Annotated in this window: 67 protein-coding genes and 1 pseudogene (2 of these 68 running past the window's edge); 40 read left to right on the forward strand and 28 right to left on the reverse strand. The window is 44.2% G+C overall.

The genetic code is table 11. The features are described 5' to 3' along the window. The 6 genes from AC07NA_RS07670 to AC07NA_RS07695 form a co-directional block, all read left to right on the forward strand. Positions 1-425 carry the 3' portion of an RteC domain-containing protein gene (locus tag AC07NA_RS07670; protein WP_494897044.1) on the forward strand. Its footprint begins 418 nt before the window's first position, so 425 of the gene's 843 nt are visible here — the last part of the coding sequence; the start codon falls outside the window, past its left edge; it ends in the stop codon at positions 423-425. Between the two features lie 64 nt (positions 426-489). Continuing rightward, positions 490-723 carry a hypothetical protein gene (locus AC07NA_RS07675; protein ID WP_494897045.1) on the forward strand — a complete coding sequence of 78 codons (234 nt, stop codon included), beginning with the start codon at positions 490-492 and terminating at the stop codon, positions 721-723. 180 nt (positions 724-903) lie between these two features. Beyond that, positions 904-1,215, forward strand: coding sequence for a hypothetical protein (locus AC07NA_RS07680; protein WP_345211824.1), 312 nt, complete (start codon positions 904-906; stop codon positions 1,213-1,215). Positions 1,216-2,747: 1,532 nt separating this feature from the next. Then, positions 2,748-3,203 (forward strand): hypothetical protein, encoded by a 456-nt coding sequence (locus AC07NA_RS07685; protein WP_494897046.1) that lies wholly within the window; start codon positions 2,748-2,750, stop codon positions 3,201-3,203. 1,189 nt (positions 3,204-4,392) lie between these two features. Further along, on the forward strand, positions 4,393-5,949 hold the full coding sequence (locus AC07NA_RS07690; RefSeq protein ID WP_494897048.1) for a PAS domain-containing sensor histidine kinase: 1,557 nt from the start codon (positions 4,393-4,395) through the stop codon (positions 5,947-5,949). Further along, positions 5,924-6,304, forward strand: a complete 381-nt coding sequence (locus AC07NA_RS07695) for a response regulator (RefSeq protein WP_345211836.1) — start codon at positions 5,924-5,926, stop codon at positions 6,302-6,304. Before AC07NA_RS07690 ends, AC07NA_RS07695 begins: the two co-directional genes overlap by 26 nt. Before the next feature lie 41 nt (positions 6,305-6,345). Here AC07NA_RS07695 and AC07NA_RS07700 read toward each other — a convergent pair whose 3' ends face one another. Next, positions 6,346-6,492 carry a hypothetical protein gene (locus tag AC07NA_RS07700; RefSeq protein WP_494897050.1) on the reverse strand — a complete coding sequence of 49 codons (147 nt, stop codon included), beginning with the start codon at positions 6,490-6,492 and terminating at the stop codon, positions 6,346-6,348. Between the two features lie 119 nt (positions 6,493-6,611). On the opposite strand from AC07NA_RS07700, the gene AC07NA_RS07705 reads away from it, so the two are divergent. Next, entirely contained in the window at positions 6,612-6,707 is a 96-nt protein-coding gene (locus AC07NA_RS07705; RefSeq protein WP_425562969.1) for a hypothetical protein, read from the forward strand. Between the two features lie 398 nt (positions 6,708-7,105). Here the strand turns inward: AC07NA_RS07705 and AC07NA_RS07710 are convergent, their stop codons facing one another. Continuing rightward, positions 7,106-7,471, reverse strand: a complete 366-nt coding sequence (locus AC07NA_RS07710; protein WP_345211838.1) for a response regulator — start codon at positions 7,469-7,471, stop codon at positions 7,106-7,108. Positions 7,472-8,222: 751 nt separating this feature from the next. Here AC07NA_RS07710 and AC07NA_RS07715 point away from each other — a divergent pair. The 3 genes from AC07NA_RS07715 (at position 8,223) to AC07NA_RS07725 (ending at position 9,123) form a co-directional block, all read left to right on the forward strand. After that, positions 8,223-8,378, forward strand: coding sequence for a hypothetical protein (locus AC07NA_RS07715; protein WP_494897052.1), 156 nt, complete (start codon positions 8,223-8,225; stop codon positions 8,376-8,378). A gap of 73 nt (positions 8,379-8,451) precedes the next feature. Further along, complete coding sequence (locus AC07NA_RS07720) at positions 8,452-8,742, forward strand: transcriptional repressor (RefSeq protein WP_494897054.1); 291 nt, start codon at positions 8,452-8,454, stop codon at positions 8,740-8,742. A 24-nt stretch (positions 8,743-8,766) separates the two neighbouring features. Beyond that, a complete protein-coding gene (locus tag AC07NA_RS07725) occupies positions 8,767-9,123 on the forward strand; it encodes a PAS domain-containing protein (RefSeq protein ID WP_494897056.1) in 357 nt (118 codons plus the stop codon). Positions 9,124-9,443: 320 nt separating this feature from the next. Here AC07NA_RS07725 and AC07NA_RS07730 read toward each other — a convergent pair whose 3' ends face one another. Continuing rightward, positions 9,444-9,686: a hypothetical protein gene (locus AC07NA_RS07730; protein ID WP_494897058.1), complete on the reverse strand. Its 243-nt coding sequence runs from the start codon at positions 9,684-9,686 to the stop codon at positions 9,444-9,446. A 290-nt stretch (positions 9,687-9,976) separates the two neighbouring features. Between AC07NA_RS07730 and AC07NA_RS07735 the strand changes: the two genes are divergently transcribed. The 6 genes from AC07NA_RS07735 (at position 9,977) to AC07NA_RS07760 (ending at position 14,539) form a co-directional block, all read left to right on the forward strand. Continuing rightward, positions 9,977-10,432 carry a ferritin-like domain-containing protein gene (locus AC07NA_RS07735; protein ID WP_494897060.1) on the forward strand — a complete coding sequence of 152 codons (456 nt, stop codon included), beginning with the start codon at positions 9,977-9,979 and terminating at the stop codon, positions 10,430-10,432. A 69-nt stretch (positions 10,433-10,501) separates the two neighbouring features. Then, entirely contained in the window at positions 10,502-10,831 is a 330-nt protein-coding gene (locus AC07NA_RS07740; RefSeq protein ID WP_494897062.1) for a DUF3140 domain-containing protein, read from the forward strand. 35 nt (positions 10,832-10,866) lie between these two features. Continuing rightward, positions 10,867-12,174 carry a Gfo/Idh/MocA family protein gene (locus AC07NA_RS07745; protein WP_494897064.1) on the forward strand — a complete coding sequence of 436 codons (1,308 nt, stop codon included), beginning with the start codon at positions 10,867-10,869 and terminating at the stop codon, positions 12,172-12,174. Between the two features lie 56 nt (positions 12,175-12,230). Next, positions 12,231-13,115 (forward strand): AraC family transcriptional regulator, encoded by an 885-nt coding sequence (locus AC07NA_RS07750; RefSeq protein ID WP_494897066.1) that lies wholly within the window; start codon positions 12,231-12,233, stop codon positions 13,113-13,115. 11 nt (positions 13,116-13,126) lie between these two features. Next, positions 13,127-13,600, forward strand: a complete 474-nt coding sequence (locus AC07NA_RS07755) for a VOC family protein (protein WP_494897068.1) — start codon at positions 13,127-13,129, stop codon at positions 13,598-13,600. 39 nt (positions 13,601-13,639) lie between these two features. Further along, the gene (locus AC07NA_RS07760) at positions 13,640-14,539 is read left to right on the forward strand and encodes a cation diffusion facilitator family transporter (RefSeq protein WP_494897070.1); all 900 of its coding nucleotides are present in this window, start codon (positions 13,640-13,642) and stop codon (positions 14,537-14,539) included. 53 nt (positions 14,540-14,592) lie between these two features. On the opposite strand, the gene AC07NA_RS07765 is transcribed toward AC07NA_RS07760, so the two are convergent. Both AC07NA_RS07765 and AC07NA_RS07770 read right to left on the reverse strand, forming a co-directional pair. Next, the gene (locus AC07NA_RS07765) at positions 14,593-14,979 is read right to left on the reverse strand and encodes a hypothetical protein (RefSeq protein ID WP_494897072.1); all 387 of its coding nucleotides are present in this window, start codon (positions 14,977-14,979) and stop codon (positions 14,593-14,595) included. Between the two features lie 64 nt (positions 14,980-15,043). After that, positions 15,044-15,193, reverse strand: coding sequence for a hypothetical protein (locus AC07NA_RS07770; protein WP_494897074.1), 150 nt, complete (start codon positions 15,191-15,193; stop codon positions 15,044-15,046). 84 nt (positions 15,194-15,277) lie between these two features. On the opposite strand from AC07NA_RS07770, the gene AC07NA_RS07775 reads away from it, so the two are divergent. Next, on the forward strand, positions 15,278-15,715 hold the full coding sequence (locus tag AC07NA_RS07775) for a hypothetical protein (protein ID WP_494897075.1): 438 nt from the start codon (positions 15,278-15,280) through the stop codon (positions 15,713-15,715). Positions 15,716-15,841: 126 nt separating this feature from the next. Beyond that, positions 15,842-16,159, forward strand: a complete 318-nt coding sequence (locus tag AC07NA_RS07780) for a hypothetical protein (protein ID WP_494897076.1) — start codon at positions 15,842-15,844, stop codon at positions 16,157-16,159. A gap of 79 nt (positions 16,160-16,238) precedes the next feature. Here the strand turns inward: AC07NA_RS07780 and AC07NA_RS07785 are convergent, their stop codons facing one another. Next, complete coding sequence (locus tag AC07NA_RS07785) at positions 16,239-16,553, reverse strand: hypothetical protein (protein ID WP_494897077.1); 315 nt, start codon at positions 16,551-16,553, stop codon at positions 16,239-16,241. A 36-nt stretch (positions 16,554-16,589) separates the two neighbouring features. Between AC07NA_RS07785 and AC07NA_RS07790 the strand changes: the two genes are divergently transcribed. The 5 genes from AC07NA_RS07790 to AC07NA_RS07810 all read left to right on the forward strand — a co-directional run bounded on the left by AC07NA_RS07790 (position 16,590) and on the right by AC07NA_RS07810 (position 18,077). Next, the gene (locus AC07NA_RS07790) at positions 16,590-16,805 is read left to right on the forward strand and encodes a hypothetical protein (RefSeq protein WP_494897078.1); all 216 of its coding nucleotides are present in this window, start codon (positions 16,590-16,592) and stop codon (positions 16,803-16,805) included. A gap of 152 nt (positions 16,806-16,957) precedes the next feature. Beyond that, complete coding sequence (locus tag AC07NA_RS07795) at positions 16,958-17,206, forward strand: RNA polymerase sigma factor (protein WP_494897079.1); 249 nt, start codon at positions 16,958-16,960, stop codon at positions 17,204-17,206. 48 nt (positions 17,207-17,254) lie between these two features. Further along, entirely contained in the window at positions 17,255-17,338 is an 84-nt protein-coding gene (locus tag AC07NA_RS07800) for a hypothetical protein (protein ID WP_494897130.1), read from the forward strand. After that, on the forward strand, positions 17,325-17,453 hold the full coding sequence (locus tag AC07NA_RS07805) for a hypothetical protein (protein WP_494897080.1): 129 nt from the start codon (positions 17,325-17,327) through the stop codon (positions 17,451-17,453). The genes AC07NA_RS07800 and AC07NA_RS07805 overlap by 14 nt, the downstream gene beginning before the upstream one ends. Before the next feature lie 336 nt (positions 17,454-17,789). Further along, positions 17,790-18,077: a helix-turn-helix domain-containing protein gene (locus AC07NA_RS07810; protein ID WP_494897081.1), complete on the forward strand. Its 288-nt coding sequence runs from the start codon at positions 17,790-17,792 to the stop codon at positions 18,075-18,077. Positions 18,078-18,499: 422 nt separating this feature from the next. Here AC07NA_RS07810 and AC07NA_RS07815 read toward each other — a convergent pair whose 3' ends face one another. From AC07NA_RS07815 to AC07NA_RS07825, 3 genes are all read right to left on the reverse strand, one after another. Then, complete coding sequence (locus AC07NA_RS07815; RefSeq protein WP_494897082.1) at positions 18,500-18,901, reverse strand: hypothetical protein; 402 nt, start codon at positions 18,899-18,901, stop codon at positions 18,500-18,502. Further along, positions 18,838-19,173, reverse strand: a complete 336-nt coding sequence (locus AC07NA_RS07820) for a hypothetical protein (RefSeq protein WP_494897083.1) — start codon at positions 19,171-19,173, stop codon at positions 18,838-18,840. The genes AC07NA_RS07815 and AC07NA_RS07820 overlap by 64 nt, the downstream gene beginning before the upstream one ends. Positions 19,174-19,238: 65 nt before the next feature. Beyond that, positions 19,239-19,469, reverse strand: coding sequence for a hypothetical protein (locus AC07NA_RS07825; protein WP_494897084.1), 231 nt, complete (start codon positions 19,467-19,469; stop codon positions 19,239-19,241). Positions 19,470-19,556: 87 nt separating this feature from the next. On the opposite strand from AC07NA_RS07825, the gene AC07NA_RS07830 reads away from it, so the two are divergent. Continuing rightward, on the forward strand, positions 19,557-19,832 hold the full coding sequence (locus AC07NA_RS07830; RefSeq protein WP_494897085.1) for a hypothetical protein: 276 nt from the start codon (positions 19,557-19,559) through the stop codon (positions 19,830-19,832). Between the two features lie 258 nt (positions 19,833-20,090). Here AC07NA_RS07830 and AC07NA_RS07835 read toward each other — a convergent pair whose 3' ends face one another. The 3 genes from AC07NA_RS07835 to AC07NA_RS07845 are packed head-to-tail and all read right to left on the reverse strand — an operon-like array spanning position 20,091 to position 21,706. Further along, positions 20,091-20,288 carry a DUF2188 domain-containing protein gene (locus tag AC07NA_RS07835; protein ID WP_494897086.1) on the reverse strand — a complete coding sequence of 66 codons (198 nt, stop codon included), beginning with the start codon at positions 20,286-20,288 and terminating at the stop codon, positions 20,091-20,093. 13 nt (positions 20,289-20,301) lie between these two features. Further along, positions 20,302-20,538, reverse strand: a complete 237-nt coding sequence (locus AC07NA_RS07840) for a hypothetical protein (protein WP_494897087.1) — start codon at positions 20,536-20,538, stop codon at positions 20,302-20,304. 28 nt (positions 20,539-20,566) lie between these two features. After that, entirely contained in the window at positions 20,567-21,706 is a 1,140-nt protein-coding gene (locus tag AC07NA_RS07845; RefSeq protein WP_494897088.1) for a serine hydrolase domain-containing protein, read from the reverse strand. Between the two features lie 111 nt (positions 21,707-21,817). On the opposite strand from AC07NA_RS07845, the gene AC07NA_RS07850 reads away from it, so the two are divergent. Then, positions 21,818-22,168: a hypothetical protein gene (locus tag AC07NA_RS07850; protein WP_494897089.1), complete on the forward strand. Its 351-nt coding sequence runs from the start codon at positions 21,818-21,820 to the stop codon at positions 22,166-22,168. 104 nt (positions 22,169-22,272) lie between these two features. Next, the gene (locus tag AC07NA_RS07855) at positions 22,273-23,400 is read left to right on the forward strand and encodes an alpha/beta hydrolase (RefSeq protein WP_494897090.1); all 1,128 of its coding nucleotides are present in this window, start codon (positions 22,273-22,275) and stop codon (positions 23,398-23,400) included. A gap of 114 nt (positions 23,401-23,514) precedes the next feature. Here AC07NA_RS07855 and AC07NA_RS07860 read toward each other — a convergent pair whose 3' ends face one another. Next, on the reverse strand, positions 23,515-24,354 hold the full coding sequence (locus AC07NA_RS07860; RefSeq protein WP_494897091.1) for a hypothetical protein: 840 nt from the start codon (positions 24,352-24,354) through the stop codon (positions 23,515-23,517). Between the two features lie 82 nt (positions 24,355-24,436). After that, complete coding sequence (locus tag AC07NA_RS07865) at positions 24,437-25,288, reverse strand: DUF72 domain-containing protein (RefSeq protein WP_494897131.1); 852 nt, start codon at positions 25,286-25,288, stop codon at positions 24,437-24,439. A gap of 177 nt (positions 25,289-25,465) precedes the next feature. On the opposite strand from AC07NA_RS07865, the gene AC07NA_RS07870 reads away from it, so the two are divergent. The 3 genes from AC07NA_RS07870 (at position 25,466) to AC07NA_RS07880 (ending at position 28,120) form a co-directional block, all read left to right on the forward strand. Then, entirely contained in the window at positions 25,466-26,053 is a 588-nt protein-coding gene (locus AC07NA_RS07870; protein ID WP_494897092.1) for a Crp/Fnr family transcriptional regulator, read from the forward strand. Positions 26,054-26,146: 93 nt separating this feature from the next. Next, a complete protein-coding gene (locus AC07NA_RS07875; protein WP_494897093.1) occupies positions 26,147-26,974 on the forward strand; it encodes an NAD(P)H-dependent oxidoreductase in 828 nt (275 codons plus the stop codon). A gap of 564 nt (positions 26,975-27,538) precedes the next feature. Then, positions 27,539-28,120, forward strand: a complete 582-nt coding sequence (locus AC07NA_RS07880) for a helix-turn-helix domain-containing protein (protein WP_494897094.1) — start codon at positions 27,539-27,541, stop codon at positions 28,118-28,120. A gap of 188 nt (positions 28,121-28,308) precedes the next feature. On the opposite strand, the gene AC07NA_RS07885 is transcribed toward AC07NA_RS07880, so the two are convergent. After that, positions 28,309-28,740: a winged helix-turn-helix transcriptional regulator gene (locus tag AC07NA_RS07885; RefSeq protein ID WP_494897095.1), complete on the reverse strand. Its 432-nt coding sequence runs from the start codon at positions 28,738-28,740 to the stop codon at positions 28,309-28,311. Between the two features lie 197 nt (positions 28,741-28,937). Here AC07NA_RS07885 and AC07NA_RS07890 point away from each other — a divergent pair, with 197 nt between their 5' ends. After that, on the forward strand, positions 28,938-29,906 hold the full coding sequence (locus AC07NA_RS07890; protein WP_494897096.1) for a zinc-dependent alcohol dehydrogenase family protein: 969 nt from the start codon (positions 28,938-28,940) through the stop codon (positions 29,904-29,906). A gap of 105 nt (positions 29,907-30,011) precedes the next feature. On the opposite strand, the gene AC07NA_RS07895 is transcribed toward AC07NA_RS07890, so the two are convergent. From AC07NA_RS07895 to AC07NA_RS07905, 3 genes are all read right to left on the reverse strand, one after another. Beyond that, the gene (locus AC07NA_RS07895; protein WP_494897097.1) at positions 30,012-30,308 is read right to left on the reverse strand and encodes a hypothetical protein; all 297 of its coding nucleotides are present in this window, start codon (positions 30,306-30,308) and stop codon (positions 30,012-30,014) included. A gap of 76 nt (positions 30,309-30,384) precedes the next feature. After that, positions 30,385-30,828, reverse strand: a complete 444-nt coding sequence (locus tag AC07NA_RS07900) for an Hsp20/alpha crystallin family protein (RefSeq protein ID WP_494897098.1) — start codon at positions 30,826-30,828, stop codon at positions 30,385-30,387. A 328-nt stretch (positions 30,829-31,156) separates the two neighbouring features. Beyond that, on the reverse strand, positions 31,157-31,507 hold the full coding sequence (locus AC07NA_RS07905; RefSeq protein ID WP_494897099.1) for a winged helix-turn-helix transcriptional regulator: 351 nt from the start codon (positions 31,505-31,507) through the stop codon (positions 31,157-31,159). 69 nt (positions 31,508-31,576) lie between these two features. Between AC07NA_RS07905 and AC07NA_RS07910 the strand changes: the two genes are divergently transcribed. Beyond that, positions 31,577-32,509 (forward strand): NmrA/HSCARG family protein, encoded by a 933-nt coding sequence (locus AC07NA_RS07910; protein ID WP_494897100.1) that lies wholly within the window; start codon positions 31,577-31,579, stop codon positions 32,507-32,509. Positions 32,510-32,634: 125 nt separating this feature from the next. Here AC07NA_RS07910 and AC07NA_RS07915 read toward each other — a convergent pair whose 3' ends face one another. The 4 genes from AC07NA_RS07915 to AC07NA_RS07930 form a co-directional block, all read right to left on the reverse strand. Continuing rightward, positions 32,635-32,922 carry an SDR family oxidoreductase gene (locus AC07NA_RS07915; RefSeq protein ID WP_494897132.1) on the reverse strand — a complete coding sequence of 96 codons (288 nt, stop codon included), beginning with the start codon at positions 32,920-32,922 and terminating at the stop codon, positions 32,635-32,637. Positions 32,923-33,817: 895 nt separating this feature from the next. Further along, complete coding sequence (locus AC07NA_RS07920) at positions 33,818-34,087, reverse strand: hypothetical protein (RefSeq protein WP_345211069.1); 270 nt, start codon at positions 34,085-34,087, stop codon at positions 33,818-33,820. Between the two features lie 1,022 nt (positions 34,088-35,109). Then, entirely contained in the window at positions 35,110-35,409 is a 300-nt protein-coding gene (locus AC07NA_RS07925; protein ID WP_494897101.1) for a hypothetical protein, read from the reverse strand. Between the two features lie 907 nt (positions 35,410-36,316). Beyond that, positions 36,317-36,736, reverse strand: coding sequence for a response regulator (locus AC07NA_RS07930; RefSeq protein WP_494897102.1), 420 nt, complete (start codon positions 36,734-36,736; stop codon positions 36,317-36,319). Positions 36,737-36,916: 180 nt separating this feature from the next. Between AC07NA_RS07930 and AC07NA_RS07935 the strand changes: the two genes are divergently transcribed. The 6 genes from AC07NA_RS07935 (at position 36,917) to AC07NA_RS07960 (ending at position 40,433) form a co-directional block, all read left to right on the forward strand. Then, a complete protein-coding gene (locus AC07NA_RS07935) occupies positions 36,917-38,389 on the forward strand; it encodes a PAS domain-containing protein (protein WP_494897103.1) in 1,473 nt (490 codons plus the stop codon). Between the two features lie 150 nt (positions 38,390-38,539). Continuing rightward, a complete protein-coding gene (locus AC07NA_RS07940) occupies positions 38,540-38,779 on the forward strand; it encodes a hypothetical protein (RefSeq protein WP_345211073.1) in 240 nt (79 codons plus the stop codon). Positions 38,780-39,122: 343 nt separating this feature from the next. Then, on the forward strand, positions 39,123-39,566 hold the full coding sequence (locus tag AC07NA_RS07945) for an Hsp20/alpha crystallin family protein (RefSeq protein ID WP_494897104.1): 444 nt from the start codon (positions 39,123-39,125) through the stop codon (positions 39,564-39,566). Between the two features lie 84 nt (positions 39,567-39,650). Continuing rightward, on the forward strand, positions 39,651-39,947 hold the full coding sequence (locus AC07NA_RS07950; RefSeq protein ID WP_494897105.1) for a hypothetical protein: 297 nt from the start codon (positions 39,651-39,653) through the stop codon (positions 39,945-39,947). Next, a complete protein-coding gene (locus tag AC07NA_RS07955) occupies positions 39,937-40,134 on the forward strand; it encodes a hypothetical protein (RefSeq protein WP_345211076.1) in 198 nt (65 codons plus the stop codon). The genes AC07NA_RS07950 and AC07NA_RS07955 overlap by 11 nt, the downstream gene beginning before the upstream one ends. A 62-nt stretch (positions 40,135-40,196) precedes the next feature. Continuing rightward, entirely contained in the window at positions 40,197-40,433 is a 237-nt protein-coding gene (locus tag AC07NA_RS07960; RefSeq protein ID WP_494897106.1) for a hypothetical protein, read from the forward strand. A 68-nt stretch (positions 40,434-40,501) separates the two neighbouring features. On the opposite strand, the gene AC07NA_RS07965 is transcribed toward AC07NA_RS07960, so the two are convergent. From AC07NA_RS07965 to AC07NA_RS07975, 3 genes are all read right to left on the reverse strand, one after another. Then, on the reverse strand, positions 40,502-40,702 hold the full coding sequence (locus AC07NA_RS07965; protein WP_345211078.1) for a DUF892 family protein: 201 nt from the start codon (positions 40,700-40,702) through the stop codon (positions 40,502-40,504). Between the two features lie 298 nt (positions 40,703-41,000). Next, the gene (locus AC07NA_RS07970) at positions 41,001-44,111 is read right to left on the reverse strand and encodes an ATP-binding protein (protein WP_494897107.1); all 3,111 of its coding nucleotides are present in this window, start codon (positions 44,109-44,111) and stop codon (positions 41,001-41,003) included. A gap of 546 nt (positions 44,112-44,657) precedes the next feature. Beyond that, positions 44,658-44,984, reverse strand: a complete 327-nt coding sequence (locus tag AC07NA_RS07975; RefSeq protein ID WP_494897108.1) for a hypothetical protein — start codon at positions 44,982-44,984, stop codon at positions 44,658-44,660. A gap of 1,987 nt (positions 44,985-46,971) precedes the next feature. Here AC07NA_RS07975 and AC07NA_RS07980 point away from each other — a divergent pair. Beyond that, a pseudogene (locus tag AC07NA_RS07980) lies at positions 46,972-49,355 on the forward strand (phosphoketolase family protein). Positions 49,356-49,422: 67 nt separating this feature from the next. Here the strand turns inward: AC07NA_RS07980 and AC07NA_RS07985 are convergent. Next, positions 49,423-49,770, reverse strand: a complete 348-nt coding sequence (locus tag AC07NA_RS07985; protein WP_494897109.1) for a hypothetical protein — start codon at positions 49,768-49,770, stop codon at positions 49,423-49,425. A 1,915-nt stretch (positions 49,771-51,685) separates the two neighbouring features. On the opposite strand from AC07NA_RS07985, the gene AC07NA_RS07990 reads away from it, so the two are divergent. After that, positions 51,686-52,717, forward strand: a complete 1,032-nt coding sequence (locus tag AC07NA_RS07990; protein ID WP_494897110.1) for an endo-1,4-beta-xylanase — start codon at positions 51,686-51,688, stop codon at positions 52,715-52,717. A gap of 639 nt (positions 52,718-53,356) precedes the next feature. Here the strand turns inward: AC07NA_RS07990 and AC07NA_RS07995 are convergent. Continuing rightward, positions 53,357-53,884 (reverse strand): DUF892 family protein, encoded by a 528-nt coding sequence (locus tag AC07NA_RS07995; RefSeq protein ID WP_494897111.1) that lies wholly within the window; start codon positions 53,882-53,884, stop codon positions 53,357-53,359. A gap of 44 nt (positions 53,885-53,928) precedes the next feature. Beyond that, positions 53,929-54,369, reverse strand: a complete 441-nt coding sequence (locus AC07NA_RS08000; protein WP_494897112.1) for a response regulator transcription factor — start codon at positions 54,367-54,369, stop codon at positions 53,929-53,931. Between the two features lie 141 nt (positions 54,370-54,510). On the opposite strand from AC07NA_RS08000, the gene AC07NA_RS08005 reads away from it, so the two are divergent. Further along, a protein-coding gene (locus AC07NA_RS08005) for a putative sensor domain DACNV-containing protein (protein WP_494897113.1) crosses the window boundary here: on the forward strand, positions 54,511-55,787 show its 5' portion. 55 nt of this gene lie beyond the right edge of the window; 1,277 of the gene's 1,332 nt are visible here — the first part of the coding sequence; it begins with the start codon at positions 54,511-54,513; the stop codon falls past the right edge of the window.

Here is a 55,787-nt window from a genome sequence, read left to right on the forward strand (position 1 = left end):
CAATGGTTTATCAATCAGAATTCCCTGAATTATACACAGACCTATCCACGGGGCTGGATTATCTTTTTGCGAAATTTAGAGCTTACGAACAATTGCGGGAGATAATTTTGGAACAGATTTCCAGTCCTGGCCGTACGAACCCCACTAAGCATGTTGAATTTAAGGGTATGTTGAAGTGGACCGGTGCCGTGGTTAATATCGTGGAACTGGCTTACGGCATCTGGCTGACCGGGCAGATCAATAACGGTAACGTAAGCCTGAACCAGATCGTCCGCTGGCTGGAGGAAAGTTTACAATTGAAAGTAGGAATCGTTCAGCGGCGTTTTACCGAAATTGAAAGTCGGAAACGAACCAGCCAAACCCAATTCATAGAACAAATGCGGAAGGCTATCCTAGAGAAAATACACCAAGACAGTGCCAGGTGAGCCCGTTGTGAATTTCTGCAAACAAGAAATTAGGTTGACCGTTTTATCTTAAACTTAAATTGCTATGGAAACTCAAACGCCTGATAAGGAAAACATCAACAAGGACATCGTACCTGATTTTATAGAGGAGAATAATGACGGAGATAGCCTGCATAAAGACAAAATAACCGCTCATGAGCAGGAAAGTTTTCCGGAACTTGGGCACCAAACGATAACCGGCAGTGCTACAGATAACAGTGACATGGAGACAGAGCCGGAAGATGATGGCGACCACAGCCTTATTGGTCCCGAAGACTAAGACTTAGCTATATGGGTTGTCGTGTTGTAATTTTTTAGTGGTATGCTTGGATTTAGCTATGGCTATTGGAAATGAAATAAATTTCTTTACGCCTGGCAGGATCAGTGCAAATACAAATATATAGTTAAATGCCTAATAATAAAGGTCAGTTACCATTCACTCCTTTTACATTCATGTGCCATGCGGTCAACCACCTATTATCTTTTGGAAAACGCTCATCGTGACATTATCGTTCACGGGCAAAGCGGGCTGCGCGTCAATGTGTTTAACCTGGAGACGGAGGGATTTGAACCTAAAAGAGGGGAGATCCATATTTTTGGTGACGATCATGGTGAATGGCTGGCCTTTGAAACGGATGGATGGACAGTAAAGGACATTGACCTGATCAGCGGGGCGGTGCTTTGGTATGCCCGGTTGCTTGATTACCCAGAAATGGAAGTCCGGACGATGGATCCCCGTCCAGCTCACCGCTTGAGGATCGTGATCCATTAGTCTTTAATGTTTATTTCAAGGCGCATATGGTGATAAATGTAGTGGCCCTTATTAATCTCGACATTGCGAGAAGAAAAAGTCCCTTGCGCCCGTGCCAAAAGACTTTTAACCTAACCTATCAAAACGGTAAGCAAGGTGCCTACCTATCATTTAAAGAGCAGTAATAAGGAAGAAATAGATATAATAAGTAAGATATGCTTAATTACTGACGACTTATACACGTCTTGGTGTTTATAAGCATTCATCTTGTTAATATATTGAAATCGATTTACAGACAGGGGCAATACGTTCCATAAATTGCAGCCATCTCACGTATAATGGTGACTTTTAAATTTGCGTTAACCGGATGTTAAAATAACAATACCTAAGTTTGCTATGCAATGTATCCAAAACTGCATTGCGTGATAAGGTTTAGGTTTAAATCCCCAGGCAGCGAGTGTTCTGGGGATTTTATTTTATAACTATTAAATGTGTATTACGTATAAGACACCATCGATATCGGAACAAATAATTTTGAAGTTTAAGGTTTAGGATGGTCTGCATTGGGGAGGGCATCCAGTTTTAAGTTTTTGTACAATAGTTCATAATTGTCCATAACAAAGAAATCTCCGGTCAGCGAGTGTACCGGAGGTTTTTACGACACTTTTTACAATAATACCCCGTTAATAGTTAAAATAACAAGTTTTAGCCGATCCGCAATTCAAAGGTGGTTTTCATAAAGCCACCTTTTTTATATTTTGGTCAATTGACTTTTATTTCAATGTATAAGCTTATGATTATCTTTATTTAAGCGGGTTTGCAACTTTCGGTTGTTTAACTTTTTGTTAATTTTTAAAAATATGAAAAAGACAATCTTGATGGCGTGCCTTTTAGCCGGGACCATAATCGCAGTATATGTACCTATGTCAAAAATAGATGAGCATCCAGACACTGATATCATATTGGGCAAAGGCATAAACCCACATTTCATATTGAAATAATCCTAGTTAATTCTAAAACGTGTGATGTAAATAAGTACTCCTGCGATGGTTGAAATTACCAATACTGCTGCCATATGTTTAAAGCTTGGTTTAATATACAAAACTAAATAAGGTTTGGTTTAGATAAATTTTATTAAAAATCAGGAACAGAACCAAATTACTTGCATCATTCATTTTGATACCCGCATTGTTCTATCAAGGAAGTGATTGTCTAATCCAGAATGAAAAACAAAATGGAGAATTTATTTACCCGTGTATTGAACCTGAAATTGATTTTTAGTATGTTGTCTGCAAATGACAGAGATTGAATATTTGAACCGTATAATGGTTTATTTAAAACAGGAATTACCGCCCGTATATTGGGATAGGATAGTTATCAATGAAGGGGGTATTAATTGTTGAATTGCCCGATGATGTTTCTTTTAATGATACTTATAATGTCCTACATCCTTTAATATTAAGTAATGTCCAAAGAGTAAGGAACAGGGAATATGATTTGAACTTTAGTGTTTGTAGTCCTAACCAGCTGAGGGACTTTAAAATATATTAGTAGTGCAGTCACAAGAACAAATTTATCAAAAGATGGTTACCACTTTGATTTTGTTTATGAAGTTTTTTACTACAAATATATTAGCTGTATTACTTTCAATTTCTACAATTGCGATAGGTTACAGTGTGTTAATCGCTCTTTCCCAATTGTTTTTTATCTATGTCTCTATGTGGGGATGCTTTTTTATAGCACCATTAATTTATTTTGGCTGCTTTGCCCTGACACGATTTAGTGTTTTTAATGTGCCCTTAAAAATCTTCAAGTCAGATTCACTCGCACCAGGTCTTATAATAGTTACCTGCATGATGTTCTTCGGCGTATTCAATTTATTGATTTACGAAGAAATGAATGTTTATGAAATACCTAATTGGCATTTCATAATGATATTCGTAGCATTGATTTACGGAAGTTTATTGCAATTAGCTAAATCTCAATTGCTAATCAATTTACTTGATTAGGATAGTATTAGCTGCTCTTTTTTTCTGTTCACAAATAACTCCACTCAGCGTACCGCTACGCCGAGTGGAATCTGTTATAAGTTACGTCCTGCCCGTTGACAGGCATAGACAAAGTTTAAAAATCTACTTTTAAAAATCAAATTAGCCGTGCTTAATAGGTAAAAAAATAATCCCCGAAGCACTCGCTGTTCAGGGATTATATCGGCATCTTACCACAGAATAACCGATTGACGAAACAAATATGTGGGTTATCCACAGCTTGTTAATTAAACTTTAGGTTTAACATACTTCACCTGAAATTGTTGGCTCTATCCGTCTAGAAATTATGGATTTATAACTTCTATCATGAATACCATATTTTAATATCATTTTTAATTCCTAAAGATAACTCAACCTAAATATTATATCTTATTTTAATAAAGCAATAATCGACCTTATCTTATGAATTCTGAAATTGAAAAATTACAAGATTTATTAATCGGCACTTGGGAATACCAGCCTGATAGGTTCATAACATTTCCAAAAATTACAAGATTTATTAATCGGCACTTGGGAATACCAGCCTGATAGGTTCATAACATTTCCAAGTTATCAAAATAGTGATCAAGAGTTCGGGCATTTATTTTCCATCAAAGAGGATTTTTTTGACATACTAATATTTATACCGTCCATTGGTATCAATAGCGGTAAACTTGTATCCTATAATTACAGTTCCGTCACCATATTAAATACAACAACATCGGTGACTTATCAAGGATCATCCAAAGCTCCAGGATGTTTTTTCTTGTTTTTTAACAATTGATATGTTTTTAGTTACATGAGTGAAGAATACAGGTTAAACGGTAAACCATATGATCCAAACTTGACAAAGTTGAATTTTTAAATAATGCGGAAAGGTAAAGTATCGCTTTGATAATCTAAAATCTATTACGGCTTTACCTAAGGTGTATTGAAGAATGAAGAAATGGGTTAAAGTTGAGAAATGTCAGTTAATTCAGTATCGAGAAATCATACACTTTGTTTAAATATGGGGACACCGCTGACCAGTCAGTGTTTCAGACTTTACCCCAATGTTTGAATTGCGCCAAGAATTTATGTGCATCTTAATTTAAATCCGTGTTTTCATTGATGCTTTATATGAATGGCAAAGCGTTTGTAACGTTCGGAAAACAAATAAAAAGGGTACAAATTGGATAGTTTAAAAAACGGGGAATTTTCATTTTCCAACGAGACAGTAAAAAAGGATCTTTCATTGCTGATCCAGGCATTGGATTCATCGATTTCCGGGGTCATTTTAACAGATAACCAGCAACCGGACAATCCCATCATCTATTGTAATAAAGCCTTTGAGCGCATTAGCGGATACCAGCGCCATGAGATCATCGGTCATAACTGCAGATTTCTGCAAAAAGAAGACCGCAATCAGAAACAGAGGCTCATCCTTAAAAAGGCTGTAGAAGACGGGACAGAATGTGTCGTAGAAATGCGTAACTACCAGAAAAATGGTACCCTTTTCTGGAACGAACTTTATATGTCGCCTATCAAGGATGCCCGTGGTAATGTTTGTTATTTCATTGGGGTGCAAAATGATATCACCCGTCGTAAGAAAGCGGAACAGGAATTACTGCACCAACAGTCGATCATGGAAGCGCAGATCCAAGAGCGCACTAAAAGCTTGCGGGAAAGTGAGGATTATTTGTCAAGTATTGTTCAGACGGTCAGGGAAAGCCTCGTGGTGCTAAATCCGGGTTTTAAAGTATTAAGTGTAAATGATCACTTTTTAAAAACTTTTAAGGTAACCAAGGAGGAAACCGAGGGTAAGCTGCTTTATGAATTAGGGAACGGTCAATGGGATATTCCCAAACTTAAAGAATTACTGGAAAATATTTTGCCGACTAATAACCCGGTGGAGGAGTTTGAGGTAGAACATGACTTCCCGCATATTGGCAAGAAATTAATGTTGTTGAATGCCCACCGCATAGAACTTGAAGGGCAATATAAAGACCGCATATTGATCGCGATTGAAGACATCACGGACAGGCGCGAAATTGAAAGGCGGAAGGATGATTTCCTGTCTATCGCAAGTCATGAATTAAAAACACCGCTGACGACGATAAAAGGATACGTCCAGGTCATGCAGCGCTTACTACCCGATACGGTCGGCGATAAATTCAAAGATATCCTGCGGAAAACCGGCGTGTATGTCGAGCGTTTGAATTCTTTGATCGCTGAGCTTTTGGACATGTCAAAGATACAGACCGGTAACATCGAACTGCACAAGGAGACTTTTGATTTCGACAGGGCTATACACGAAGCGGTCGACAATATTCAAAGCGCTACGAAAACGCACCGGGTCATCGTACGTGGCAAGGCCACGAACAGTTATACAGGTGACGAATCACATATTGTCCAGGTCATCAATAATTTGTTATCGAATGCGATCAAATATGCGCCGGAATCCGGGGAGGTGGAAGTTTATTTATCTCGGGTCAGCAACTTTTTGAAAGTATCCGTGTCAGATAAAGGTATGGGGATAAAAATAGAGGAGCAGAAAAAGATCTTTGATCGCTTCTATCGGGTCGGGGAGATACAGCAGCGTTTTCCTGGAATGGGTATCGGACTTTACGTCTGCGACCAGATCATCAAAAATCATGGCGGGACGCTTTGGGTGGAAAGTGAACCGGGCCAGGGTTCAACATTTAGCTTTACCCTACCTTTGGATGAAAGGAAGCCAGATGAGCAATAAAACGATTTTGATCTGCGATGATGATGAGGGGATCCTGGATATATTGGAGCTGATATTAGAAGAAACAGGTTACCGAATCATCCCGGTCAAAAATAGCCTGCAAATTTATGAGACGATCGAAAAGCAACAGCCTGACCTCATCCTGCTTGATCTTTGGATGCCTGTATTGTCTGGTGATCAAGTTCTGCGGACTTTGCGGAAAAACCCGGAAACACAAAGCCTGCCGGTGATCGTGATATCTGCAAGCCGTGAAGGAGAGAAAATAGCCAATGAAGCGGGCGCCGATTTCTTTATGGCAAAACCGTTCGACTTGGACCTGTTGGTTAACCGCGTGCAGGAAATAATTGCTGCATAAAATCATAATGGTACGGAAGATCCCGGCAAACGTCGGCGCATTTATGATGTGCTTAAAAAATTAGTAGACGCTAAAGCCCCTGCCCATGCCGTGGCCTGGAAGCGCAGCGGAAGATCATCACCGGCAGGCTCACAGTTGCCGAAAAGTTTACTTAGCAATACCTGCTGCAAAAGCTGGAGAATTTTCATCTGGAACACTGTGAGAAGAAAAGAATTGGCAGCAGGGTAGAAATTAAAAACCTGACAGTGGAGCGCATGCCAACTATACGAATAAGGTCATTTACTTTAACGCCCTTGATACGGACCGGATCATAAAAACAGCTTGGAAAGGCAGAAGTCCGTTTGATGCCATCAAAATACAATTCTGTAGTTCAGACACAGGTGATTCAACTAATGCGAAATGAATGAGTTGTCCAGCTTTAAATGTGGCGGGCAAGAGTGCAGTGGAGATCCACCAATTTTCAGCAGCTGACATCGCAAAAGGAAATTAATTTCAAATGCAGCAGGAAAAAGCAAATAAGTCTGATTAAAATCAGTAAAAGATATAAACAATCCAGATGGCCGTCATCCGACAAGATAATTTAAATTGTCAAAATAGCTGTTACCCTTGACCAACGGCGGCAAACCCTGGTTGAGACGGTATTCATATCAGCTAAGCAGAATTTAGCGATAAGGCACACTTAACTTGATGATTATGCCATTTCCCATGGAAAACTAGCTCAAGTAAAGAAGTATAGTTCTTCTTTTCGTATTCATATCAAAACGTTGTGTAGGTTCTCCGGTTGATTACATAACGGAAGCATCAACGCATTGATTGCAGCTGGGTTTTGACCAGCGCCAGAACTTCGGTCATATCGAACGGTTTTGCCAGGATCGCATCTGCACCTGCCGACTGGCCCGTTTCTTCCAGGTGCATGGTCGCCGACATGATTATTACGGGAATGTGCCGGGTTCGCTCATCCATTTTCAGTTCGCGGCAAAGATCGGCACCCCAGCAGGAACCCAAGCGGTGATCCAGGATGATCAGGTCCGGAAGATAAATCAGCGCCTGTGCAATCGTATCGTTTCCGGATGATTTGATTACGCGGTAATTTTCATCGTTGAACAGAAAAGTCATAATATCCAGGATGTCATTATCATCCTCGGCAATTAATATCGTTTTGGGCATAGCGTCAATCAAATGACGCAAAAGTACAATAATACCTGGGTTAAATAAATCAATTAGAAGTAAAATATGCCGATAGTTTCAACATGCAATATAGCCCGGATGGAAATATTCTGCGGCAGTCCTTTTATTTTTTGATGAACGGCGCAGGCTGCGGTAGCGTCCCGCATTTTCGATCAAATCATGGAAGTGAATTGCCGGCAAATGCAACAGCGGTGTCGTAGAAACGCTACGGGTATTCGTCAGATCTGGAAAGCGGTAACTGTCGTTTCGCAGACTGATGATTGATTGTCAAGATATGCATCTCATTTCAGGTAATAATACCGTCTTAAGGGCAGCCAAAACATTACGTTTTTCATCAGCAGTGACCTGCTACGTATTCAGCATCGTGCCGTTTGACGCCGCAGCGGCAAAAAGGTCTGGTTCAATGGGTGCATTAGTTGGGGTCGCGGGCGTGGTGCACAATGTTGTAGCCTCTCCACATGTTGTCTAATTGATCAGTGCCGTAAAATAAATAATATTCCTGAAGGGAGTATGGATTTTCCCCCTTTTGTTGATGTATCTGCGATAATAAAGGACTCACACACCAGTAACAGCCGTTACCCGGTCGTTTACAATGCCATTTTTGGGTTCATCACATCGAATACCATGCAATTAGCGATTAGCCGATGTCGACCTAGCGGTTTTTTACCTCGTAATATCTGGCATTTTAAATACCCGTCTGGCCGTTGACAGGCCAGCTATTGTTATCGTCATGAAATGTGTAGCGGTCGATACTATTAATCTATGGTGGAAAATGAGCAGCAGGATCTGCCCGAAAGAGGTAACGGATCTGCTGAAGAAATGCCTGTCGGCCGCCAAAGACAGCAAGGAATCGCTTCACCGGACAACCCATTTGTTCCTGGGTTAAACACAGCCGGCAAACACAAGGGCCTATATTTTTGTAACTATAGTAGTTGCACCAATGAAAGTTCTTAAAGCATATGATCGACAACGGTATATTTCACCATTCCGCTTCGTCCCGAAAAACCATCCGGGAAGATAAATCTGAAAGATTGAATGCCTCGATGATTGCAGTCATCCGGCTTTCAGCTGAGCCTTTGAGTGCAGAGGATATCCTGTTTCATTTGCAGGAACAAAAAATTCCGATAAGCATTACGACCGTTTATAATCGCCTGAGGCAACTCGTTACTAAGGGCATCGTGACTAAGCATAAATCATCTGGCGGGAGTTATACCTATACGACGGGGGGAACGGAAATCGACAGGGACTGATAACGTGATTATTTTGTACCACATATGCTCCCCTTCCACCTGATCCACCTGAAGGCTGAAACAACGCAGCAGATGATCCTGCTGCGCGCAGATGCGCCACATTTTACTATCATGGCCTACAATGAAGCTTATCAACAGGCCACCTATACGCACCATCGTAATATATTGGGCTGTACCTTATGGGAAGCGTTTGATCCGGAAAGGGCCGGGGGAGGTGAAGGGGTTTTACTGAAGGCGCTGCTCCGGGCGATGGAAACCAACGAAGCCTTCACGACATTGCCATTTCATTGTAATATCCCTGCTGTGCTGGATCAAATCTGGGAGGAGTGCTGGTGGCAGCTGGATGTGGTGCCTAGGGATCAGGCCCGGGCTATTTGCTGATCACCACGCATAAATTGAATGACCGGGTTGGTGAATAAAAAAGGGCGTACTTTAAATCAATTACGCCCTTTTCATTTTTCTCTTTTTTCATATTCGCCTGATCGATTTACGAAATCACTCTCCTAAAAGTTTTAGGTTGTTGTTGTAACAGTTCCTTAATAATGGCAGTTTCGCCTTTACGGACAGCGTGAATCAGTACGTCGTTATAATTGGTCATGATCGGATTTTAGAAGGAAATGCCGGATCGTAGAAACTTACACAGTTTCATGGTTTAATGCATAGCAGCAGTTTTATACGGCATATCTGTTTTGAATCATGGATTATTGTCGGGTTTTTCCGGTCGAATCCTCCTTGGCGCCGATAATGGCGTGTTTACGTTTACCCCCGGGGTGTTTCTTAATGCCGCTGGTATCTGCGGCACTGGAACCACTGGTGTCGCGCAGCGTATTTTCGCTGGAATGTTTTTTAGTTTTCCGGTGCTGTCCGCCACTGGTTTGCGCCATGCCCGACATCGTGCCGAAACTCAGCACAGTGGCCAGGATAATAGAGGTTGATTTTTTCATAAGATGAATGTTGAAGTAGTTAATAGCTGATGGTGAACTTTTAGTCCTTTTTAGAAGAATTTTTGACGCAATTGGGGACGGTTTTGCCGTCTTTCTCCTTGGTGCCTTCTTTTTTGTAGTCTGTCCAGCAGGGATCTTTTTTCTTTTTAGCGGCCATGGTCATTTAGGATTGGTGTTACCGTTTTACAGCAAACCTTGTTCCATTAATTTTAGGTTAAGATTTTAAATTAATTTTCATCTGGCACGGTATTAGGTATACGTTCAGCCTATCATTGAAAACAAAAAATAACATGGCAACTACAGCGAATGCAACAGGCGTACTGAACGACCTGATCGAAATTAATAATGACCGCGTAGCCGGTTTTGAAAAAGCGATCGCCGATATCAGGGATGAGAACATCGACCTGAAAGCGATTTTTCAGGGCTATGCGGAACAAAGCCGCAAGAATGGCCAGGAATTGGCCGCTATCGTCGGCTCTCCTGAAGATGTAGAAACCGGCGACAGTGTTGGCGGTACGCTGCACCGTGCCTGGATCGACGTGAAGGCGCTATTTGGCGGCAGCGATCGTGCGAGTATCCTGTCGGAAGCAGAACGCGGTGAAGATGCGATCAAAAAAGCTTACCAGGATGTATTGACTGACGGTGAATTACCGGTCGAAACTTTAGCGATGATTCGCAATCAGGCGTCGGAGATCAATGCAGCGCATGACCAGATTAAAGCGCTGCGTGACGCGGCAAAAGTGTAAATTAAAGGCAGGAGAATAGGGCCGCTTACGCAAGTATAGCGGCCTTTTTTAGCAGTAATAATTTTTAAGATGGATAATCAGGAACAGGAAACAATCTACCAGGAATTTAAACAGGTGGTGAATATGACCGCCACCGAACTGGAAAAATGGCTGAAAACAGCAGAAGCGAAATCGGTCGGCTGGGATAGCGGTGACGGGGAGTCGATCGGTCATAAATCCGGTGAGCATATTACACGGATATTGCATAAAAAGAAAGACGAACTGACCGCGGGTGATTATCAGCACATGCAAAAGGTCCATGGGTATGTGAAACGCCACCTGGCCCAAAAGCCTGCGCATCCGAAAGATTCCAACTGGGATTATTCCCTGAGAAACTGGGGACATGATTATTCCAAATAGCCGGCCATGACAGTACCATTTATAACAAGGACATTATGAACACAACAGAACAATCCCTTTCTGGCTATAGCCGGCGCAGTTTTATCGAAACGGCCGGTAAGACCATGATAGCCACCGGCGTTATCGGGGCTTTACCTGCAGCGGGGGCAAAGGCGCAAACTTCTGCCGCCGCGGATACTAAACGCACGGCCGATGCGATCAAGGTGGAACTGCCGCCGATCCATGCGGCCAGCGAAAAGCAGGATAAATGGCCGGCGATCTCGCCGCCGTCGAAACGCATCGGCTACGCCTTGGTGGGTTTGGGCAATCTTACCCTGCAACAACTGCTGCCGGCCTTTGCCGAATGTAACTATTCCAAACCTGTCGCGCTGGTCAGCGGCGATGCGGCGAAGGCTAAAAACGTAGCCGTCCAATATGGGATAGAACCAAAGAACATCTACAATTACCAGAACTACGACGAGATCAGGAATAACCCGGAGATCGACGCGGTCTATATTGTCCTGCCGAACAGCATGCACAAAGAATTCACTATCCGCGCGGCGAAGGCCGGCAAACATGTGCTCTGTGAAAAACCCATGTCGAATTCTTCCGCTGAGGCGCAGGAGATGATCGACGCCTGTAAAAAGGCCGGAAAAAAACTGATGATCGCCTACCGGATCCAATATGAGCCGCATAACCGCTTGGCCATGAAATGGACCCGCGAAAAGCGTTTTGGCAAGGTGAAACTGATCGACAGCGTCAATGTGCAGAATTCCGAGCCTTACGGGCAATGGCGGCTGAATAAAAAACTCGCGGGCGGTGGCTCGCTGCCCGACATCGGTTTGTACTGCAGCAATACCAACCGCTTCCTGACAGGGGAGGAGCCGCATACCGTGCTGGCCAGTATCTTTTCCACGCCGGGGGACGAACGCTTTAAAGAAGTGGAGGAAACCGTGATGTTCCAGCTGTTTTTCCCCAGCGGCACAGTGGCCAATAATGTCTGCAGCTATGGCGTGCACGACGCCAAACATTACCGCTGCTATGCCGATAACGGCGGCTGGTTCGGCCTGGACCCGGCATTCAGTTATGAGGGGCTGAAGATGGAAGCTTCACAGGTACAAGACGGTATGGAGGTTAAAATGGAGCTCAGCAAAGGGGGCAGTAACCAGTTCGCGCTGGAGATCGATCATTTTTCGTCCTGCATCATGGATGATAAAGTACCGTTTACGCCGGGGGAGGAGGACTTGCAGGACCATAAGGTGCTGGAAGCGATCTACGAATCGGCCAAAACCGGTAAACCCGTAAAACTGGAGCGGATCGACAAGCTGGACGCGTTCAGGGGACCCCCGCCGGCAGAAGGCTAAGGAATATTGACCGGAAAACCTTATTTTGGCAGCATAACTGATGACGGTCATGGATCATGCAAAAAGCCAGTGAGCACTACCGCGCCCGGATCGACCGGGTGATCGATTATATCCGCACGCATACCCGGGAAACCATATCCCTGCCCCAGCTGGCAGAGGTGGCCTGTTATTCTCCGTATCATTTCCACCGGGTCTTCCGCGCTGTGACCGGTGAAACCGTCAAAGCATTCAGCAACCGGGATCGCTGCGAAAAAGCCGCCCGGCTGCTGCGCTTCTCCCATACCCCGATCCGCGATATCGCCCTGGCCTGCGGCTTTTCCTCGGCCTCCACGCTGACCCGCCTGTTTAGCCAATATTTCGAGGTCTCACCAGGGGCATACCGGAAAGGTGCGGAAATCAAAAACAGCAAGATCGGCAAAGACTTATTCCCGGTAGACGCCTATCATTGTGAGCAGGAATTTTCGGTTACGATCAGGCAGCTGCCCGAAAGGCGGATCGCGTATATCCGCGTAACGGACGCTTTCCGCGAAGGTGTCGTCCTGCAGGCGTTTGAACAACTGACCGCCTGGGCCGGGGAGATGCAGTTATTGGAGAACGAAACCATCTTTGGCATGTCACCGGATGATCCGGAGGTCACGCCGAAAGCCAAATACCGCTACGAAGCCTGTATCACCTTGCCGGCGGGTTTCAGGGTGAGCAAAGATGCGCCGGTGGAGACGATGCGCCTGCCCGCCTGTAAGTACGCCGTGACCCGGGTGTCCGGTGATCTGATCCTGGTCGGTCAGGCATTCAATTACCTGTTCGACCGCTGGCTGATCAACAGTGCGTATGAATGCGACCTGCAGCCCGGTATCGAAGTGTTCCTAGATAAGGAACATATCGGTGACTGGGCGCATTTTGAACTGGACATCATGATCCCGGTCAAAGCGTTAACACGATAGTCCTTATAAATATGAAAAAGTACGCCCTGACCGTAACATTGATTGCCGCATCCTTCCTGGCGGGTTACGCGGTCAAAACCAGTGTAGATAAAAACGAAAAAGAACCTATGAAAAAAGTAACCGGAATCGGCGGGATCTTTTTTAAATGCAAAGATCCTAAAGCCATCAACCAATGGTATAAAGAGCACCTGGGCTTTGATACCAGCCCGTATGGTACCACCTTTGCCTGGCGGGATGCCGAAGACACTACCAAAAAAGGACTGACGCAGTGGAATCCCTTCCCGGAAGACACGAAATACTTTGCACCCTCGGCCAAAGATTTTATGATCAATTACCGCGTGGAGAACCTGGAAGCACTCGTACTGCATTTGAAAAAGGAAAACGTGGCCATTGTCGACCAGGTGGAGACATTCGAGTATGGCAAATTCGTGCATATCCTCGACCCGGAAGGCAATAAGATCCAGTTATGGGAACCGGCGGAATAAGCGGGCAAACAAAGCGGGACCTTTGCTGCTTTACAGCATATGCCTGTCTCGAAAACACCGATCTATACGGCCTTTGCCGCTAACCTGCTCATTGCCGCGACCAAGCTGACCGCCGCTGCTTTTACCGGTAGCTCGGCCATGGCTTCTGAGGGTATCCATTCGCTGGTGGATACCAGCAACGAGGTGCTCCTTTTGCTGCGGCTGAACCGCAGCAAAAGACCGCCCGATGACCAGCGGCCTTTCGGCTATGGCAAAGAGTTATACTTCTGGGCCTTTATCGTCTCGTTGCTTTTTTTCGCGCTGGGCGGCGGGATGTCGGTTTATGAGGGCATCCTATACCTGCAGCACCCGGAAACGATCCGCAAACCGGTCTGGAACTACGTGGTATTAGCTATCGCCTTTATTTTCGACGGTATCTCGCTCATCACTGCCTTACGCGCCTTTAATAAACAGCGCGGCCGGACACCGTTCTGGCGGGCGGTAAAAAACAGTAAAGACCCGGCAACCTTCGTTGTACTGTTCGAGGACCTGGCGGACGTGATCGGCATCAGCATCGCTTTCGCAGGTATCCTGATTAGCCAGCTGCTGCATAACCCCCTCATCGACGGCATCGCATCGATCCTGATCGGTCTGCTGCTGACGGCGGTAGCGGTGTTACTTGTCCGGGAAAGCCGGAGCCTCCTGATGGGGGAAACCGTGGCCGCCGATGAACTGGCCGAGGTTAAAGCGCTGATGGAGCAACAGGCGGGCGTGCAAAAAACCACCCGGCAACGGTCCATGTATCTCGGGCCGGAAGAGGTTCTTTTGCAGGCAGATGTCGTCTTCGAGCCTGCTTTACAGGCCGATGAGATCGCAGGGGTCATCCGGCAGCTCCGGGAACAGGTACAGCAGGCCTACCCGCATTACCGCCACGTGTTTATCGAGCCGGTGCTACCCTGAACGGGACAAGGGGATCTTCACACCAGGGTAGCGAGCCTTACCCGGAATCGTGTTCAGCGGGGCAGCGGGTGTGCCGGGCGGATGCCTTCCGGCAGACATCGCATGACCGTTTCGTAAAATACCAGCAGGTCAAAAGGCATTTCAATAAAATCGCAAAAACCATGTTGTTGGCAAAATGCCGAAACCAGCGAAGAGCAACCGGCGACGACCACCGGCAAACCGGGCATTTCCGAACTGATCTCCAAAAAAGTTTCCAGGCACGCTGCGCCATCCAGCTGATGATCCAGGATCAGCAGGTCAGGTTTCCGCATAGCGGCGGCCCGGATCAAAGCAGGACCGGGCGCCGTGAAGGTATGCACGTCCAGCCCGTCCAGGTTAAGGATCATCTGCACGACATGGAGGATCTCCGGGTCGCACAATTGCACAAAAACCACTGGCATTGTTATTTCATTTAGGATGATTGGTTCTCAGGGGAAAGTTCGCAAAAGTAAATTTATACAACTTTTAGGAATGTTGCAAAAAAAAATGCGCGTCGATTCCGGTATAGCCGGAAACAATCGCCAGCAATTCCGACAGGTCAAAGGCTTTGGACAGCACGGCGTCTGCGCCGGCTTTTCCGGCTATTTCGTTTAGCCCCATGGTCGCCGACATCATCACCACCGGGATATGGCAGGGTTATCCTTGAGCACACGACAAATAGGCGCACCCCGGTAAACCTGCAGCCGGTGATCCATCAGCATGAGATCTGCCAATAAAAATAATATTAAGGTAATAAGAGCCTTTGGAAAAGATGCTGTAGAACTTGCAGGAATAATGGAAGGTATTTTATATTTGTGCAGCAGGGCCGAAAGGCCCTGGCCGGTTTGTTTGTTTGTATGCTTAACTGAACTGAAAATGAACCCACTTGAACTTTCCCAAATCGCCGATCTCGTTGCGGCTGTCGCCCGGCTGATCAAAACTGATCTGATCACGGATGCTTCGGTGACGGCGGCTGCCAATCAGATCATTGTCGCTATCTCCCGCTTTGAGGTGGAAAACCGGCTGGTCCATCTGCTCCAGCAGATATACCGGGCCGTTGAACAGCATTTCCCGATCCGCAAGGAAAACCTGTCGCTGATCATCAAAGACCGGGACGGTAGCTATGAGAATTGTTTCAAGATCTGGCGATCATCTTAACCGTTTTCAAATTTGCCGCATCCCGGTGCCCCTGTCTGCTAAAAAAATGCTATGCAGCGCAAACTTTGTGGTCAATGATTTGGTTTACAGTTATATGGCTACGTAAATACAAAGGGCTTGTTATCCATGCGCATTTTATTGACACCTGACTTACTCGATTTTCTGATCAGGCAGGGCTATCGGTATTGCCTTTGCAAGACCTATCCTCCTGACCGGGAAAAGGTCAGGCGCAGTATCGTGCTGACACCTCTGACACAGCGGGCCTGGCCGGCAGGCCGGTTCATGGATTACGATGCCTTGTTCGACCTCCGCAGGGAACCGGCACGCATGGCGGAAGGGATTGACGATTTCCTTGTCTTTGTCAATGTCCCTGGCTTTATTTTGCTGGCCTACCTCGATGCGGTGGTCAACCCGTTCGATTTTTCCGGTCACTACAAGGCATAAAAAAGGGTGTACCCGCCACACAGTATATACCCGATTTTAATTAAACCTGACTGATCAGGCGCGACCAAAATACGGATTTTTATTTTCCAGTTTCTAAGCGGTTCTGGTGAATACACTTTCTTTCTTTAGGATTAATGTTATAATTCATCAACGCAAAAGAGACTTTTGGCGTTAAATCCCCAAAGTATTTTGAGCCTGGCCGGGACCAGGTTTGCTGTTGCCGGAAATACCTTAGGTGTAGCCCGACACATGATATCATGGTAATACCGTCTCCCGGGCTGGCATTTACTGCTGCCAGTTTCCCTTTAGCCGTTCCTCCATTCTTTTTTTGGTATAATAAATATCCCGCAGGGACGGCTGAAAAGAAAAAGGGGCCAACTGAACGATCCTGCATGACGCATGTTTGACCGGTTGTTTAAAAACTACTTTCATGATCTGTAATTATTATTTTGCTACAGCTAAAAGTATGCCAGACGGGGAGGTGCACGCTATACCGGGTACGCCTCCCCGTCTTTCTCCGTTTTCAGATCGCCTGCCCTTAAAACCATCGGGTGTGACCGTAAGTTTGGCTTACACCGCCAGGTTGGAGGATAGCCGGGTCTTTAAGGAAGCAGGATTTAAATACCCGCACCCTGCAGTTTTGTAACATTTGATTAAAACCCGTATCTAATCCCGCAAATTTGATCCATATTTATCCTTTTCCATGTCCGAGTTCGAACCTATCTATCAGCAGGATGCGCCCCAGTTTTACCGGGATTGCCTGGGCTATACCAATGATGCGGAGCAGGCGAGGGCCTGGTGCAGGAGACTTTTATCTCGGTCTGGAAGAATTTGGCTGGTTTCCGGAAGGAAGCGCAGCTGGGCACCTGGATCTTCCGGATCGCAACCAACCACTGCCTGCGCGCGCTGGAGGTCGCCCGCCGTATGCCCACCGGGGACATGCCGCTGCACCTGGCGGAGGTACCGGAGGAGTCACCGGAGGAAAAGCTGCGCTGGCTGTACCAGGCGATCGCAACCCTTCCTGAAACGGACCGTATCGTTATTTAACTAGAACTGGAAGGACTGCCGCAGGCGGAGATCGCGGAGGTGGTCGGAATGAGTCCGGTCAATATACGGGTGAAGATCCACCGGATCAAAGAAAAACTGGCAATACAATTGAAGCTTTATGAACGAATTTGATCAAATCCGTACCCTTTGGCGAACCGCCGATACCGGCGCCCTGCCGGATTCCCATGCGATGCTGCGCCTGGTACGCACCTTCCGTACCCAAAAACTGCGAAAAAAAGGCTGGTGACCGGGTTGGCGGCACTTTTTTCAGCACTGATCATCGTCGTGCCATGCCTCGTACATTTTCACCTCTCCGGTACATACAGGACGGTTGTTTTTTGTTGGGCTCTCATTGCTTATAGAATTCAATAACTTATACCTGCTAAATACCATGCCGTTTATTTTTCGGCCGTTCCCGGTCCAATGTTATTCAGGAAAGGTGTAGTATAATACAGACAGCGGGGATGCACTTCGGGAAATCAACTTATTTGCTGCACAACCGGTGAAACTTTCTGTCAATAAACCTGTTTCTTAGTCATTAATAAATATCTTTGACTTGGACATAAACGTAAAATTGAAAAAAGTGGCTGACAATATCCGTGAAGCGCGTTTGTTGCGGAACTATTCCCAGGATTATATGGCCCTAAAACTCAACATATCCCAGAATGCCTATAGCAAAATAGAGCTGGGTTATACCCGGCTTACCTATAATCGCCTGGTGGAGATCGCCGAGATATTGAATTTTTCCGAGCAAAAACTGTTACTTTCTATGCCCATTAAACCGTGTCAGGAGTTGTTTCCATGTTCATTAAAAGCAACGGATACAAATTTCACACCAGGGCCGTTGAATCCATCGGAATATTTAGGCTAAGTATATTCAAAACCGTTGTGAATACCGTGTAGCGACGGGACATCCTGGTTTTTTCAGAACTTGCGGATATTTCAAAATTGCTGTTGCCTGCTATCTCGAAATTCAGCTATCCGGATGTTTGCGTAAACGAAACTCCGGTCTCGGGTCTTCGGTTTGAATGGACATTTGTGGGTAATCGAGGTAACGCGCATACCAAAGCACGGCTTGCTGAATGACCTCGAAATGTTCTCCGTTCCAGCCTTCGGTCTCAAAAGCCAGCCACTCGCCATGATCATCGCCAAAGATATGGAGCTCGCCCCTGGTTGGCTGAAATTGATCGACTTACAGGCCAAATACATTGACTTTGACACCGGTTCCGCATGAACGATGACATCGCGCTCCTGGTCCTCTAATAAAAAATAGCTGGTCGAATACATATTTGATCAAATAACCATGCCCAGTCTCGCGACCAAATTATCGTCCTGAAACAAGGCATGTTGGGTTTTCCAGTTGCCGTTAGCGGCGGGTAAAAGCAGGCCCACCGGTTCGTCATTAAAGAAGATCTCGTAACCCTGTTTTGCCGGTACCAAATGTATACGGATAACATTGGATTTATACGTTTCGATCACCATGATACTTCCATCAACCTGCAGGCCTTCTTTACCTTCGAAAGGGATCGTCGCAAAGACGTCTTCGCCCGCTTCGTCTTCTTCAAAGGTAAGCTTGGGCTCGAATTCAGCGTTAGTGAGGTATTCCACCAGCTGCGCCTGCTGCGCAAGGTTCAGGTCGTCCGGCTTACCGTCCCAGGTAAAGATCTGCGGGTTGGACAGGTCGACGTGCAGCATGCCCAGGTATATCCCGTGTGTATCGAGATATGGTTCGGCGCCCAGTGCCCCGCCTTTTCAAAGTGCGCGTCCACTTCGTCGTCGCTCATCGTATCAAAAGGCGTCAGGTCCTCCCCAACGGAATAATCACCATGGTCGATCAGGCCGCGTTCCACCTGTTCGTAATTGGATTGCATCACCAGGTGACGGATGCCCTGTTCGGTCGCCAAGGAATAATCGATTTCTTTCCATATAGTGAACGAAGGTACAATAGCCATACCAATTGCCGCCATAACTATTTGATTTGTTTGGCTTTTACGCTATTTTGCCTGCGATGATGGAAGACAGGTTATCTCTATTATTTCCGGGTTTCCGGGTTCGTTCCCACACGGCTGGTTGGCTGGTCGAAGGCGGGTTGCTGGGCTTTCCTGTAGCCTACTTGTTTCTGAAGCTGGACGATGAGGAAAAGTTGGACGCGGATTGCATCTGCCGCCTGGCTGAACAGATGCGCAAAATGGACCTCGCGCGGGCTTAACTTCTTCACACGCACCAGTTCAAAAAGAAAACAGCGGATTTGGCCGCCATACATGGGATTACCTTGCTGGAATGGTCTGCATTTTTAGCGGAAGATTGCCGCATTTAGCCGGGAATGCCGATATGCTATTTTTATCCCGCGTTGAAAACTGCCGAAGTCAAATTGGATGTTTATCTGAACAATCAAATGTCCCTGCATCCGCCGGACAAACTGGTCACCCGTCAGGAGGACGAGGGCATGGTTTCGCTGGATGGGGGCGCGACGGTGGTCCGGCTAAGCAACCATCTTGTGACCCGCTATCTGGAAATAAAACCGAATATCGCAGCCTATGAAAAGCTCGATCTCCGTGAAGAAAGGATCTGGATCAGGATGAACGGCGCCTGGCTGCTGACGAATGTCCTGGTCGATTTTAAATAGAGCAAACCGGCATACCTGGTTTATCTGACACCGGACGAACTGGAGCAACTCAGCCCACACTGGCGCGGTAAAAAGATCAATAAAGATATTCCTTTGACGCCGGCACAGCTGCCATTAATGGACCATTGGGTCAAGGTAGGTAGCCCTTATGGCTGGCCGGTGAAGCCGCTCTTCCAGGCAGTCGGTCCTTTTATTTTACCCGGGGACATGGCTGCCTGGATACCCGAACACATCAGCTATCACCGGGAATAATGGAATTTATTGAGGTTTATTTTCCGGCAATTCTTCGGGGTGGTGCTCGAAATGTACGCGCGCCTGTTTCAGCCCGGTAGCGATGGCTTCACCTTCATTACCGGTTGTTTTCAGCACTTCATTCGCGATCTCCGTGGCCTTTTCTCGGATATGTTTCGGTTGGTTCTTGTAGCTTGGCGGGGATTCTCCATCGTACCAGGGCATCGTTCCTCCTTATTTAAATCGTCACGTGAATGTTTTCCAGGTAAGGCAATAAGAACAGCGTATGTTCAAAGGCCCGGAAATGAATGATCAGGTATGACCGGCAATCGAAGAACACTTCGATGTAGGTCCGGTCCAGACTGTATAACCTGACGTACGCCCGGTCGGTGAACCGTTCGGCCAAAAAGGTCGCCTTTAATACCGTTTCGGTCTTATAGGTATAATCCAGGTTATTGAAATCTTCTGAGTGCATAATCTTCACCAAGCAAATGGCGTGCCTTTTATGGTGGCGTAATGGTCGGAAGTTGCCAGGCCTGCCTGAATAAGATGGCGTTATAAGCTTCATAGACGCCGGAAGCACGATTATGGTTTTGGACATTTCGCAAGACAATGAGTGTTTTGTCGCGATCGATAAAACGGGCGATATGCGTGTCATATCCGCCCCAGGAACCATTATGCGCCAGGTATTTTCCGGTTGTCGTATCACCGGTAACGATGCCCCAGCCAAAACCATAGCCGGCGCTGTTGCCGTTTTTGAGTTTCACCGGCGTAAACATTTGGCTTAGGGACTGGCTGCTGATCAATTTCGTGGTGTACAAAGCCCGGTCCCATTGCAGGAGATCGGCTGCTGTCGAATAAACGCCACCATCGCCGGCAATGCCGTCCAGGTATTTGACATACTGCCGGTCTTCGACTGCGTCCTGAGATACGGCCTTGCGGGTCTTTCGATCCATCACATAACCCAGCGCGCTGTTGGGTAATAGTTCGTGATGCGTTATCCGCGTCACAAAAACCCGGCTCCGGCGCATGTGCAGCGGACGGAAGATATGCCGCTTTAAAAATTCAGCATAGCTTATGCCCGACCCTCTTTCAATGATCGAAGCCAGCAGGACATAGGCGGTGTTGGAATACGCCCAGTTTTCACCGGCCGCAAAATGAACGGCAGGCTGGTAGCGGGCCAGCAATGCGATCACGTCTTGATTCTGAGCGACATGGGACCTGTCCCAATGCGCTGCGAACAGCTCCTCGTAATCCGGCAGGCCGGAGGTATGCGTAAGGAGGTCTTTGATGCGTATATTTTTATAAAAAGACAGTTCGTTCAGGCAACTATCGAGCCTGGAGTCCAGACTCAGTTTGTACTGTTCTAACAGCATCATAATGGCGGTGGCGGTAAATTGCTTGGACAAGGAAGCCAGGTTGAACAGCGTGTTGTTGTTCAGCGGGCATTTATGCTCAATATCAGCATAGCCCAGGGATCTTTGGTAAACGATCTTACCTTTATCAGCAATCAGGATATGACCATTGAAGTCATCCTTTGCTTTCAGGAAATTAACAAGGGAATCGTAGCCGGTTTTCAGGGATTGACCTTCTGCGGCCTGACACATGATCATGAAAGCGATAATCAGCGGTCTTATTTGCATGGTTAAAATTAAGGTATTTTCAGGATATGTTTAATGGGCGTTCGATCAGATTCGCCAGCAGCAAAAAACAAACGTTGCCGCTGCTTGTTTTTATCAACAAATAGTAACGTTATGATCACTACCACCCCCGTCATTTTGCAAAAAGAGGATGGCTCCTCCGAATGGATAGACATCGACCCCGTTTCTTACGAAGAAAATGGGCAGACGATTTTCAACGGCGTGTATATACTCACCGCAAGTCCCTATCATCCTGAAGGGGATTCCGCAGAGGATGATGAACCCATGGACAGTATCCCGGCGGGGGAGATCGCGATGCACCAGGACAATAAATATGAATGGGTCTACATCGGCAGTTACCTGAACCAGGAAGAACAGGAGAAGATCGCCGAGGCTATTCAGGCATACGACGACCAAAAGCCCTGGTTTCGGGAAGACAGCGATGTTGTGCCTTTGGAAGACTAATCAGCAACACAACTCTAAGTTGTTGCTTTTCATCGCTAATTAGGTCAACCTTTAGGTTAACGGCCTGTTGACAAGGGTACATCTATTAGAAAAAAAACATGAAAATGAAACCATTCTTGTACGCAGTGCTGGCCGGTACGGTCGCGCTGGCGTCCTGTCAGTCCAATCCCAACAAATCAGCCGGCGATAGTTCCGCTATGGATACCCTGGCGGCTGAAGCAGGCAGCCCGGTATCGCTGGATAGCATTAAGCCCACAGGCGCAACACCGGCCTGGGCGCCGGATATCCATCCGCAAATGCAGGCGGTGATCGAAAAACTGGCCGGCTACGGCGACAAACCGATCCCGGAGCTGACAGCGCCTGAAGCCCGTAAAAACCATACGCCGACCGATGCGGTCAAAGACCTGATGACCGAATACAAGATCGCTATGCCGCCAAGTAATGTGGATACTTCAGGTAAAGATATCCCGGTAGCTGGCGGCACTATTCACCTGCGCATGTATACCCCGAAAAGTACCGGGCCATTCCCGGTGGTAGTGTATTACCATGGCGGTGGTTTCGTGATCGCCAACCTGGATGTTTATGACGCTTCGGCGCGTTCGCTGGCCGATAAACTGGGAGCCGTGGTCGTGTCCGTAGCCTATCGTTTAGCGCCGGAGAAAAAGTTTCCGACTGCCCATAACGACGCTTTTGCCGCTTATCAATGGGTGCTGGCTAACGCAGCGGCGATCAAGGGTGATGTTAAAAAGATCGCGGTGGCCGGCGAAAGTGCCGGTGGTAACCTGGCCCTGAACACGGCAATAGCTGCACGCGATAAAAAGGTCGCTTTGCCGGTTCATATCCTGGCGGTTTACCCGGTCGCACAGTCGGACATGAATACACCATCGTACCAAAAATATGCGGCTGCCAAACCGCTGGATAAGCCGATGATGGCTTGGTTTGTCAAAAACTATTTGAACTCGATGGCCGAAGCGAAAGACCCGCGCATTAACCTGGTAGCGGCCAACCTGAAAGGCCTGCCGTCGACCACCATTATCACCGCGCAGATCGATCCTTTGCAAAGCGACGGCGAAATGATTGCAGATAAGTTAAAAGCGGCTGGCGTGACCGTGGATACGAAAAACTTTGACGGTGTGACCCACGAGTTCTTTGGGATGGCTACTGTCTTACCGGAGGCGGTTGAGGCGCAAGCTTATGCTGTCGATCAGCTCAAAAAATCGTTCAATAAATAGTTGAGGCCATAATTTTTGTACACCCGCGCCTTGAAAGGCTCGGGTGTTTTTGTTAGCACGTGTTTTATATTACTTTGTAAAGCAGCTTTCCATCATTACCATCGGTCGGATTGATCAATTTCCTGCCATCCGGCTGAAAACCAACAGGCGAACGCCGATCAGGTAGGGCATGATAAAGGGGATCGCCGGAATAGCTGCCAGATAACCTAAGGTCCCGAAGGGTTCAGGCAGGAAAGGCGGCAGTACGGACAAAACGATGCTGGTCAGCGCAAAAACGATGTACCATCTACAGGCGCGGAGGCTTAAAACGCCTGCCCGTTTCAGCGAGATCGCCAACAAGAGGGTGCTGAGATAGATCAACGCTACTTCGACAACGGAGATCACGTAAAAAAGGGCTTTGACCGGCGGATACCAGGCTGGCTTTTCACCGGTGGGCAGGGTAACCAAATAGCGAAACACACTGGTCAGGTAATAGCCCCAGAATGCCATATTGATAATAAACAAAGGGATAGCCAGGCTCATTGCGGCAAATGCTAACATCGAAAAGGTTTGCTCTCCCTGTTCCTGCAATTTTGCCTTCAATAGCGCGAAACCCATAAGTGCAATGATGCCTCCGCCAATCAAAATACTATACCTTGCCTGTTGTTCGGTTGCGGATGCCAGCCAGGCGGCCATTGTCGCTGGTGGCGGCCCCATGCCGGCAAAAATGGAAAATAATAGCCAGGGAATGATCAGGAGCACACCGGCAGCGGCCCAAGCCCTGATGTTGTACTTTCCGCCAGCCTGACCAGGTCTTATCAGTCGCCAGACGGCTGCCGCCAGGATACCGGTGTTGATGAGCCACAAGGGGATATAGATCAGGTAGCTAACCTGGCCGATTCCGAATCCTATTACCGCGACCAATAACGGCAACAGGTATAAGTAAATGAATCCTGATTTTTGTAAACGATCCATGGTCATTTAGGTGAACACTAAAGCTATGAACTTTAGATGAATTAAGGCCATGTTTTAACACATTTGCCCTTTGGGTCAGGTTTTATTTTCCGCTGATCAGTTCCGGCGCTTTAACTGCTATCCCCAGCCGGGTATTCAGTTTTTCAATAAAGTACACACAGGCCTGGGGCACAAAGCGATCATTATTCTGGTGCATGAAAAACCAGAGGCTTTGCAATCCCTGGTCGCCCCATTGGGCAATGCGCTCCACCCAGTTGTCGAGGCGCTGGTAGTCGGTGGGGTCGAGGTTGTTGCCGACGAAACGGATGAAGGCGTCGCCGGTCGTCAGCTCCATGTGCACACAGTCCCTTCGGCCGGTGGTATCGGAGATCACGGTACCGACATGCAGGCCGCGCAGCAGGTCAAATAGCTCTTTCCGGGCAGCGGTATCGGCAAACCAGTCCTTATGCCGGATTTCCACGCTCACTTTCACGGTCAGGTCCAATTCCTCCAGGAAGTTCCGGAGATTGGGAAGACTTTTTGGCGAAAAGTTGTCGCTCAGCTGTAAGAGCAATGGGCCCAGCTGCTCACCAAAGTCGATTAAGCTCTGGTAGAACCTCGCCGTATGCTCCTCCTCATTTAGTAAGCGGCAGATATGGCTGATACTTTGGGGGAATTTCGGGCAGAATCTGAAATCCGGTGAGGCGGCTACCTGTGCGGTCCAGCGGCTGATCGCTTCCGCATCGTAAGCATTATAAAATGTCGCGCCAAACTCGACGGTATTGAATTGCCGGCTATAGAGGCTCAGGAACTGATCAGCAGGTGCTTTGACCGGGTAGATAATCCCTTTCCAGTTCTTTTCGCTCCATTTCGGTGCGCCGATAAATATACGTAACGGATCTTCCGTGCTGTTTTGCTGCAGGGTGTTTTTCGTCGAATCCGTATCGGGCGGTATACGGAACCAATTCGAAGTTTTTCAATGATTCAATCATTAGTTACATATCGAAATAAAAGAGTTTCTATACCATTCCCCGTCAGTTTGCAGTTGTATGATAAGTCCTATCTTGAACTTGAAAAATAATCAGACATAAAAGACCCCGGTAGTTTTCCGATTGTTTTCTATTTTTGTTAGATGGGAGATTTTGACCAGATTCTTGCCTCCGTCGGAAAGTATATCGATCTTACCGACGATGAGAAAAAAATATTTATTTCAAAACTCCGGGTAAGAAAAATTAAAAAAAAGCAATTTGTTGTACAGCCCGATTTTATTTGTAAATACCGGAGTTACGTGGTAAATGGTGCGCTGCGCTCATACATTATGTGTAACGATGGGCAGGAGCATACCATAGCTTTAGCAATTGACGATTGGTGGATCTCTGACTTCAACAGTTTTATTTATCAAACACCCGCAACCCTATTTGTCGAAGCTTTGAGCAACAGTACAGTAATTCAAATTACGTATGATGACGAGCAAAAATTGTTAGAAGAGGTCCCGAAATTTGAACGTTTTTTCCGCATCATCACCCAACGCGGATTTGCCTATCTGCAAAGGCGAATATTATCCAACTTGAGCAAGACCGCAGAAGAACGCTATATTCAATTTTCTAAACAATACCCGGAAATTCTGCAGAAGGTGCCACAATATGCAATAGCATCCTTTTTAGGTATTACACCGGTTTATTTATCTCAACTTCGCAATCCTAAAACCGGAAAAAGTTAAACTACTTTAATCAAATTTCTTTATATAGCTGATTTTTTAACAGCATTTACTGTCGGAGTTTTGTGTTATTGTTAATCATAAAATTAATTGAACATGCAAAACTCAAAAGATAAAAAAGCAGTACCTACGAGCGATTCCAGCGGTATCATTAAAAAGAAAGTATTGATAGTTTTCGCCCATCCTGAGCCCACGTCGCTAACCAGGACGATGGTAAATACAAGCATAGATAAATTTGAAAACTTAGGTTACGAGGTCATGCTGTCAGATCTCTATGGTATGAAATGGAAGGCTGTTTATGACGAACATGATTTTCCGCAAAGGGTGAATGGAGATCGGCTCTCGTTTATCCATGAGTCTGGCAACGCGTATGCTACGCAAACTCAAACAGCAGATGTGCTGGCTGAACAGCAAAAGTTGCTGGCAGCGGATGCGGTCATCTTTCAATTCCCTTTGTGGTGGTACAGCATGCCGGCTATTTTAAAAGGATGGATAGAAAGAGTTTACGCTTTTGGTTTTGCCTACGGCTATAAGAGCGGTACAAATCAATTTCGTTTCGGGGAGGGAATTCTAAAAGGCAAACGAGCCTTAGTGTCAGTATACGCAGGCGGTCCGCAAGCGGATTACAGTTCAAGGGGTATTAATGGGCCTATTGAACAATTGCTTTTTCCTTTAACCCACGGAGCGTTATTTTATCCTGGAATGGAGGTACTGCCGACCCACGTCATCTATAGTTCGACATTAATAAAACCAGAACAATTTGAAGATGAAAAAAGAGTATGGGAAAAGAGGCTGGAAGATCTGTTTACAGATGCACCTATCGCATACCGGGCGCAAAACGGTGGCGATTATCCAGACAGGCATGTGCTGGCGGCTGATGTTGATCCCCATAAAACCGGGTTACCCGCCCATATTGCAGATTAGAAAATGTATATGAAAGGAGTGTGCACCTTCAGACAGATGCTGCATACTCCTTTTAAAAATTAGATAGTAAAAAAAACATTGTATTTAGTAACTGCTATAGACTTAATGACGTTGCAAAGCTAGTTTTTGTGTTTGGTGCTGATTTATTGCTTATATGCCTCAACTTGTTGACATTAATTAATCTACACTTTGTGGATGCAAAAATGGAAGTTCAATTACTAAGTAGTAAAATTCATTTTAAGCCTCCCACACTGGAGATGATTAAAACCAATTCATTGAAAATTTAAAAACATTAAGTGGTTTATAACATTAGCTTTTCCACTGGCAAAGGGGACCTTTTTGGATAGGCCTATAGAGGTCTTTGGTGCGTTTTATCCATTAGCTCACAGTGTTTGATCTTGCTTCCCTCTCGGTGACTCTAACGCTATCAAGAAAAAAATAACCAGTATTTTGGATAGGCCGATCTATATAGGTCCCAGGCAAATCATTGAGTTTGGGGATCTGGTATTAACAGAAAAAGGTTTTCTGATATTTATACATGAGGCCTATTTGTTGAACACAAAATTGTATTCCGAAATAAGCAAGTATAGCTTTTTTAATTACGACGTTAATGAAGCTTTGCATTTATCAGTAGGCGAGGAAAAAAACATCTGGGAACTTTACGGCAAGATCCAGTCAGAATACCATAGTAACCAGGACGAATTCAGCAAAGAGATCATCATAACGCACATCGATTCCATCTTAAAATACTCTCAGCGCTTTTACAAACGCCAGTTCATTAATCGTGCGGAATACGGGGGAAGTCTGATCACCAGATTTAACTTGATTCTAAGGGAGTATCAGGAAAGCGGCAAATTGATCACAGACGGCTTACCCTTGGTTGGGTACATGGCATCCCGACTGGCTATATCTACCCGTTACCTGACCGACCAGCTGAAAGTGGAGACGGGAAAAACAGCCCTGGACCATATCCACATATTTTTGATAGATGAAGCAAAAAACCTGCTGTTAGCTACAGATAATTCTATATCAGAAACGGCGTACCAATTAGGTTTTGAAAACCCGCCATATTTCTCCCGATTATTCAAAAAGAAAAGCGGTATTACACCTGTTCAGTTCAAAGAAGGAAAGTTCGGACTTAATTAATATGATCAATAAAGTAATTTTCAAAAAACAGATTGAAACGGTCAGAAATGATCGGGTCAGAAAATTATAGATTTTAGTTTAAGAGATCGTAAAAAGCAACCTGAAATTGGGTTTAGAGTTCAAACCATAAAAATCAAAAGTCATGGCCTTATGTTGAGTGCTGGTCATAAAAGATAGTCGTTCGACGATTAAACAGATGGAAAGGCTTCCTGACGGGCATTCAGCATTTTTTCACGTAATTCGGTGATGGTTTTCTTTTTGCTGGCATTTATTCTTTTCATCCAGTATGCTGATCCACCCCGAGGGTTATAGTGGCAGCCAAATGCCATCAACTCCACCATCAACGGAATGAGGTCCAGTCCCTTGTCGGTCAAGTAGTAAAGAAATTTGGAGGCGTTATTTTCAGAAACCTTTTTGATCAGATAGTTTTCTTCCATCAACAGGCTCACTCTGTCTGATAGGACCGACGGCGCAATTCCTTCCGCAGATGCTTTCCATTCCAACCAGGAGTTCTTACCGTCAAAGATCATATCTCTCAATAATAATAAAGTCCACTTATCTCCAAACACATCCAGTGTATATCCTATAGGGCAGGTTGACCTGTTTCCAATTGTCCTCATAATGTCATTAGTTTAAGTAGTATTATTTTAATACTACTTTTCGTCTATGTTTGTGGTATTAAATTAATACTGCAAATTTAAAAATTAAAGTTGTCAATAAGAATCCCTGTGATATATGGGTACCCCAGCTATGCTGCGACTTCTTATTAAGTACTATAATATGACTTTGTGGTGGAATTAACGATATAAATAAAATCATGAAAGCAATTCAATTAACAGCTATTGGAAATCCGTTGGAGGGTTTAAAACTTGTAGACCTACCTAAACCCACTGCACCCGGACCAGGTGAAGTAATTATTAAAATCGAATACAGTCCGGTAAACTTCAGCGACCTGATGGTTGCCAAAGGCATTTACTTTATACAGCCTGAACTGCCGGCAGTAATTGGTGGCGAAGGTGTAGGTGTGATCGTAGAAGTAGGATCCGGTGTAAATCATGTTAAAGTCGGTGACAGGACTGTCGTACCTTTTGGTACCTATGCCTGGGCGGAGTTTGTTAAAGCACCAGCTGAAAAATTATTTGCTTTATCACCGGATTCAGACCCTAAACAAGCAGCAATGGCCTCGATCAATCCCCCAACTGCTATTTTGTTATTGGACGAATATGTTAAACTAGATAAAGGCGACTGGATCGTCCTGAATGCGGGAAATTCCAGTGTAGCAAATACTATTTTTACCGTGGCTAAATCTCGCGGCCTAAAAAGTGTTGCCATCGTTAGAAGAGCTGAAGCCATTGAAACGGCTAAGGATGCCGGCGCAGACGTCGTTGTAGTAGAAAGCGCGACCGCCGTGCAAGAAGTTAAAGAAGCTACCGGCGGCGTAAATATTAAATTAGGCCTCGACGCAGTGGGCGGACAATCCTCAGCAATTCTGGCCCAGATCCTCGGCCAGGATAGCCACCTGGTAGCTTATGCTGTTTTAAGCGGGCAGCCGATGGTTGTCGGGCAGGTAGATCTTATCGTTAAACGTTTAAAAGTTCACGGTTTCTGGATGTACCTGTCAGAATTTCTTCCGAAACTGGATGCCGCTGCACGCGAAACAGATTCACTTATTGCGTCAGGTGCTATAAATGTACCTATCGCAGCAACCTACCCACTCAGCGCTATTCAAGAAGCAGTAGAACACTCTACCGGAGGCGAAAAAGTTTTACTTGACTTTACTGCCTAATAAGATTAAATCACAACACAATAAATTTCGACTTATAATGAGCAATAATTTATTGTGTTGTGATATCATTGCCAAATTATAGTTATTATGACCATGTCGAGCATTTTATTCTTCATATGCCTTTAAATTTTTTTGACGGAAAACCTCGCGTGTGATCAGCTTGCAGTTTGCCGCCAGTTCTTCCAGGCGACAACATTTGGTTTTGACCTTGGCCGGGAGTGTGCCATCGGTTTCCATCAGGTCGATGTGCAACAAGCCCAGATCATTTAATGGTTCCTTACCCGCCAAATTGTCGAACAGGGCGTTGGCCGCCAGCCGGTCATCGCCGATACCGAATTCACCGAATACGTCGAAACCCGTCGCGGTCTTTAAGCTAAGCAAAAAAGAAAAGCGATCTTCCATAACCTCAGAATTTAAGTGTCAAATAAAAGGGTCCTGCAAGCAGAACCCTTGTAATAAAACCAATACATTTTAAAAATTACTTGATCTCGATCTGGCGGCGCACCATTTTCGCTTCCTCGCGTTTAGCGATATCGATCTTCAGCACGCCGTCGGTGTAGCTCGCTTCAATGTTTTCAGCGTTGGCGCTTTCTGGCAGCGTGAACGAACGTACCCAGGAAGCGAAGCTATACTCACGCTTGCTATAATTTTTTTGTTCATCGCTGTTTTCCGCACGCTGCTCAACAGAAATGTTCAGCACATTGCGGTCCAGGTTCAGCTTGAAATCTTCTTTATTCAGGCCCGGGGCTGCCAGTTCCACATGGAAGTGGTCCTCAGTTTCGCTGATGTTGGCCGCAGGTACCCGGCTGGTCAGACGGTCATTGAAAAAAGTGTCGTTGAAAATGGAATCGAATACGTCATTAAAGCCTGGCAATAATGAACCATTTTGACGTTTGTCGGAATTGAATTTAACCAGTGTCATAGGTCTGTCCTCCTTAAATTACTAATGATTAAAACATATAATTAATTAAACTAAAGACCTCATTTCAAGCGCTGTGCCAATGGCGAATCCGGCTTTAAAAACTGAAAATTTTTCATTCCTGCTGAAATTTTTTCAGCGATCAAATGACAAATTTTCAAGATGTTTAATTCCCCAACTGATTGGTTTGGTGACTGAGCGTTGCGCCATCGCCGACCCGTAAGCCGAAAAGATTATTTGACCAAGGACAACCAACTGCCCTGAAAGCGCACGCCTGATAAAAAATCCCTGATATGCTTTACACTTACCAGGAAGAATACAATGGATTACATTAATCCTCTTTTATCATTTTTCGATGGTTCTTACCCCAATCGATCATTTCAGCGATCATGTTGTGCAAGGTATCACAATAGGTAGAAGTTGTGTACTCAACGCTGGGGGGAGAAGTGTCATATACCCGGCGCAGCACCAGCTTATTTTGTTCCAGTTCTTTGAGCTCTTTAGATAAAACCTTGGTGGTGATGCCTCCAATGCTCCGCTGTATGTCGCGAAAGCGGGTATTCCCCTGGTGGACAGCTACCAGTATAGGCAGCTTCCATTTCCCATTTATCACATACAGCGTATCCTGCAAATGTCGTATCTGTTGATTAGTAGCTGCTTTATCGTCTTGTATATCTGGCATCCTTTAGGTAACTGGTATGTTTTGTAAACCAATTGTACCGTAAATTTACAAAAAATTGAGCGAACAGATATGAATGATAAACCATTAATACTCGTAGCCGGTGCCACCGGAACACAGGGTGGTGCAGTTTTAGAGGCATTATTAGCTAAACAAATTGCAGTAAGGGCAATCGTTAGAAATAAAAACAGCGAGGCTGCAAAGGCGTTAGGTGCAAAACACGTAGAGCTGGTAGAAGCTACTTTCGACGACCTGGATAGTTTGATCGAGGCGGCCAAAGGCGCTACAGGGGTGTTTTCTGTACAAATGGGTAGCCATCCAGGAAATAAAGGCGAGGAAACGCAGCACGCAAACAATTTAATTGCAGCAGCAAAAGCCGCAGGAATACAGCAGATCGTACATACTTCTGTTGCGCGTGCCGGAGATCAGGAAAACTTTGTCGGTTGGGCAAAGGGGATTTGGGAGCCACTATATTGGAATGAAAAAGCCGCAGCTATTAATGCTGTTAAGACAGCAGGCTTTACCTACTGGACCATCATCAAGCCGCCGTTTATCATGGTTAATTTACTTCCACCCATGACTGAAGTGATGTTCCCGACCATTGCACAAGGCAAAATAATCACTCCGATAGCACCGGAAACAAAAATAGATTGGGTATCGCCAAATGATATAGGCCGTTTCGCAGCTGAAGCATTCGCACAGCCGGAGAAATTTAACCATAAAGAATTTGCGATAACAGGTGATAAACTTACGATGACAGAAGTTGCTGATTTACTGTCCTCGGTAACCGGCAAACGTTTTGAGGCTATCAGCCAAACCGAGCAAGAAGCTGCCGCCAGCGGCTTATTTAAATATGGTATCGATCACTATCTCTGGCAAAATGTAGAAGGTTATAAAGTAGACCCGCAGGAAATTGCAGCATTTGGCATTCGACCTGAATCACTCAAAACCTTCCTGGAACATCATAAAACGCACCTTCAAAAAATTTATAGTGAATTAATATAGTCTATGGCCCTTAATGGCCCGTACCATGGCAAGCCATGCAAACGCTTGTTGAAAAGCTTGAATTGATGCTATTGCTTAATTAGTGGAATGACCTGCGCTTCGAGTACCTGCTGATATAAGAAGATTTATTTTAGTGCATAGTTGATGAAGCCACCGTCCACTAATAGCTCTGATCCGGTAATAAAACTAGCATCATCCGAAGCGAGGAACAAAACTGCCTTCGCAATTTCATCGGGAGATCCTATTCTTTGCAGTGCTGTAGCGGCAGCCGCCATTTCTTCAGCGCCTCCCGGGATAGCTTCAAAACCAGGTGTCGCTGTTGGCCCCGGACTAACGATGTTTACACGAATTTTTCTGTCAGCTAACTCATTTGCTGCAATTTGAGCGATCTTATTTATAGCTGACGGGTTGATTCATTGTTGAAAGGTCTCCGTGGTTACCAGCTTTAAAATTAGGAGGTTAAAGGCAACAAAAAATACAGAAAACAAAAATAAAAAAAATACGTTAAAGACATTGGTTAATACAGGTGTGGTTCCCATACCACAAATTTTAAATAAGTGTTTGAGATGCTCCTTTCATACGGGGCATCTTTTTTGATAATTAGTCTAATCCATCATTTTATTATATTTGCAATAACTTGCCGCCGGGTGATTCGTATAAGGTCACTTGTATAAGGGGGTAAAGTGACCTTTTCTTTTATAACTATTAGGAATATTACTTCGTATAAGGTATCAACCGTCTGGGACATGGGGTTCCTTGGCTAAATAAGTTAGGGCATAAAGATGGTTTGAGATACAGCCATTTTTTTTATAAATCTATCCCATTGTCTTATCAGCACATACTCTCCAATACTTCAACTTTCATTGTAATTAAGTAATTTCTTACACTGAAAGCCGATCGATTAGGTTTATATTCAGAGAAATAAACCTAAAACGTAATATAAACCTATTCCCAACAATATAATATTATAGTCAATAGACGATTACCATTTGCAATAATTACCTGCGAACTTGGAGGAGTTTTTTGGGTGATTGATATGTATACTTATATGTGATGGATGCTAATTTGGCCTTAATTACATTACACAAGGTTTAAGTAATTTCAAACCAAAATAATTTGGTGATTGTTATTTGATAGTAATAGACATCGTGAAAATTAGCCGCGTTGTCTATGCTACGGAGATGTTCCTGTGGTAGGGAACATCTCTATTATTTATTATTGTTCGTTATATTCCAATGTATCCAAACTTCACTGCGTGATAAGGTTTAGGTTGGAACCTCAAGCAGCGATTGTTTTTGGGGTTTTATTTTATATATAACCAATCCTTTTAAAATTGTAATATGTTGAATTGGCTATATCTATTATCTTAACTGAACTATAGTTATACGAAACCACTTTCCCCCTCAATATCCCTATCGATGGAACCTTTATCAAAATTTCAAAAAATCTTTCTTCGATAGTATAAGGCTCTTCAGAAATACCTGTGCTGTAACCATTCGCCTTGAATTCTATAAATTCACCAGATTTATATTCCCATACCCCTGTTAGCAAATCTGCTAATATTTCTGCTTCCGTCATATTTTTTAATATCAATATTAGTTTACCGTAATCCACTGATAAACAGTGCGCAATTAAAACTTTTAGGAATATTAAATGTTTTAAATTTTAGCCATGTAATTACGCCCTCAGGTTGAATAAAAGCAGCTTTAATAATGAACAGGATTTAAATAGGTTTAACCGTTTTATTAGTTCAGCTTTGACTTGTCTTACAAGAGTAAGTAGGATGTCATAACAAGTCCACTTGGCGTAGGGGTACGCTGAGTGGTTTTCTTGAATACTTCTGATTTCGGACTATTATATGTTATTGTAATCGAGGCTAACAAAGCGCGAATGAGAATTAGCCAGCTGCAACAAACCACTGTATATTAGTATTAAAAACATTAATATGAAATGCCAATTAGGGATATGATAAATATTCATATCATCATAAATCAATAAATTAAATACTCCATAGGACATCAAGCAAGTGAAGATTATAAGGCTCGGAGCAAGTGTATAGGACTTGAAAATCTTTAATGGTACAGTATAAATTGAGAAGCGAGTCAACACATAGCACCCTAAATAAATTATTGGTGCAATTGGAACATAAACCCACGTGTAAAAATATGTAAAGGACAATTGAGAAAGAGCAATTAATAGATAATAACCAATCGCAATTGTCAATATTGAAAACAGAACGGGTAATACATTTGCGGTAAAAAACTTCATAACCAAATCAATGTTCAAACCACGATTTGCTTAATTTGTTCTTAGGTAAATTCTATGAGCTATCTATAAACCTTAAAGTCTCTCAACTGGTTAGCGGTCCACACCGTAAAGTTCAAGTCGTATTCCCGATTCCTTACTCTCTCGACATTGCTTACGATCAAAGGGTGAAGGACATTATAGGTTTCGTTAAAAGGTACATCATCGGATAATTTAATAATAATCACGCCTTCATTAATAACTATTCTATCCCTGTATAAGGGAGGTAGCTCTTGCTTTAAATAAACCATTACACGGTTTAGATATTCTATTTCGGTCATTGGGGTTGAAACGTGCTAAAAATCAGGTTCGGGTTCTTTATACGCTAATATAAAGTCTGCAATATATTTTTCTTCATTAAATGATAAATCTGTCGCTCCGTTAAGATACCAGGAACCATCCTCATTTAAATAAATGGAGCCGATTACCATTTCGGTATCCAAAACATAATAAACATCTTCAGATATGATATTGCGAAATGCCAAGTCAAAAGAGTTGCCACTGATGACATTGTTTTCCTTGCTTGTTATTGGACTGATGACAATCTCTAACAAGTCACCATCCCGCCCGATAGTAACAACAACACTCTGCGACATTATTATATTATCATAATGATAGGTACCTGTTGGAAGAGTGCTTTATTTATCGACTTAAAGATAATAATCAAACCTGATTTTAGGGTTTATTTAATTAGAGATTTAAGGGGTATCAAAAATGGTTCGTGAACAAGATATTAAGGGTGTGGCTTCTTAGATAATACTGATATATCGCAAACAAGCAGGATGGCGCATGGTAAAATTACACACACTATGGTTCCTTGTTCAGCATTAGTAATGTCTTCGATAAAAGTTTAAGTTTTTTTAATTTTTAGAGCTTTACTTTTATGTAGCGATATTGACCAGCAAATAAGGCAAAAAATCTCTTTGCCGCTGATTGATATCTCTGTTTTAAGTTATTTGGTAATAAATCAAATCGTTGTCAAATATATTACCGATGGTATAATAACCGTTTGCGTAGTGGTTCTAAATTCTATTTTTCTACTCTTGTTATTTTGATAAGTTTTGATGAGGCGGTTTGTACTTCTTTACCTGTTTCTTGGATTGTATTCTATTGCTTAGCTATAACAATATAAAGGCGTTTTGTTTTTTTACATTTATATTATATTTTCATCCGGATCATATTCAGTATGTAGCATCGCCCAAGATAGTTGTGAGTCAGTTCATGGGTATTTGGAAAGGAAAAATGGCAATAATGATGTTTAAATTTCCGACCTTAATGAAGAAGCTTTTTTGAACTACCTGAAGCATAGTCATATCATGCTTGTTTAATCAATTATCACAGGAAAAGTTATGGTCTTTCAGAAGGAAGTCAAGTCCATCCAATTTGGTTTAATTTATTCAGTTAACGCTTCATCTGCGATAGCACCTAAAAGTAACTTAAATAATAAAGCTGTTCTGTACTGTAGTTAAATACAGGTAAGACGGAATCCACATCTACCGCTGTTTAGGCCTGCCCGGTAACCCGATCGAGTAAGATTAACAGATCAGACAAATTTAAAGGCTTGGCCAAATAATGATCAGCATTACATAAGGAGGCATAATGCTTCAATTCCGGGTGTCCCGACATGAGGAGTACCGGTATATCGCGGGTTTGCACCTTCGATTTCAAGATAATACATAGTAAATGCCCATTAATCACCGGCAAAAGCTCGTCCAGCAAAAAAACGTCCGGTTCAATTCCCAGAATTTCGTCGATATTTTCAACGTGCGAAAGGGCGGTTACCCGGTAATACAGGGAAAGCTTGTTTTGTAAAAATTGCATCAGCAGGGGATCGTCTTCAATGATGACAAGGTGCTTTTTCATATGACTTTGAACGGAAATGCCCAGTTTTAGTTGCGGGCTGTCTTTTAGTATGTCGCCCAAAAGGACTGTTCTGAGTGCCTTTTACCACAGATAAACATGTCCCATGGGCCAAGGGCCTGGTAACGAACAAATATTTTGAAGAAATAACTAGCTCATTACCGACTAAAAAAATATCGCCGACAACACTTTTATCATTTTTACGTACTAAGCAGATACAAACCTACGAAACCAAGTATTAATATGTCAGATAAAACACAACGGGAACTTGAAAAGATTCTGGAATACTCGCATGACATCATATGCACAATCAGCAGAGATGGGATCTTTCAACGTGTGAGTTCGGCAGTCTATCCAATACTGGGTTATCAACCCTCGGAGCTCTGCGGCAAAAACTACCGCGACTTCATTGAGACAGCCGATGTTCCGGAAGCCGAAAATCTTATTTGCCAAATCGTCGCGGGGGGCAACCAGTCAGGCCTGGAGAATCGCTACCGGCACAAACTCGGCCACCTTGTTCCCCTAATTTGGTCTGCCGGCTGGGATGAACATGACCAGGTGATGCACTGCATAGCACGTGACGGCAGCACCAAAAGGGAAAGGGATCAGTTGTTGCGTTCGCTCGAAGAGGCGAACCTGCGCTACAGTTATGTGACCCGGGCAACTTCCGACGCTTTATGGGACTGGGACATCAAAAGTAATACTCTTTACTGGGCGGAGGGTTATACCGAGATCTTCGGCCATCCGGTAAACGGTGTCAAAGCGGACATCAGCGCCTGGACCGATCATATTCACGCTGAGGACAGGGAGCGGATCGCTGAAAGTATCCGGGCAGTGCTAGTAAGCCAGCAAGCCAACTGGAAGGAAGAGTACAGGTTTGAACGCGCGAACGCCACGTTTGCCTATGTGGTCGACCGGGGTTTTATTATACGGGACAGTACACAGCGCGCTGTCCGAATGGTTGGGGCCATGCACGACATCTCTGAACGAAAAGCACGGATCAAAGAGTTAAAACAACTAGCTGACGACCTTTATCATCGTAACCAAGAACTGCAACAGTTCGGCTACGTTGTCTCGCATAATCTTCGATCGCCTGTTGCCAATATTATGGGCATAGTTACGCTGCTGGAAATCGACCGTGACGATCCGGAGATGATCGACCGTTGCATACAGGAATTAAAGTCTTCAATCCACCGCCTGGACGAGGTAATCTTGGACCTGAGCAAAATATTATCGATCACGGATGGCGCAACAGCTATGGTTCTCGAGCCTGTCGATGTCTCCGAAATACTTCAACATATCAAACTAGATCTCCATGATACCTTGGCCCTTAACGAGGTGACACTCTTATTGCCGCAATTACCGATAATTTTTAATTCTCATAAAGCGTATTTAAATAGTATTTTATTTAACCTGATCGGTAACGCGGTTAAATACCGTTCAGAAGAACCGCCGGTCATCCGGGTAGATGTAACCAGGGAGGGTAATGATCTGCTTATCCAAGTAAAAGATAACGGAACCGGGATCGACCTGGCAAAGTATGGCAAGGATATTTTTAAGCCTTATCAGCGATTTACGAATTCTCATGAGGGAAAAGGCCTGGGGCTGTTCCTGGTTAAAAGCCATGTAAAAGTGCTAAACGGCACGATCGAAGTGGCAAGTGAGCCCGAAAAGGGCACGACATTTACGGTTTTGTTAAGTTCGGGACAACGGTAGTCCTGGTTTCAAAAGATTCATTTTGCCTAATACGCGAAGCGGAATATTGTTCACAGGTTTGTACGTAGGGAATCTCAGGAAAGTCTGATCATCCGACTGTAACTTTTCGGTCTATGGAATGCCCAAAGGCAACCGTTTCATCGGAAATATATGGGTCAAATCCCCCTGTTGAAGAGGGATCAGAGCGTGAGCGGGTATAACATCTATGAAGTTATCAGCCATGGCAATTCAATCGGCTGGGTCAATCCATTGAACAAAGAGCGGGGCAAGGTGGTTTACACCAAGCAGAATCCGGCCAATGTGGACAATTTCAACAGTATCCCCACCGGAGGTGGGGATACTATTTTCCAAAACGGCATCGCCCTGCACCAAGGTAACATCAACCGGTAGGGTCTGATCTGGTTCGACAAATAAAGAACTCACCGCACATGCAGCAACAGGATAAAACATTAAAACGGAGACCACTATCGTTGCAGCCTAGCGAAGTGAGACATTCGCATTTGCTGAATGTTTTAATAAGAGGGACTCCGCTGTCAAAGACGAGAATCTCGCACCGCCAAGACTAATAACGTAAATCGCAAAATTGTCATTCTGAAGCTGAAAAAATTTCATTATTTGTGAAATTTTTTCAGCCCGATTGTAATATTTCAGCCATGGCACAGAAGTTGAAATACACTGTCCGGATTAATTAATTATAAGTTTTAATCATTATTAAATTAAGGAGGACAGACCTATGACACTGGTTAAATTCAATTCTGACAAACGTAACAATGGTTCATTATTACCAGTCTTTAATGACGTATTCGATTCCATCTTGAACGACACTTTTTTCAATGACCGTCTCACTTCACGCGTACCTGCCGCAAATATCAGTGAGACTGAAGAGCACTTCCACGTGGAGCTGGCGGCGCCGGGTTTTAAAAAAGAGGATTTCAAAATAAATCTTGACCGCAATGTGTTGAATATTTCCGTAGAACAGCGTACTGAAGATGACAATCAGCAAAAAAGCTACAGCAAACGCGAATACAGCTATGCGTCCTGGGTACGTTCATTTACGCTGCCCGAAATCGCCAATCCTGAGAACATTGAGGCCACTTATACCGATGGCGTATTAAAAATTGATATCGCCAAACGCGAAGATGCTAAAATGGTGCGCCGCCAGATCGAAATCAAGTAATCGATTTACAAACTTGAAGTATCATAAAAGGCCCGGCTCGCGCGGGGCCTTTTTCAGGTTGATGCTTTCTTAAAACTATGGCCTATGGAAGATCGGTTTTCCTTGTTGCTCAGTTTAAAAACGCACGCCGGTTTTGAAGTGTACGGGCAATTTGGTATTGGTAATGACAGTTCGGCTGCCTCGGCTTTGTTTGAAAGTTTACAGGGTGATGAAAAGTTACGGGGCGCGGCCGTTCTGCATATTGATCTCATGGAAACAGACGGGCCGCTCTCGGTAAAGATTCGGACAAAGTGTTGCCGGCTGGACGGATTGGCCGCGAACTGCAAACTTATCACACGTGAGGTCTTCCGTCAAAAAAATCTACGGACCTATGAGGAATAAGGAATTAATGTTACGGGTATTGTTTGCTACATTGGCCATTGTGGCTATTATATGGGAATTGACCGCATTCATCATTGGGCATCAGGCCGCTGAAACACCTAAACAATTGCTGTCAGCCATTTTTTTGTGCTGGGTAGTCTTTTGCTTGTTTCGCAAGCCGCAGGATGATGACGACTGGGCATACTAAATAAACAAACTGAGGTTAGATAGGTGATCATTCTATCAGAAAATTACGCGATGACTGTCAGTATGGGCAAGCTGGAGCATCGTTTCGAAGTGGGCCAATATCCGCACCATGATTGGGAATGCTGCAAATACAGAGTGTTCGAAAACGGTAGCTACTTGGCTAGTTTTGAACCTGACGCGCAGGCCTTTTTGCATATCTCTCAGAATCCCGGAAATGTGGAGGAGCAATTACTGCACTTATTGGCTGACAAGATTGAAAAGCACCATCCGCCTGGTATCAATGAGAATATTAAAAGCTAAAATTATGAGAAGCATCTTTATTCCTATAGGATAAGAAACAATTATTAAGCACTTTTACAGCCGCGGCCTCATTTACATAATTCTCTGCTACCTGAGTGAGTAAAAGAATCTGCATTATTTTCTTCGGCCAGCGTTTTATCAGATAAACTTTTGGCTTCGCTGTATCCCAATGTGCCTGCTAAAGTGCGAAGGGTCCCATAAGATGCGATCTCGTAATGCTTGACCTTTTGTGCTGCAGAAATAATTGCTACATCGGAACTTCTGTACATTTATCAGTATCTGAAGAAGTGCTGTCGCTTCCGCTAATAGGCCTTCCATAGCCAGGCATTTTTTTTAACTGCCTTTTCGCGAATAGATGCAAACACATTTTTAAGGCGGGTGGGCTGATTTTTAGTTTTTTCCAAATACGTCGTTATCGTTCGTTTGAGATCTTCAGGTGTGGCGCCTTTGATCCCGGTTTTATGCCGGGTCTCCCAAAACAGGATAATTTTCTGTTTGTTTAGCTGAATTTTTCTTTTCTGTTCCGTCTTTACGGATATCCGATGCGGCAATTTTGTATTTCTGCATTTAGTTTTTCTTTTCATTCAGCCACAGGCCACCAGATTCCACGTCTCCGAAGAACTTAGTCTCTACCAATCCCGGAGGTGTATCAGCGGCTTTCTCTGCCGACATCCTGCTAAAAGTGCTTGGCGAATAGACCCAGGCGAAATATTTGAGACCAGCGGAAACCATTTGCGGGAACCAGACCTGGGCAGCCCAATCGGACGCCTCTGACCAGGTACCCAGCACATGTGTATTATCGTTCAATACTTTGCTGACCCCCGCTCTGCCTAATATTTCCAGCATTTTCATGCCGCCTCGTTGCACGCTTTCCACGTCCTGGAATCCCCTCCAGTCCACATCAAGCCTGGAATTTTCCTTGTTGTGGATGATATGTATGAAAGCGTCTTTATACTCGTCTGATGAATCGATCATTACAGACCTGTCTTTTACCTGTAGCGGCAAGCGGAAGAAAAAAGTAGATCCTTCGCCTTTTTTGCTTTCTATCCAGAAGGTACCCTGATGCCGTTTGATGATCTCCGAAGAAATGTATAAGCCAAGGCCAAGACCCTCAAATCGCATAGCGGTATTATCGACCCTGTAATAGCGATCGAACAGGTGTTCGATATGCTCCCGCTCGATCCCGATCCCAAAATCCTGTACGGATACGATGATCCCTTCATCTTTAACGTAAGCATTAACAAGCACCCTGGAAGCTTCCGGGGAATATTTTACAGCGTTATTTAAGATATTATTGAGCACCTGTTCCAGTCGTAACCTGTCGCCGGTATAATTTATATCATCGGCGTATTCCAATAAGATCTGATGACTATCACTTTTTAACTGCACGCCCTCTATCGTTTCCTCCAGGAACTGCCTGAAATCAAATTCCTGATTCTCGTAAATCATTTTCCCGGCATTGATACGGGTGACGTCAAGCAGGTCGTTGATCAGGTTTTCAAGCCGGTGGATATGATGGATAGATTTATCGATAAAGCCCTTAAGATTATCTGCTTTATTCGATCTGGACATCAGTTGGTTAAAAGCTTTTATGCTGGTCAGCGGGGTTTTCAATTCATGACTGGCGATCGACAGGAATTCATCCTTTTTCTGCTCGTTGTTTTTCTGAAGTTCGATATTGGTGTTCGTTCCCAGCCATGAAACGATGTTACCATTCTCGTAGTAAGCACGCGCACGCGCCAGGTGCCAGACATAATTGCCTTCCTTCATACGCAACCGGAATTCCACCTGGTATTCCTTTCCGCTCGAAAGGGCAGTTTGCCAGGCATTTAAAGTAGACGTGATATCATCTTCGTGAATGAATTTCTGCCAGCCCTGTCCCACGATAGCCTCACCATCCTCCCCAAAATCTTCCGCGACCACCTCGTTAACATATTTCAATGCACCATTAGGTGCAGCTGTCCAGACCTGCTGGGGGATCGCGTTTAACATGAACCTGAACTGTTCCTCACTTTGTTCCAGTTTACGCTTAGCAAGGAACTGCTCAGAAACATCCTGGCAGAGCACCATTACACCGGTGACCTGTCCGTCCGCTTCGCGATACGGCTGGTAAGTGATATTTAAAAAACCGCTGATCGTTCTTTCACCCTGGTAAACCATGTAGGGCTGATCAGTCAGATAAAGCGTTTGCCCGCTATCCATCACACGGTCGATAACGGGTTTAAACGTTGGTGCACTTTCAGGAATAATATCAAACAAGTTTTTGCCCTGTAGCTCTTCTGTCGTCCGTCCGATCATATCCGCATAGCGGTTATTTACGATAAGCACTTGCAGGGTCTTTCCGGTCAGCAAAATGATCCCGACAGGTGCATCCCGTACTAAATTGCGGAAGCGTTCATCACTTTCAGCCAAGCCAGATAGCGTTCGCTGCAAATGAAATTGCGTTTCACTTAGCTCCTCATTAGTGGCGGCAAGCTCTTCATTCGCGGAGGTCAACTCTTCATTGGCGGCATTGATCTCTTCATTGAGTGTTTGCTGTTCTTCGTAACTATCCTCCAGCTCTTTGGTACGATCGGAGACCCTAAGTTCCAGTTCATCCGTCAGATCACTTAACCGTCTCTGCGTCTGTAGTAACTCTTCATTCGTCGCAAAGAGTTCTTCGTTGGCCGCGCCAAGTTCTTCATTCAGAGCCAGTTCACGAAGATAGGCCTCGTTGATCTCGTTCGCATAGGCGTTATTGAGGATAGTGCCGGCCTGCCGGCCCACATCTTCCATGAACCTCAGATAGTCATCATCCAATCGCTTTCTGGGAGAAATCCCTAATACCATGTAGCCGCTCACACCGGAATTGCCACCTGATATAGGTACGACCACCACTTCCTTAACGGGTTCATTTACATGATCAACGAGCGGTACGGGTATATGATCGGCGAGTTCGGAAATGATTACCGGCCTGTTATCAAATGATAATTTTGAAGAAAGGTCTGTAAAGTATTGGATTAGCTCTTTGGGAATAGCAGTATGGCCACTGAGCACTGCCGGCTGGCCATCCTTCCCGATAGCAGTGAACAAAGCACAAAACGTGATATCCTCTGGCGCAGTGTTAAGTATTGAAAAGATCAGTTCCGTAGCACCACTCACACTAGCTGAACTGTTCAGGTTTTCCCAGAATGACAAAAGCAAAGCATTGCGGCGTTCATTGATGTGACGGTAGGTGGTCTCAATGACCGCGTTGAATACACCACCCACAGTACCGTCTGGAGCTACGATGGGCGAAAGGGTATAATCAAAATAGCATTCTTCTTTGTAACCATACCGGTTCATCAGCAGGAGGGCATCAGGCTGACGGATGGATTCACCGGTTTTTAAAACAGAATTGAATTGTGCCTCCAGGCCCCCCCATATCTCGGGCCATACCTCTGCTCCGGGTTTTCCAAGGGCCCATGGGTGCTTATTTCCTGGGATCGAACTCCAAGCATCGTTATAGATCAGTGTAAATTCGGATCCCCAGTAAATAGCGATCGGAAAACCTGAATTGAGGCTGATACTTACTGCGGAACGAAGACTTTCCGGCCAATGATCAGGAGAACCTAAAAATGTTTGCGACCAATCTGAAGCGCGTATAAGTTCACCTGCCTTGCCGCCCCCATTTAAAAATGTATAAGAAGTAGTTGACAATGTTATATAATTGAAATGGATCAAAGGTATTTGAAAAGTCATGACTTATAATCATGGTTCAAAGTGAATAAACGCTGCTTTCGGGCAAATGTTTGGCTATTGATATCCGTTTGTTAGGATAACAATCTATGGAAATAGGCTGATATGTACAAGATCATAAAATCACAATGTTGATAAGATTGATCTGCTTTGAAAAGATGCTTTAAGAACAGCCTTCTTTCTTGTTCCTTTACACATCAAAAGTGTATTTTTTTAATTTCAAGCAGGGAGTGTTTTGGGAGGGTATTTTGGAAATATAGCCTATCGTTTTCAAATCGTAAATACTTGAATTAGTTTGGTTAGCAGTCTAAACAGTAAAACTCAAATCGTATTCTCTATTCCTTAATCTTACAACATTACTGAGTATCGAGCGTGAAGGACACTATAGGTTTCGAAAAAAGATGCATCACCGGGCAACTTAACAATCGATATTTGACCTTTGATTATTTTATTTCTACATTCGAGTCTATTAAACTTTTAAAATATGCATGGTATAAATACTTAACATTAGTTAAGGCCAACACCAGGCACATCCTCCAGAAGTACCTTAATCCTGCTGATCAATGCAATTTGCCGAGATAAAGATTGCCCGGCCTCCAATTGTGCAACAATAGTACGCAATTCTGATAGACGTTTACGCTCACCTACCGCTTTTTGCACCAGAGCAAAATTTACCTTGTTAAATAGCTTGCCAAGTTGTCCAGAGAGTGGCTCTATGGTCACAGGCATCGGCATTACCAAGAAAGCTGCCCTGTCTTGGTATGCTATCTCCAGCCGGGAAATCTGCGCATCACGTATCGTTCCGTCACAACGTAGATGCCGGTAAGTATTCATAAAAAGATTATCACTGTTCGCTTCACACAGGGCACGCCGTAGGCTTGGCACATCCTCTCCGGGCCTGATATCACAAATTGTCATCGTGAGAAAATCCTGGTAGTGTAGCCGTATTCCCAGACGGCGGCGTCATTCACTTCCAAAAAACGTAGGGTAGTTGGATCAAATATCCACATGGGCTGTGTGTTCCTGTAGAATAACTTACTAAAATCCGGTGTTTGTGTATTCATAATAAAAGCTTGTTAAAAGTACACAAAGCGGAAAAAGTTTCCATATTAGATTATACATTTCTAATGGTCAAGTAGGGAATAATGCTAGTCTCACAATTTTACTCAATCAACTTGGATCCTCGTAATAATGAAAATTGACTGGATCCGCATAACCTATAGCATCGGGGGAGATTTGCGGGTGAAGTACGTATCATTGCCTTGCTCAGGAAAGCAGCAGAAGGGTTACCGATTGACTTAATACAACAAAAATTTTATAATTCAGCCAATCAATACGTGAATATGCAACCATTCTCAATAGTTAAATAATTAATTATTACGTAAATATTGAAATGATAACTTATATTCAGCTATCCAATATTACAATATTTAGTCCCTAAATCTGACCATCTAAAAAACAAACCTTTAAGATTCTCCGATGGTGCACGGCAGGTCTGATAGGCTAACTTCCAATTTTATAATCAATAGAGCATTACCATTCGTATCACCTGCGAACTTGGAGGAATTTGTTGGGTTGATTGATATCTATCTTTTTGTTACTTAGATTTCCTTAGCGGTGTAGAATCAAATAGCAGGAACAAGGTGTTTTCAAACCAAAATGATTTGGTAATTGTTTAATTGGCAGTTCTAATGAAAGTGGGATTAGCCACTTCGTTATTGCTACGGAGATGTTCCTGTGGTAGGGAACATCTCTATTATTTATATTATGTGATAAAAATAAGTTTAAAAAGAGTGAGATAGCTAATTCAATATAAATGAAACGACAAGTTTCACTCCAAGTTGAATGGCTCTAACAAACAAAAGGACCGAATTGAAATATCCTACCCGAAGAATTTATTCGTTGGATAGATACAAAGCAATAAGTAATCAAATCATCTGCCAGGCTGATTTCAATACTGTGGGTGCAGCTATGTTGGACACGTTTTTAGAGTAAAGCTAAGCCCGATTATTTGGAGATAATTATATTATAACCAATTGATGCTGCTGTTCGTATAATATTAGTGTACATTTATTGCGTTAACGGTACAAATAGCATGGATTAGGTTAAGAGATGGCAAGGGAAGGCCATCTCTTTTTTTGTTTATAATGAAAAAGATATAATTAGGAATTACTACGGAAATATTTCAGCTTTGATTATTCTTACAAGAGCAAGTAAGATATCATAACAAGTCCACTTAGCGTAGGGGTACGCTAAGTGGTTTTTAAAGGCCTGATTGGGTAATGCTTTCCGCTTTTCACTCAAATTTTGATGAATAAACTCAATTGGAAAATTAGGCTTATAGCGATTCTTAAACGCAGTTCAAACAGGCTTTGATTAAATATTAAAATAATTTATCATATAGTCTGATTTAAACATCTGCCATTTACTGTTGAATTTTTGCAATTCTATTAGATTTGGCTGGAAGGATTAAGCTATTTCTTATCGTAGAAGTTTTCATTATGATTTTTTCTGTTTTTTATAAAGGATACAAATATTAATAATTCCATTTGCGACTTGTATAGAAGTGTTTACCAATTGCCCCATGTGAAGTGGCCTGTCAATTGATTATATAAAATTTAATTACTTACTAAGTAACCGGATTCAACATGAATGTTAATTCAGGCATTAAAAGAACCAAACATAAAAGTTTATTCAAACAAATTGCTGATCAGGTGTTGTATATAACATAGCGGCAAATCACATTTTAAGATGATCCTAATCACTTCATAACGGCCATCTATTCAAGATCTTCACCAATAAATATTTTAATCCGGAAAGTATGAATGAACAAGCTTCCTATGTTCAGAACAATGATTTGTCACCTGAGCAATTAAACCAGATAGATGCCTACTGGCGCGCTTCCAATTACCTTTCCGTTGGACAGATTTACCTGCACGACAATCCGTTATTGAAGGAGCCACTTAAAATTGAGCATATTAAACGTATGTTGCTGGGCCACTGGGGTACTACACCGGGTCAAAATTTTATTTATGTGCATCTCAACCGTATCATAAAAAAATACAATATTAACATGCTCTATATCTCCGGACCAGGACATGGCGGGCCGGCCATGGTAAGCCAAACATACCTGGAAGGAAGCTATAGTGAGATCTATCCTGACATCAGCCGGGATGAAGCCGGGATAAAAAAGCTTTTCACTCAATTTTCCTTTCCGGGAGGTATTCCCAGCCATGTTTCGCCGGAATGTCCGGGATCTATGCATGAAGGAGGTGAATTGGGTTATTCCCTTAGCCATGCTTTTGGTGCTGTATTTGATAACCCTGATCTGATCGTTTCTTGCGTAGTGGGGGATGGGGAAGCAGAAACCGGCCCTTTAGCCACGGCCTGGCACTCCAATAAATTCTTAAATCCTGTGAGTGACGGCGTCGTATTACCCATTTGCACTTGAATGGCTATAAAATAGCCAACCCGGCTGTATTAGCCCGGATACCCGAAAAAGAGTTGCTGGCTTTGTTTGAAGGTTATGGATGGAAGCCATACCTGATAGCAGGTGATGATCCGATAACGATGCACCGGGAGATGGCAGCGCTGCTGGATATGGTGACAGAAGAGATCAAAACTATTAAAAGGCTTGCCACAGCTAACCCGGATGGGGAAAGGCCATGCTGGCCAATGATCATCCTGAAAACACCAAAAGGTTGGACAGGACCCAAAACGGTTGATGGCCTACCCGTAGAAGGAACATTTCGTGCCCACCAGGTGCCCCTTACTAACCCGGTCAAAAATCCGGAACACCTGCGGCAACTGGAAGAGTGGTTAAGAAGTTACCGACCGAATGAACTATTTGATGATAACGGTAGGCTCCTGCCTGAACTAATTGCGCTTGCACCTGACGGTGAACGTAGGATGGGTACTAACCCGCATGCAAATGGCGGGTTGCTGCTTAAGGATCTGCACATGCCAAAATTTGGTGATTATGGATTAGACGTTAGCGAACGCGGCATTGCCGGGCCTGGTGATACGCTGGTTTTAGGCAAATTCATGAGGGACGTTATTCGGTTAAACCTGGAAAATAGGAATTTCAGGCTCTTTGGTCCCGATGAAACACTATCAAATAAATTAGACGCTGTTTTTGAGACCACCGAACGACAATGGCAAGCTGAAATAGTAGACTCCGATGTGTTTTTAAAAAAAGGAGGCAGGGTGATGGAAATGCTTAGTGAGCATCAATGCGAAGGCTGGCTGGAAGGTTATCTGCTTACCGGGCGCCACGGATTATTCAATTGCTATGAGGCTTTCATTCATATTATCGACTCCATGTTTAATCAGCACGCCAAATGGTTGAAAGTAACTTCAGGCTTGCCATGGCGTAGGCCGCTGGCTTCTTTAAATATTCTTCTGGCCTCGCATGTATGGCGTCAGGATCATAACGGTTTCACACATCAGGATCCTGGTTTTATAGATCATGTGGTCAACAAAAAAGCTTCGGTTGTGCGGGTTTATCTACCCCCCGATGCAAATTGCTTGTTGTCGGTAATGGATCATTGCCTCAAAAGCAGGCACTATGTGAATGTAGTGGTGGCAGGCAAACATCCATCCCCGCAATGGCTTTCTGTAGAAGAAGCAACTATTCATTGTACCAAGGGTATCGGTATATGGAATTGGGCCAGCAATGATGATGGGAAGGAACCGGATGCTGTGATGGCTTGTGCCGGAGATGTACCCACATTAGAAACCCTTGCGGCAGTATCAATTCTCAGATCAAAGCTGCCCGAATTGAAGATCAGGGTGGTTAATGTGGTTGATTTGATGAAGTTACAGCCCGAACGTGAACATCCGCATGGTTTAAACGATACGGATTTCGATGCGCTGTTCACCAAGAATAAACCGGTGATATTTGCTTTTCATGCTTATCCATGGTTAATTCACCGCCTTACCTACCGGCGCACCAATCACTATAACATACATGTGAGAGGGTATAAAGAAGAAGGCACTATTACCACGCCTTTTGATATGACAGTATTAAATGAAATGGATCGTTTCAGCCTGGTTCAGGATGTGATAGACCGCTTGCCTCAATTGGGCGACCGTGCAGCTTATCTTAAACAAGCAATGAAGGACAAGCTGATTGAACACCATCACTATATCCGGGAAAATGGAATCGATATGCCCGAGATTTTGGATTGGAAATGGGCGATATAGAAAGGCAGGCGAAACGTGATATTGAAATAGGTTTCAACGTGAATTTTTAGGCTCGTAGCCGTTTACTTTAGTTATAAAGCGTTGTACTATTTAATTCAATACGATAATCTGTTATCCATAAAATATCAGGTTTATTGTCTCTATTAATTGTTCCATTATCTACCCATGCGTTAAATTTAGATGGTAGATATTGGTTGCCAAATTGAGCGAGATCAATAATCCTTTGATTTTTTTTAACGACATTGTTCACAAGCATTATGCCATTTACAACGGAGCTTACCGTTTCATCCTCAAAATCATTACAAATCAATGCTGCCTCATCGCCGGATTGGGTTAATTGCCAGTCAAGCCGTATCAAATCATTTTTATCAACTCTACCTTTAATTGTTGTAAGGAACAATTCTTCCTCGGCCAACAACTTATTTATTTGATTCGTAGCTGCATAAGCACGACGGAATTCAGGAAGGTTTTAGCCTGATCGGCTATGGAATTAGAATGCAACTCAGGGCAAACGCATATCAAGACGGATCCTATTTTAGGAACAGGCCCGAAATTTTTTAATGGGAACAATTTTTTGTGTTCATGTCTCATGAATATATTCAAAGTCAACAAATACTCCGAGAAAATTTCCAATAAAGGGTGTTCAATTGGGCAAGATTTTTCAGTTCAGTCACAAATTAACGGTTAAATTATTTATGGTTTTATTTAGCACAGAAATTGATAATTTTCGGATCAGCGATTAGTCTAAATAATAAGATTGCTCCCTGACGCATTGTTAAGGTTTGCGTGTTCTTATATCCCCTTGAATATAACCACTCGAAAGAGTTCATTATATAGCTAAAGCCCGCAAGGGCTTTTTGCATTCTGCACTGGCTAAGATTAATGGTTCAGTTTTTAAAAAATCCGATAGTATTAATCCATCGCAAATATTTCAACGTAGATTTTTAGCATTGCCTCGAATTCATCTTCAGTAAGTTTGGAGAAGTTCTTTTTGCGACGATTAGGAAAGACACCTTTACTCTGCTAGAGAAATACGACCACCTCGTTCAGCTTTCTGTTCGGCATATCTATCAGGTTTTGCAGTTCGGTTTTTAGTTCGTCGTAACGTTCCAAAAAAACAATTCTTCAGAAAGATCATGTCGGAGGGTGGACTGGAGGATGGTCTTTGCCAGGTAGGTACTTTGCTAGTCAGGTCCGAATGGCGGAAATAAGCGGCCGCTTCAGCAGGATTAGTGACGTTCACTTGCTCTGTCACTGAATATCTCGATCCGTCAAAAGGAAAGCAGATTGTATTAGCGACCATATTGAACAGTGGATTAGCTTTTCAAGCAGTTGGGGAACGCTGTCCTGAAGTTAACGAAATTCCCGCCGCAATTCGTTGGTAAAGTCATCAAAAACCTTTCCCAGGAACAACCGTTGCTTACATTAAAATGTTAATCCTGAAACCTTGGGGAATATTTTGCGTAAACAGGGCTGTTACCCGTCCCTAATTAACTCATTCTCCATGTCGAACCCATTATTTTTTTCGATATTAATAAAAGATAGGATCCGGAAAATCTTTATCCAGGCAATTCTTAATAATACGACCTCAAGAATTGACCACATCAACAACGCGATTGCCGAAAATGATCAATTGATATCTACGTTAAATCAGCGGATGTTAAAACTAGGGCTGACTCTTTCACATTCCTAATATATTGCCGGGCCAGCCTAATTGCATCAAGTTTACGTACCAGATTGGCAACGATTATTCAGCCCTGAAAAGTGTCGTAACGGACATCGATAATAACTTAACACTCATGGCTAAACGCTTCCTGGGTATATAACTGATGTAAAGCTCGGTACAATGGTTCTGGGATTCAAAATTCACATCCTTAACGCGAAAAATAAATATTACGCGTATCGTGCAGGATGTTAACATCTGGGCAATCCGGAATTTTCAGAGTCAGAAGATGGATGACCGATCAATTGCAATAAAGCAAAAGGGGATTGGCTTTGTAGAAAGCTGGTGGCAGAATTATATACATCGGCTATAACAGTAAAAAATGTTTATTTCAATTAAATTTAATAAAGATTGAAGCGCTGTCATTACGCTGAATAGCCTTCTTCTCATGGTCGGGGGGACCTCCCTCATCTATTCTAAATAGTGACAGGATGTAATGGTGGCAAAGACTATAAAAAAATTTTAGAAGTCATCTAAATCTCTCTAAAACGAAGGTCCGTATAAGTTTGCATGAAGTCTAAGACACTATGAAAAGATTTTATAGATTAGCGGATCAAAATCATCCAGGCGATAGTTAATTATGAAGATGAAGGCTTATTTATTATCGATGATAATCGTTGCAGGGTGTGCTTTAAATGCCAAATCGCAAACATGGAAAGGTCTGAAGGATTACTTCAAAGGTGATTTTCCAATCGGTGTGGCTATTGCCGCCCGGGACCTGCGCGATTCTGCTACGCGAAAATTGATATTAAAGGAATTTAATAGCCTGACTGCGGAAAACGCCATGAAAATGGGGCCTATTCATCCCCGTGAAGACCTTTACAACTGGACAGAAGCAGATGCCATTGTAGATTTTGCGCAGGCGAACCATTTAAGGGTGCGCGGACACAACCTGTGCTGGCACTCGCAAACGCCCGACTGGATATTTTATGACCAGGAGAAAAAGCTGGTCAGTAAAGAGTTATTGCTGCAAAGACTGAAAAATCATATCTACGCTGTTGTCAACCGTTATAAAGGCAAAATCTATGCCTGGGATGTGGTTAATGAAGCCGTATCGGACGCCCCGGGCCAAAACCTGAGAAATTCCCTATGGTATCAGATCTGTGGTGATGAATTCATTACTAAAGCTTTTCAATTTGCACACGAGGCCGATCCCGGGGCGATATTGTTTTATAATGATTATGGTACGGAAGACCCTGCCAAACGGGAGCGCATTTATAATATGTTGAAGAAACTCGTAGACGCGAATGTCCCCGTCGATGCTGTAGGACTGCAAGCACACTGGTCGGTAAACGATCCTTCGCCCGAAGCTTTGATCAACTCTATTAAACGCTTTAGTTCCTTGGGATTAAAGGTCCAGATTACCGAATTGGATATATCGATTTTTGCCAACGACAAGGAGATCGCCACAATGGCGACAGACGCCCAACGGGTTGCCAGGCAGGCAGCACAATATGCAATGGTATTCAGGGTGTTCCGCAGATACAAAAAGGAGATCACAGGTGTCACTTTCTGGAATATATCAGATAAATACTCCTGGTTAGATAATTTTCCGGTGCGCGGGCGTAAAAACTACCCGTTGCTGTTTGATAAAGATCTTAAGCCTAAGCCCGTTTATTGGCTCATTGTGGATGAATAAATAACCGGTGTTGGCTAAAACGGAATCAGAGAATGATCAATGTCCCTGTACCGATCGAGCTGTTTTCAGCAAGTCACGCGCCTTAATTCCTATTGCATTAGGTAAACGTCTGGTCAGTAAATGATCGAATTTCCTCTTAAAGTTCGATTAGCCTGGCCATAAGGCTTTCAGCACCTGCCCCCTTTAGCGGAACTTTGAGCGGGGCACCAATAATACGGCACATAAGCCTCCGAATTGCCGATGATTCGCGGACCGACTTGGTAATGTTCCGCGAACTGCATCGTGAATAGGTGAAGTCGGGCCTACCACATTTTATATTTGAAATAGCAAGCAAACTAATCTGCATCATCACCGCGACCGCCTGAGGTATCGATCCTTTTGTCGCCTGAGCTAATTGAGTGTTCAAAAAGGTATGTAATAAAATGTGCAGCTCGCTTTGGCGTTATGATTTTATTCAATGCTTCTGGAAAGTTTCCTGACCTGAAAAGCAGTATGTTCGGCGGCGTACACTTAATGATGAACGCCTTTCCATTATTGTTCTGTTTTCAGAGGTGATAGACAGCCAGACGATGTCAACGTTTAATTTACACCTTCATGTTGTGATTTTTGGTATGATACGTCTATGCCCGCGGCAAATGACTACTTCGAAGTAAGGTATTTAGCGGTAATCAGTAACAACAACGTCCGGTCTGCCTTGGCTTCATCGTAATTCTCCCGGATCAATTGTTTAATCTGTTTGTTTTTTAGTTTTACCGCTGCCATTTCCAGCACCTGAAAGGAGGCCATTTCTATACTTTCAATGTTCTGCATATAGAATGCGATAGAAAGATCCCGGAGTTCGGGGTGCTGACCGTGTGTTTTGATATCTTCGAACGCGTCATCGATCAACCCCGCCAGGCCGCTGCAATTTCCCTGGGCCCGGTCCGCTTCCAGCATAGCATAAATGATGTCCATCCGGGCCAGTTGTTTTTCCACATCTTCGCAGGTTTCTTCGATTGCGAGTTTAAGATCAGTAAAATGGGCTTCCTGCTCGATTTCCGGTAAATGCCTAACCAAATGTGTTTTGGCCGCATAGATCTTATCGAGGTTATTCAGAAAGTAAACCCGGAGATCTCCGGGACCAAGATCTATTTTTCCGCGTTGCTGGTTATCAGACTTGTTTTCCATGTTGTCACTCATAGACATAAAGGTAGCATAAATAACCTGAAAGGTCACGTCAGGAACTTAGTTACCTGTGCGACCAGGTCGTAAATATCAAATGGCTTCCTGATATAAAAGTCCGCACCGCATTCGTTGGCCAGCACAGCCAGATTGGTTTCCGCGGATATCAGCACCACTGGTAACTGATAGGGATATCTGGCTTTGATCTCAGCGCAGATCTCATCGCCGCGTTTTTGGTACCCGTCGATACGCACATCAAGTAAAATAAGGTCCGGGTGTATGATATGGATATACTCGGCGGCATCTCCCGTGTTCGAAACGACCACATTATAACCTTCATCGCGAAAAACGATTTGCAGGATTTCCAGAATGTCTTCGTTGTCGTCGATAATCAAAATCCGCTTCATACTTCTGTACTCATCAATATCTGTTCCCAAGTCTTTTTTTGCCCGGTTAAATCCGAAATCAATGATAAACCAACGTACAATCAATAATATACGGAGACTTTCGTGATTGCATTAAATTTTTTATGTAACGTTTATTATACTTTATGTCCTAAATCTTTCCGTATACCCACGTCAACATTTACTGTGTCCGCTTGTTAAACACCAAATCATACTCAGATCCGCACCATGGCATTGTCAAACGCTCAACCGAAAGATCTCGCACTGCATGTACTGGAAAAATTGCAGCACAGCAAATTATCCCTCGACATCCCGCCCCTGGGAGTGCTGGAAGATCTTTTCGAATGCTTGTTTTTCACCAGTATGCGAACAGAGGAAAGCGATCTGGTGAAAGTGACCATTACGCTGATTGACCCGGATAACCCGGATCCAAGGCCGCCGCGACGGATCGTAGCTGAACGCTGGAGCTGTATTAAATTTGACGTGCCGCTGGAAATGACCATCAAGGCTCTGGTAAAGCTTTCAAAAGCATCTGATCCGTCCAGCACCTCCCTGGCCGTCTATTTTGACCGGCAGGGCAAGCTGTTTATTTGGGGAATGATCGACCAGGCGATCCATTACCAGAGCTTTTTGAACTATGAATCAGAGTCCGGTTCAGAGCAACCCGGCCTGTTCCAGGTCAGTATCAACGATATCGGCACCCTCAATGTACTGTTCGATTACGAACTGCTGGCCACCCTGAAGCAGAATAAACTGATTCCGCGTTACCTGGATGTGTTTACTATCGGTCCGGTTTCAAAAATTCTGAAAGCCAACGCCGCGCATCTGAAAGATGAACTCAAAACCTTTCTTTCGGCCAGCCACGCAGGGGAACATTTTGAAGACTGGGAAATCTTTATGGATGGCATCTGGATACAGGTACTTTCCAGGCTGCTGCTGCGGATACAAAATTACCATCATGGCGGAGCGATACTTATAACCGATGAGCATGAAGGCATCGATATTAAGTATGCGGTGCGTTATGACCGGCTTAAACATGCCATCAGCAATTACGCCAAGGAAACCGTTAACCATTACATGGCCGAAATGCTGATCGATGGCCATCTTGGCGCGGGTAAGAAAGTGATCAGCAAACAGGGGTATCTGGAAGAATCGCGCGCCCTGCTGGCCAAACAGGAGATCGCCGACGAGATCAAGGGATGCATTTCTTTTTTGGCATCACATACCTGTGTGGATGGGGTGTTGCTCTTTTCACGCGACATGATTTCCCAAGGATTTGGTGGCGTCCTGAAAACGAGACGAATGCCCAAACGGATCTTTGTTTCGTCCGCAGCTACGGCCAGCCCGAAATCACTGGTGGCGGCTGATCCCGGGCATTTCGGTACCCGGCACCGCTCGATGATCGCTTACTGCTGGAATCATCCCGGCAGTCTGGGTCTGGTGATCTCCCAGGACGGGGACATCCGGGCCTTTCACCGGATAGAGGAAAAACTGATCATGTGGGA

Source organism: Mucilaginibacter sp. GW821-FHT07G05, assembly GCF_059418565.1.

Coding starts and splice junctions, on each gene's coding strand:
- AC07NA_RS07675 (WP_494897045.1), top strand. CDS start 490: ATGGAAACTCAAACGCCTGATAAGGAAAACATCAACAAGGACATCGTA.
- AC07NA_RS07680 (WP_345211824.1), top strand. CDS start 904: ATGCGGTCAACCACCTATTATCTTTTGGAAAACGCTCATCGTGACATT.
- AC07NA_RS07695 (WP_345211836.1), top strand. CDS start 5,924: ATGAAAGGAAGCCAGATGAGCAATAAAACGATTTTGATCTGCGATGAT.
- AC07NA_RS07700 (WP_494897050.1), bottom strand. CDS start 6,492: ATGAAAATTCTCCAGCTTTTGCAGCAGGTATTGCTAAGTAAACTTTTC.
- AC07NA_RS07710 (WP_345211838.1), bottom strand. CDS start 7,471: ATGCCCAAAACGATATTAATTGCCGAGGATGATAATGACATCCTGGAT.
- AC07NA_RS07715 (WP_494897052.1), top strand. CDS start 8,223: ATGAAATGTGTAGCGGTCGATACTATTAATCTATGGTGGAAAATGAGC.
- AC07NA_RS07720 (WP_494897054.1), top strand. CDS start 8,452: ATGATCGACAACGGTATATTTCACCATTCCGCTTCGTCCCGAAAAACC.
- AC07NA_RS07725 (WP_494897056.1), top strand. CDS start 8,767: ATGCTCCCCTTCCACCTGATCCACCTGAAGGCTGAAACAACGCAGCAG.
- AC07NA_RS07730 (WP_494897058.1), bottom strand. CDS start 9,686: ATGAAAAAATCAACCTCTATTATCCTGGCCACTGTGCTGAGTTTCGGC.
- AC07NA_RS07735 (WP_494897060.1), top strand. CDS start 9,977: ATGGCAACTACAGCGAATGCAACAGGCGTACTGAACGACCTGATCGAA.
- AC07NA_RS07740 (WP_494897062.1), top strand. CDS start 10,502: ATGGATAATCAGGAACAGGAAACAATCTACCAGGAATTTAAACAGGTG.
- AC07NA_RS07745 (WP_494897064.1), top strand. CDS start 10,867: ATGAACACAACAGAACAATCCCTTTCTGGCTATAGCCGGCGCAGTTTT.
- AC07NA_RS07750 (WP_494897066.1), top strand. CDS start 12,231: ATGCAAAAAGCCAGTGAGCACTACCGCGCCCGGATCGACCGGGTGATC.
- AC07NA_RS07755 (WP_494897068.1), top strand. CDS start 13,127: ATGAAAAAGTACGCCCTGACCGTAACATTGATTGCCGCATCCTTCCTG.
- AC07NA_RS07760 (WP_494897070.1), top strand. CDS start 13,640: ATGCCTGTCTCGAAAACACCGATCTATACGGCCTTTGCCGCTAACCTG.
- AC07NA_RS07765 (WP_494897072.1), bottom strand. CDS start 14,979: ATGCCAGTGGTTTTTGTGCAATTGTGCGACCCGGAGATCCTCCATGTC.
- AC07NA_RS07770 (WP_494897074.1), bottom strand. CDS start 15,193: ATGATGTCGGCGACCATGGGGCTAAACGAAATAGCCGGAAAAGCCGGC.
- AC07NA_RS07775 (WP_494897075.1), top strand. CDS start 15,278: ATGAGATCTGCCAATAAAAATAATATTAAGGTAATAAGAGCCTTTGGA.
- AC07NA_RS07780 (WP_494897076.1), top strand. CDS start 15,842: ATGCGCATTTTATTGACACCTGACTTACTCGATTTTCTGATCAGGCAG.
- AC07NA_RS07785 (WP_494897077.1), bottom strand. CDS start 16,553: ATGCAGGATCGTTCAGTTGGCCCCTTTTTCTTTTCAGCCGTCCCTGCG.
- AC07NA_RS07790 (WP_494897078.1), top strand. CDS start 16,590: ATGATCTGTAATTATTATTTTGCTACAGCTAAAAGTATGCCAGACGGG.
- AC07NA_RS07800 (WP_494897130.1), top strand. CDS start 17,255: ATGAGTCCGGTCAATATACGGGTGAAGATCCACCGGATCAAAGAAAAA.
- AC07NA_RS07805 (WP_494897080.1), top strand. CDS start 17,325: ATGAACGAATTTGATCAAATCCGTACCCTTTGGCGAACCGCCGATACC.
- AC07NA_RS07815 (WP_494897082.1), bottom strand. CDS start 18,901: ATGCTGCACGTCGACCTGTCCAACCCGCAGATCTTTACCTGGGACGGT.
- AC07NA_RS07820 (WP_494897083.1), bottom strand. CDS start 19,173: ATGGCGGCAATTGGTATGGCTATTGTACCTTCGTTCACTATATGGAAA.
- AC07NA_RS07825 (WP_494897084.1), bottom strand. CDS start 19,469: ATGTATGGCGGCCAAATCCGCTGTTTTCTTTTTGAACTGGTGCGTGTG.
- AC07NA_RS07835 (WP_494897086.1), bottom strand. CDS start 20,288: ATGCCCTGGTACGATGGAGAATCCCCGCCAAGCTACAAGAACCAACCG.
- AC07NA_RS07840 (WP_494897087.1), bottom strand. CDS start 20,538: ATGCACTCAGAAGATTTCAATAACCTGGATTATACCTATAAGACCGAA.
- AC07NA_RS07845 (WP_494897088.1), bottom strand. CDS start 21,706: ATGCAAATAAGACCGCTGATTATCGCTTTCATGATCATGTGTCAGGCC.
- AC07NA_RS07850 (WP_494897089.1), top strand. CDS start 21,818: ATGATCACTACCACCCCCGTCATTTTGCAAAAAGAGGATGGCTCCTCC.
- AC07NA_RS07855 (WP_494897090.1), top strand. CDS start 22,273: ATGAAACCATTCTTGTACGCAGTGCTGGCCGGTACGGTCGCGCTGGCG.
- AC07NA_RS07860 (WP_494897091.1), bottom strand. CDS start 24,354: ATGGATCGTTTACAAAAATCAGGATTCATTTACTTATACCTGTTGCCG.
- AC07NA_RS07870 (WP_494897092.1), top strand. CDS start 25,466: ATGGGAGATTTTGACCAGATTCTTGCCTCCGTCGGAAAGTATATCGAT.
- AC07NA_RS07875 (WP_494897093.1), top strand. CDS start 26,147: ATGCAAAACTCAAAAGATAAAAAAGCAGTACCTACGAGCGATTCCAGC.
- AC07NA_RS07885 (WP_494897095.1), bottom strand. CDS start 28,740: ATGAGGACAATTGGAAACAGGTCAACCTGCCCTATAGGATATACACTG.
- AC07NA_RS07890 (WP_494897096.1), top strand. CDS start 28,938: ATGAAAGCAATTCAATTAACAGCTATTGGAAATCCGTTGGAGGGTTTA.
- AC07NA_RS07895 (WP_494897097.1), bottom strand. CDS start 30,308: ATGGAAGATCGCTTTTCTTTTTTGCTTAGCTTAAAGACCGCGACGGGT.
- AC07NA_RS07900 (WP_494897098.1), bottom strand. CDS start 30,828: ATGACACTGGTTAAATTCAATTCCGACAAACGTCAAAATGGTTCATTA.
- AC07NA_RS07905 (WP_494897099.1), bottom strand. CDS start 31,507: ATGCCAGATATACAAGACGATAAAGCAGCTACTAATCAACAGATACGA.
- AC07NA_RS07910 (WP_494897100.1), top strand. CDS start 31,577: ATGAATGATAAACCATTAATACTCGTAGCCGGTGCCACCGGAACACAG.
- AC07NA_RS07920 (WP_345211069.1), bottom strand. CDS start 34,087: ATGACGGAAGCAGAAATATTAGCAGATTTGCTAACAGGGGTATGGGAA.
- AC07NA_RS07925 (WP_494897101.1), bottom strand. CDS start 35,409: ATGTCGCAGAGTGTTGTTGTTACTATCGGGCGGGATGGTGACTTGTTA.
- AC07NA_RS07935 (WP_494897103.1), top strand. CDS start 36,917: ATGTCAGATAAAACACAACGGGAACTTGAAAAGATTCTGGAATACTCG.
- AC07NA_RS07940 (WP_345211073.1), top strand. CDS start 38,540: ATGGGTCAAATCCCCCTGTTGAAGAGGGATCAGAGCGTGAGCGGGTAT.
- AC07NA_RS07945 (WP_494897104.1), top strand. CDS start 39,123: ATGACACTGGTTAAATTCAATTCTGACAAACGTAACAATGGTTCATTA.
- AC07NA_RS07950 (WP_494897105.1), top strand. CDS start 39,651: ATGGAAGATCGGTTTTCCTTGTTGCTCAGTTTAAAAACGCACGCCGGT.
- AC07NA_RS07955 (WP_345211076.1), top strand. CDS start 39,937: ATGAGGAATAAGGAATTAATGTTACGGGTATTGTTTGCTACATTGGCC.
- AC07NA_RS07960 (WP_494897106.1), top strand. CDS start 40,197: ATGGGCAAGCTGGAGCATCGTTTCGAAGTGGGCCAATATCCGCACCAT.
- AC07NA_RS07965 (WP_345211078.1), bottom strand. CDS start 40,702: ATGTACAGAAGTTCCGATGTAGCAATTATTTCTGCAGCACAAAAGGTC.
- AC07NA_RS07975 (WP_494897108.1), bottom strand. CDS start 44,984: ATGAATACTTACCGGCATCTACGTTGTGACGGAACGATACGTGATGCG.
- AC07NA_RS07990 (WP_494897110.1), top strand. CDS start 51,686: ATGATAATCGTTGCAGGGTGTGCTTTAAATGCCAAATCGCAAACATGG.
- AC07NA_RS07995 (WP_494897111.1), bottom strand. CDS start 53,884: ATGGAAAACAAGTCTGATAACCAGCAACGCGGAAAAATAGATCTTGGT.